The organism is Vibrio penaeicida, from assembly GCF_030689305.1.
In the GTDB taxonomy this organism is placed as follows: domain Bacteria; phylum Pseudomonadota; class Gammaproteobacteria; order Enterobacterales; family Vibrionaceae; genus Vibrio; species Vibrio penaeicida_B.
This window is the reverse complement of the sequence record NZ_JAUYVM010000025.1, coordinates 1-57,671: the sequence shown is the minus strand read 5'-3', so window position 1 is coordinate 57,671 and position 57,671 is coordinate 1. Positions and strand designations below refer to the sequence as shown.

The 57,671-nt window shown below is 43.7% G+C and carries 47 protein-coding genes and 1 pseudogene (1 of these 48 running past the window's edge); 24 read left to right on the top strand and 24 right to left on the bottom strand.

Going from position 1 to position 57,671, the window contains the following annotated elements:
- From Q8W40_RS25695 to Q8W40_RS25655, 9 genes are all read left to right on the top strand, one after another.
- Positions 1 to 980: the 3' portion of a pyridoxal phosphate-dependent decarboxylase family protein gene (locus tag Q8W40_RS25695; RefSeq protein WP_305401330.1), read on the top strand. The gene continues 727 nt to the left of window position 1, outside the view; only the last 980 of its 1,707 coding nucleotides appear in the window; its start codon lies beyond the left edge, outside the window; the stop codon is at positions 978 to 980.
- Positions 981 to 1,175: 195 nt separating this feature from the next.
- Positions 1,176 to 1,556 (top strand): cytochrome b562, encoded by a 381-nt coding sequence (locus tag Q8W40_RS25690; RefSeq protein WP_305401329.1) that lies wholly within the window; start codon positions 1,176 to 1,178, stop codon positions 1,554 to 1,556.
- Positions 1,557 to 1,593: 37 nt separating this feature from the next.
- Entirely contained in the window at positions 1,594 to 2,013 is a 420-nt protein-coding gene (locus Q8W40_RS25685; RefSeq protein WP_305401327.1) for a hypothetical protein, read from the top strand.
- A gap of 8 nt (positions 2,014 to 2,021) precedes the next feature.
- Positions 2,022 to 2,474 carry a hypothetical protein gene (locus Q8W40_RS25680; RefSeq protein ID WP_305401325.1) on the top strand — a complete coding sequence of 151 codons (453 nt, stop codon included), beginning with the start codon at positions 2,022 to 2,024 and terminating at the stop codon, positions 2,472 to 2,474.
- A 25-nt stretch (positions 2,475 to 2,499) separates the two neighbouring features.
- On the top strand, positions 2,500 to 3,189 hold the full coding sequence (locus Q8W40_RS25675; protein ID WP_305401323.1) for a DUF3047 domain-containing protein: 690 nt from the start codon (positions 2,500 to 2,502) through the stop codon (positions 3,187 to 3,189).
- A 144-nt stretch (positions 3,190 to 3,333) separates the two neighbouring features.
- Positions 3,334 to 4,020, top strand: a complete 687-nt coding sequence (locus Q8W40_RS25670; protein ID WP_305401322.1) for an HAD family hydrolase — start codon at positions 3,334 to 3,336, stop codon at positions 4,018 to 4,020.
- Positions 4,021 to 4,270: 250 nt separating this feature from the next.
- On the top strand, positions 4,271 to 7,738 hold the full coding sequence (locus tag Q8W40_RS25665; RefSeq protein ID WP_305401320.1) for a TIM-barrel domain-containing protein: 3,468 nt from the start codon (positions 4,271 to 4,273) through the stop codon (positions 7,736 to 7,738).
- Between the two features lie 135 nt (positions 7,739 to 7,873).
- Positions 7,874 to 9,280, top strand: coding sequence for a hypothetical protein (locus tag Q8W40_RS25660; protein WP_305401319.1), 1,407 nt, complete (start codon positions 7,874 to 7,876; stop codon positions 9,278 to 9,280).
- Between the two features lie 14 nt (positions 9,281 to 9,294).
- A complete protein-coding gene (locus Q8W40_RS25655; protein ID WP_305401318.1) occupies positions 9,295 to 10,014 on the top strand; it encodes a hypothetical protein in 720 nt (239 codons plus the stop codon).
- A gap of 169 nt (positions 10,015 to 10,183) precedes the next feature.
- Here Q8W40_RS25655 and Q8W40_RS25650 read toward each other — a convergent pair whose 3' ends face one another.
- From Q8W40_RS25650 to Q8W40_RS25635, 4 genes are all read right to left on the bottom strand, one after another.
- On the bottom strand, positions 10,184 to 11,245 hold the full coding sequence (locus tag Q8W40_RS25650; protein ID WP_305401317.1) for a polysaccharide deacetylase family protein: 1,062 nt from the start codon (positions 11,243 to 11,245) through the stop codon (positions 10,184 to 10,186).
- Between the two features lie 167 nt (positions 11,246 to 11,412).
- Positions 11,413 to 12,249: an alpha/beta fold hydrolase gene (locus tag Q8W40_RS25645; protein ID WP_305401315.1), complete on the bottom strand. Its 837-nt coding sequence runs from the start codon at positions 12,247 to 12,249 to the stop codon at positions 11,413 to 11,415.
- A gap of 110 nt (positions 12,250 to 12,359) precedes the next feature.
- Positions 12,360 to 12,836 carry a DM13 domain-containing protein gene (locus tag Q8W40_RS25640; RefSeq protein WP_370693433.1) on the bottom strand — a complete coding sequence of 159 codons (477 nt, stop codon included), beginning with the start codon at positions 12,834 to 12,836 and terminating at the stop codon, positions 12,360 to 12,362.
- 20 nt (positions 12,837 to 12,856) lie between these two features.
- Entirely contained in the window at positions 12,857 to 13,618 is a 762-nt protein-coding gene (locus tag Q8W40_RS25635) for a 1-acylglycerol-3-phosphate O-acyltransferase (RefSeq protein WP_126608943.1), read from the bottom strand.
- A gap of 315 nt (positions 13,619 to 13,933) precedes the next feature.
- Here Q8W40_RS25635 and Q8W40_RS25630 point away from each other — a divergent pair, with 315 nt between their 5' ends.
- Positions 13,934 to 16,027: a hypothetical protein gene (locus tag Q8W40_RS25630; protein WP_305401313.1), complete on the top strand. Its 2,094-nt coding sequence runs from the start codon at positions 13,934 to 13,936 to the stop codon at positions 16,025 to 16,027.
- Between the two features lie 449 nt (positions 16,028 to 16,476).
- A complete protein-coding gene (locus Q8W40_RS25625; RefSeq protein ID WP_305401311.1) occupies positions 16,477 to 17,292 on the top strand; it encodes a LysR family transcriptional regulator in 816 nt (271 codons plus the stop codon).
- 19 nt (positions 17,293 to 17,311) lie between these two features.
- Here Q8W40_RS25625 and Q8W40_RS25620 read toward each other — a convergent pair whose 3' ends face one another.
- On the bottom strand, positions 17,312 to 17,728 hold the full coding sequence (locus Q8W40_RS25620) for a VOC family protein (RefSeq protein ID WP_305401310.1): 417 nt from the start codon (positions 17,726 to 17,728) through the stop codon (positions 17,312 to 17,314).
- Positions 17,729 to 18,083: 355 nt separating this feature from the next.
- On the opposite strand from Q8W40_RS25620, the gene Q8W40_RS25615 reads away from it, so the two are divergent.
- The 4 genes from Q8W40_RS25615 (at position 18,084) to Q8W40_RS25600 (ending at position 21,081) form a co-directional block, all read left to right on the top strand.
- Positions 18,084 to 18,392, top strand: a complete 309-nt coding sequence (locus tag Q8W40_RS25615) for a ribbon-helix-helix domain-containing protein (protein ID WP_101110932.1) — start codon at positions 18,084 to 18,086, stop codon at positions 18,390 to 18,392.
- Between the two features lie 174 nt (positions 18,393 to 18,566).
- A complete protein-coding gene (locus Q8W40_RS25610; protein WP_305401308.1) occupies positions 18,567 to 18,962 on the top strand; it encodes a VOC family protein in 396 nt (131 codons plus the stop codon).
- A gap of 24 nt (positions 18,963 to 18,986) precedes the next feature.
- The gene (locus Q8W40_RS25605) at positions 18,987 to 19,517 is read left to right on the top strand and encodes a hypothetical protein (protein ID WP_305401306.1); all 531 of its coding nucleotides are present in this window, start codon (positions 18,987 to 18,989) and stop codon (positions 19,515 to 19,517) included.
- Positions 19,510 to 21,081, top strand: coding sequence for a GMC family oxidoreductase (locus Q8W40_RS25600; RefSeq protein ID WP_305401304.1), 1,572 nt, complete (start codon positions 19,510 to 19,512; stop codon positions 21,079 to 21,081). Before Q8W40_RS25605 ends, Q8W40_RS25600 begins: the two co-directional genes overlap by 8 nt.
- Positions 21,082 to 21,175: 94 nt before the next feature.
- On the opposite strand, the gene Q8W40_RS25595 is transcribed toward Q8W40_RS25600, so the two are convergent.
- The 7 genes from Q8W40_RS25595 to Q8W40_RS25565 all read right to left on the bottom strand — a co-directional run bounded on the left by Q8W40_RS25595 (position 21,176) and on the right by Q8W40_RS25565 (position 39,475).
- A complete protein-coding gene (locus tag Q8W40_RS25595; RefSeq protein ID WP_305401302.1) occupies positions 21,176 to 22,042 on the bottom strand; it encodes a hypothetical protein in 867 nt (288 codons plus the stop codon).
- A 12-nt stretch (positions 22,043 to 22,054) separates the two neighbouring features.
- Positions 22,055 to 22,705, bottom strand: a complete 651-nt coding sequence (locus Q8W40_RS25590) for a polysaccharide deacetylase family protein (protein WP_305401301.1) — start codon at positions 22,703 to 22,705, stop codon at positions 22,055 to 22,057.
- Between the two features lie 13 nt (positions 22,706 to 22,718).
- Positions 22,719 to 24,044 carry an MFS transporter gene (locus Q8W40_RS25585; protein WP_305401299.1) on the bottom strand — a complete coding sequence of 442 codons (1,326 nt, stop codon included), beginning with the start codon at positions 24,042 to 24,044 and terminating at the stop codon, positions 22,719 to 22,721.
- 15 nt (positions 24,045 to 24,059) lie between these two features.
- Positions 24,060 to 24,929: a glycosyltransferase gene (locus Q8W40_RS25580; RefSeq protein WP_305401297.1), complete on the bottom strand. Its 870-nt coding sequence runs from the start codon at positions 24,927 to 24,929 to the stop codon at positions 24,060 to 24,062.
- A gap of 13 nt (positions 24,930 to 24,942) precedes the next feature.
- Positions 24,943 to 29,679 carry a non-ribosomal peptide synthetase gene (locus Q8W40_RS25575; RefSeq protein ID WP_305401296.1) on the bottom strand — a complete coding sequence of 1,579 codons (4,737 nt, stop codon included), beginning with the start codon at positions 29,677 to 29,679 and terminating at the stop codon, positions 24,943 to 24,945.
- Positions 29,680 to 29,681: 2 nt separating this feature from the next.
- Entirely contained in the window at positions 29,682 to 37,793 is an 8,112-nt protein-coding gene (locus Q8W40_RS25570) for a non-ribosomal peptide synthetase (RefSeq protein ID WP_305401294.1), read from the bottom strand.
- A gap of 668 nt (positions 37,794 to 38,461) precedes the next feature.
- On the bottom strand, positions 38,462 to 39,475 hold the full coding sequence (locus Q8W40_RS25565; RefSeq protein ID WP_305401292.1) for an AraC family transcriptional regulator: 1,014 nt from the start codon (positions 39,473 to 39,475) through the stop codon (positions 38,462 to 38,464).
- A 483-nt stretch (positions 39,476 to 39,958) separates the two neighbouring features.
- On the opposite strand from Q8W40_RS25565, the gene Q8W40_RS25560 reads away from it, so the two are divergent.
- The 6 genes from Q8W40_RS25560 to Q8W40_RS25535 all read left to right on the top strand — a co-directional run bounded on the left by Q8W40_RS25560 (position 39,959) and on the right by Q8W40_RS25535 (position 46,728).
- Positions 39,959 to 41,530, top strand: coding sequence for a phytoene desaturase family protein (locus tag Q8W40_RS25560; RefSeq protein WP_305401290.1), 1,572 nt, complete (start codon positions 39,959 to 39,961; stop codon positions 41,528 to 41,530).
- An 87-nt stretch (positions 41,531 to 41,617) separates the two neighbouring features.
- The gene (locus Q8W40_RS25555; RefSeq protein ID WP_305401289.1) at positions 41,618 to 43,150 is read left to right on the top strand and encodes an ABC transporter substrate-binding protein; all 1,533 of its coding nucleotides are present in this window, start codon (positions 41,618 to 41,620) and stop codon (positions 43,148 to 43,150) included.
- 49 nt (positions 43,151 to 43,199) lie between these two features.
- Entirely contained in the window at positions 43,200 to 44,207 is a 1,008-nt protein-coding gene (locus Q8W40_RS25550; protein ID WP_305401288.1) for an ABC transporter permease, read from the top strand.
- Positions 44,200 to 45,051, top strand: coding sequence for an ABC transporter permease (locus Q8W40_RS25545; RefSeq protein WP_305401287.1), 852 nt, complete (start codon positions 44,200 to 44,202; stop codon positions 45,049 to 45,051). Before Q8W40_RS25550 ends, Q8W40_RS25545 begins: the two co-directional genes overlap by 8 nt.
- Complete coding sequence (locus Q8W40_RS25540) at positions 45,048 to 45,923, top strand: ABC transporter ATP-binding protein (RefSeq protein ID WP_305401286.1); 876 nt, start codon at positions 45,048 to 45,050, stop codon at positions 45,921 to 45,923. The genes Q8W40_RS25545 and Q8W40_RS25540 overlap by 4 nt, the downstream gene beginning before the upstream one ends.
- Positions 45,913 to 46,728, top strand: a complete 816-nt coding sequence (locus tag Q8W40_RS25535; protein WP_305401284.1) for an ATP-binding cassette domain-containing protein — start codon at positions 45,913 to 45,915, stop codon at positions 46,726 to 46,728. Before Q8W40_RS25540 ends, Q8W40_RS25535 begins: the two co-directional genes overlap by 11 nt.
- A gap of 93 nt (positions 46,729 to 46,821) precedes the next feature.
- Here Q8W40_RS25535 and Q8W40_RS25530 read toward each other — a convergent pair whose 3' ends face one another.
- The 3 genes from Q8W40_RS25530 to Q8W40_RS25520 form a co-directional block, all read right to left on the bottom strand.
- On the bottom strand, positions 46,822 to 47,811 hold the full coding sequence (locus tag Q8W40_RS25530) for an alpha/beta hydrolase family protein (protein WP_305401282.1): 990 nt from the start codon (positions 47,809 to 47,811) through the stop codon (positions 46,822 to 46,824).
- An 83-nt stretch (positions 47,812 to 47,894) separates the two neighbouring features.
- Entirely contained in the window at positions 47,895 to 48,677 is a 783-nt protein-coding gene (locus Q8W40_RS25525; RefSeq protein WP_305401280.1) for an SAM-dependent methyltransferase, read from the bottom strand.
- Between the two features lie 102 nt (positions 48,678 to 48,779).
- The gene (locus tag Q8W40_RS25520; protein ID WP_305401279.1) at positions 48,780 to 49,130 is read right to left on the bottom strand and encodes a hypothetical protein; all 351 of its coding nucleotides are present in this window, start codon (positions 49,128 to 49,130) and stop codon (positions 48,780 to 48,782) included.
- Between the two features lie 388 nt (positions 49,131 to 49,518).
- Between Q8W40_RS25520 and Q8W40_RS25515 the strand changes: the two genes are divergently transcribed.
- Complete coding sequence (locus tag Q8W40_RS25515) at positions 49,519 to 49,920, top strand: YkgJ family cysteine cluster protein (protein ID WP_305401278.1); 402 nt, start codon at positions 49,519 to 49,521, stop codon at positions 49,918 to 49,920.
- Positions 49,921 to 50,015: 95 nt separating this feature from the next.
- Here Q8W40_RS25515 and Q8W40_RS25510 read toward each other — a convergent pair whose 3' ends face one another.
- A complete protein-coding gene (locus Q8W40_RS25510; RefSeq protein WP_305401277.1) occupies positions 50,016 to 50,513 on the bottom strand; it encodes a GNAT family N-acetyltransferase in 498 nt (165 codons plus the stop codon).
- A 155-nt stretch (positions 50,514 to 50,668) separates the two neighbouring features.
- Complete coding sequence (locus Q8W40_RS25505; RefSeq protein ID WP_305401276.1) at positions 50,669 to 51,478, bottom strand: sulfite exporter TauE/SafE family protein; 810 nt, start codon at positions 51,476 to 51,478, stop codon at positions 50,669 to 50,671.
- A gap of 355 nt (positions 51,479 to 51,833) precedes the next feature.
- Between Q8W40_RS25505 and Q8W40_RS25500 the strand changes: the two genes are divergently transcribed.
- Positions 51,834 to 52,811, top strand: coding sequence for a DUF1852 domain-containing protein (locus Q8W40_RS25500; RefSeq protein ID WP_305401275.1), 978 nt, complete (start codon positions 51,834 to 51,836; stop codon positions 52,809 to 52,811).
- Between the two features lie 28 nt (positions 52,812 to 52,839).
- A complete protein-coding gene (locus tag Q8W40_RS25495; protein ID WP_305401274.1) occupies positions 52,840 to 53,868 on the top strand; it encodes a methionine synthase in 1,029 nt (342 codons plus the stop codon).
- Positions 53,869 to 54,185: 317 nt separating this feature from the next.
- On the opposite strand, the gene Q8W40_RS25490 is transcribed toward Q8W40_RS25495, so the two are convergent.
- The 7 genes and pseudogenes from Q8W40_RS25490 to Q8W40_RS25460 form a co-directional block, all read right to left on the bottom strand.
- Entirely contained in the window at positions 54,186 to 54,734 is a 549-nt protein-coding gene (locus Q8W40_RS25490) for a hypothetical protein (RefSeq protein ID WP_305401272.1), read from the bottom strand.
- 98 nt (positions 54,735 to 54,832) lie between these two features.
- Entirely contained in the window at positions 54,833 to 55,084 is a 252-nt protein-coding gene (locus tag Q8W40_RS25485) for a hypothetical protein (protein ID WP_305401270.1), read from the bottom strand.
- A gap of 125 nt (positions 55,085 to 55,209) precedes the next feature.
- Entirely contained in the window at positions 55,210 to 55,599 is a 390-nt protein-coding gene (locus Q8W40_RS25480) for a GFA family protein (RefSeq protein WP_305401269.1), read from the bottom strand.
- A gap of 114 nt (positions 55,600 to 55,713) precedes the next feature.
- Positions 55,714 to 55,848, bottom strand: a pseudogene (locus Q8W40_RS25475) (GNAT family N-acetyltransferase); the annotation flags it as partial.
- Between the two features lie 55 nt (positions 55,849 to 55,903).
- Positions 55,904 to 56,392 (bottom strand): GNAT family N-acetyltransferase, encoded by a 489-nt coding sequence (locus tag Q8W40_RS25470; protein ID WP_305401267.1) that lies wholly within the window; start codon positions 56,390 to 56,392, stop codon positions 55,904 to 55,906.
- A gap of 166 nt (positions 56,393 to 56,558) precedes the next feature.
- Positions 56,559 to 57,008, bottom strand: coding sequence for a GNAT family N-acetyltransferase (locus Q8W40_RS25465; RefSeq protein WP_305401265.1), 450 nt, complete (start codon positions 57,006 to 57,008; stop codon positions 56,559 to 56,561).
- 74 nt (positions 57,009 to 57,082) lie between these two features.
- Positions 57,083 to 57,478: a hypothetical protein gene (locus Q8W40_RS25460; RefSeq protein ID WP_305401264.1), complete on the bottom strand. Its 396-nt coding sequence runs from the start codon at positions 57,476 to 57,478 to the stop codon at positions 57,083 to 57,085.
- Positions 57,479 to 57,671 lie beyond the last annotated feature (193 nt).

The following is a 57,671-nucleotide window of genomic DNA, read 5'->3' as shown; positions in this document are numbered from 1 at the left end:
AAATTGATTTGGTCGATCTAGAACGCAGCATGCGCGCATGTTTCGACGTGAATACCGTGGTTCCAACCATCATGCTGACGATGGGTACAACCGATACCTTTGCAATTGATCAGGTTAAACCGGTGTATGACCTTCGTGAACGCCTGTGCAAGGAATACGACATCGCAGTAAAACCGCATATTCATGTGGACGCCGCTGTAGGCTGGTCGATGATGTTCTTCATAGACTATGACTTTGCTGGTAACCCAATCGGTATTAACGAAGCAACATTGAGCGGTATTGAAAGTGTGGCTGCTCGTATGCGTGAACTGAAATACGCAGATTCATTTACCGTCGATTTCCAGAAATGGGGTTATGTTCCTTACACGTCTAGCCTTGTGATGATTAAAAACAAGAAAGACATGGACGCGCTTAAAAACGATCCTAAAAACTTCTCTTATTTTGAAAACGATCTACAAGAAGACACTCACCTTCAGTCCACTATAGAGTGTTCTCGTGGTGCGACGGGCTTGTTTGGCGCTTATTCAGCACTCAAATACATGGGCTTAGAAGGGTATCAGACGCTTATTGCCCACAGCCTACAAAATGCGAACTACATGCGCCATCAGTTAATGAAAGACTCAGCATGCAAGGTCGTGGTGCCGGAAAACCAAGGCCCTAGTGTGACGTTCCGCTTGTATGACCGCAATGTTGTTAAAGACGCGAATGAAGAGTTTGAGTTAGAACGCCACAGTACCAACAATGAAGCGATAAAGGCGCGTATGGAACACAATAGTGAATTCCATCGCCATATCTTTAACAACCGTGGCAAAACGGGCTTATACACCAACTGGGTAGAATTTATTTCACGTTCTAATTATGTAGGACGAGGGATTTATTCTTACATCCCAGGTGAAAAAGCCGTCTTTATGAACCCTGCCACGCAGCGAGAGCACATAGACGCATTCTTAGAACGTTTGTACTATTCAAGTCATAAATAGTTCTCAAGCCATAAATATTTCTCAAGCTATAAACAATTCGCACCATGATTTAGAGTGTAACGTTGTTCTCATGCCTAACCGCATGAAATTGTTAAGCTAACTCAAGTTAAAATTCAAAGCCGGTATCCGCCGGCTTTTTCATATCCAGAGAATGATACATAGGCTACAATCCCTTTTAAAAATAAAGGATAAGCAATGAAATCAGCAATCATATTATTCACTTCTCTCGTCGCATTTAGCGCAGTCGCTAAATCTGACCTTTCAGCCAACATGAAGCAAATGAAGCTGGCTTTTAACCAGGCAGCGGAAGCAAGCTCAGTAGAAGAGATGAGAGCACCTATCGAAGAATTTGAAAAACTCGTTTTACAATCTGCAAATGCGAGCTTCCCACCAGAGCGTGAAGAACTTTTCCAAAGCGGATTTACCAAGCTCACAGATGCTGTTGATAGGCTCGAATCAAAATTAGATAATGATGACCTTAACGGTGCGAAAACGATACTGAGAGAAATAGACGACCTGAGAAAAGAATACCACGACAAAAAGAAGCCTAGTATTTGGTCGACGTTATTTGGCTAAGCGGAGCGATACTTTCCTAATGAACCCGGAGTCCGCAATGGAATACATCAGTAAATGTGATTGTGGACGTTGCTCAGCAGAGATTGTGCTGAGCCAGCCACTAGAAAACTATGAAGCAAGGGCTTGCCAATGTGAATTCTGCTTGCCCCGCAATGCAGCGTATTTATCCGATCCGCTGGGTAACCTAATTCTTAGCCCGACATCTAGCTTAATGGCAATAACCCAAGGTTCTGGAGTGGCTCGCTTTTGGTTGTGTAAACACTGTGACGCATTACTTGCAGTAACGTATAAAACAGATACCGCAACCAAAGGGGCATTGAACGCATCGTTATTACTCGCGAAAGACAAATCACGCATCAAGATCACACCTACGTCACCTCATCTTCTACCTGCTGAAGCAAAAGTCGCTCGTTGGCGGTCTTTATGGATGGATACCATTTTCAACTCAAAAACATAGGACTCAAAATGAAGCATTTATTGGGCTTAGGACGCACCTCACTCCTCCTTTCTTTAAGTACGCTGTTCTCACCTTTTTCACTTGCGTTCGATTTAAACAATTACTCAACCTCATTAAATTATGCGCAAGTTAAGCAGGTGAAGGCGGTACAAAATGCAAACAAAAGTTGGTGTTTTCACACAACCGTAAGACACAACGACCAAAGTTGGGAGCATTATGCCGACGAATGGCAAGTCATCGATTTGGAAGGCAATGTTCTGGGTGTTCGCCCCCTCGCCCACCCTCATGACAATGAGCAGCCCTTTACGCGCAGTAAGTGTGGCATTCAAATACCTCAATCTATTACCAAGGTGGCCGTAAGAGCAAAATGCAACGTACATGGTTATGGTGGAAAGCCAATCATAGTCGATCTCACCGCATCGAAAGGTGATGGGTATTCAGTACGCCGTATCAATGAGTAATCGTTAAAGTAAGGAAACGGTGTTGATGAATATATCCAATGTATATCCAGTCGGTACTGTCGTATTTGTCTTGTTTATGGGGCTAGGGGCATCATCGCTATGTGCTCAAACGAGCCAAGTATTGCTAACCAACGGAAATACGCAAGAGTGGGAACAAGAGTCCTTTTCAGGTCAAACACGTTACGAAACCGTGAAGCTGGACGATGAAAAAGTGTTAAGAGCGGTTAGTCAGGGTACAGCATCTGGATTAATTCTAGCGAAGCAAGTTGATCTCCTTGAAACGCCTTATCTAAATTGGAGTTGGCGAGTAGAAGAGAAGCTCCCTCAATTGGACGAACGTTCAAAAAATGGCGACGACTACGCCGCTCGGCTCTATGTGGTTATTGATGGAGGGTTAATGGCTTGGCGAACCCAATCCCTTAATTATGTATGGTCCAGTTCGCAGGATAAGGGAGAGGTTTGGGACAATGCGTACGTCGGTTCAAAAGTAAAAATGCTCTCCGTGCAGGGAGTCAAATCACAGGCTCATCACTGGTATAGTGAGAAACGCAACGTATACCAAGATCTCATTACTTACGTTGGCGACAAAGGCAGCGACAAAGCGAATCAAAAAGCCTATCAATACATTGATGTTGTCGCCATTATGACCGACACCGACAACAGCCAATCAAAAGCGGAAACCTATTACGGGGATATCGTCTTCAGCGCCAATTAGACACTGACTTTGGGGTGTTTTTTAGCCATTCAGAAATGTATTCTCAGCCTATGCCAAACAATCATATTTACATTATTGATTTCAAATGGTTAGATTGCATCGCTTTGCTGAAAAAGCGAAGGCTCAGAGAGGCGTAGATAAGAAATGATTAAAGCGGTTTACTTTGATTTAGACAACACCCTCGTTGATCGAAATGCGAGTATCGATCGCTTTGCTCTGAAGTTCTATGACCATTTTTCTGAGCAATTAGTTGAGAGTGATAAAGATAAAATATCTTCATTGATTAAAACACTGGATAATGGTGGCTACCTGAAACCGGACTCTCCATACAAACGGATCTACACCGCCATTGCCTATGAACTCCCCAAGCAACTGAACTGGCACTCCCCTCCTCTTCCCATTGAAATCGAGCAGTTTTGGAAAGACAACATTCCTGAATGTGCCGTTGAAATGAACCATGCACATGAACTGATTTCCACACTCAAGGAAAAAGGCCTCCACTTAGGTATAATTTCAAATGGAGAAGAATGGAGCCGTCAACGCACAGCACACGCTACGTCATTTTCACACCATTTTTCTCAAATAATAAGCTCTGAAAAGACCGGCTATAAGAAACCGGATAGCCGAATTTTTATAGAGTCAGCGAGAAGTGCTGGCTACTCTACGCGCGAATGCATTTACGTTGGTGATCATCCGGTAAACGATGTACAAGGTTCAATAAATGCCGGAATGAAAGCCATTTGGTTATCAGGCTATCACCCTGCGCCTCACAACTCTTTACTATTCGAACATGCAAGAAACTTAAAAGAAGTACAGCTTTTATTGTCTTAATTCAATCAAATTACATTAATTATAAACTTGTATTTTAATCCCAAAACATAATCGAATATTAATTTCAAATAAAAAATAGAAAAGAAATACTAATATTAAATAGCAAAAACTTTTATTAAAATAATATCCCCACTGTAAAAAAGTCTACTACTCTTATTCCAGCAAATATCTTCACCTGTATATAAATCTAATTATAGTCAAAGATAATATTTGCGATACAAACTATAAACTCGTTAAGTTGGAATTAAATATGAATAAAAAAGTAGATGAGAACGATCTATTTATAAAAAATAAAGAAGATAATAAATCGTTATCGGTTAACACGGATAATCTGTCAAAATTTGAAGGTAAGTATGAACCTTCCGATAAGTTTGAATTTAAAACCGTTGAAGAGTTCTTTGAAGATGATGGGCAGATTCAAACCTATCGAGATTGGTCTACACTCGGCTTCGTTTTAGGCTGTAACCAGCCAACGGACAACAGCATCGAGCTTAAGTTTGAAACCGATGAAAGCACTCCTTGTGCCATTCTGATTAGCTTCCCAACCCCGACGGTATTCAGGTTAAGGTTCCACCCACTCGCAGAAAACGCCGAGTTTTACCCTAAAGCAAACTCCCGATCCATCGTTATGGATAGTGAGCAACAACTGTGCAGCAGTTTTTCTTCACCTGCTTTAGAGATTGAAGAGACAGGCATAGATTTTACGGTGTTCGCTAAAGATTCTGCAACAAACATCGCAACCATGAAACTGGTTATCAAGAAAAATCCATATCAGCTTTCGGTCTATAAGTTTGATGGCAGCGATTATATTCTGGCACACCAAGATGCATTCAACTCTATTTACTACCGCAAGAGAGTAAAATACTCAGATGATCTTGGCGAGAAATTAGAATACTCAATTATTCAAGCGAAGGAAATGCCAGAAAAGGCGAAATATATTGGGTTCGGTGAAAAGGGAGGCGAAAACCTCATTAGAAACGGAAGTAGGCTAACGTATTTTAATTTTGATAATATGCGTTATAGACAAATATATAATAATGGACCAAAAGATATACGAGAACCATTATACGATTCCAATCCGTTTTTCCTTGAAACAAACCGCTATGATGACAAAAAAGTCGTTTACGGAATATTTGTCGATAATTTATCAGAAACATTCTTTGATTTGGGTAGCTACAATTACAACAGAGAATATCTGTTTGGTAGTATTTACGGCGATCTCGACTACTACTTCTACCTTGGTGAAGATACACAAGATGTACTGAAACAGTATTATAATTTTGTAGGTAAAACGCGTTTAAAACCTCGCCACAGCTTGGGTAACCAACAAGGATGTTATGGCTATATGAACAAGGGCGACCTTGAAGATGTGACCAATGGCTATCGTGGGAACAGCATTCCACTTGATGGGTTACACGTCGACGTCGATGTTCAATTTAACCATTGTACGTTTACCATGAACGAAGATTCCTTCCCTGCTGATACATTTGATACCCTTGCTGGTCGCGGCATCAAATGCAGTACAAACATTACTCCAGTCGTCAGTTACGTCAACTTCGACTACAAAACCTTTGAAAGTGGCGCCAAAAACGGGCTGTTTATCTCTGCCGACCAAATCAACGGCGGAAGCTCAAACTCTGAAGCAAGCGAAATTTTCTATCAAGGCGGTGTTTACTACGGTGGTGAGCGAGGAACATTTGGTCACTACCCAGATTTTGCACGTAAAGAAGTACGCCAGTGGTGGGGACAACAGTACCGCCTACTCTACTCCCGTGGATTAGAGATGGTTTGGCAAGACATGACCACGCCAGCAATCCCTGACCCAAGTGAACAAGAAAACACATACATCTATGCACCATGCGCTGATGATTACTGGCGTATTCCAGACAAAATTACGGGCGACAGCCGTTCGTTGCCTTTCGAGCAGCTCGTCTCCGATAACTCGTTGAAGAAATACGAAGGCGAATCCAGCAAAGCTAAGCAAAGACTGGCGAAAGGCGACCGAGCCCCAGCTGCATCGATCAGAAACTTGTACTCATACAACCTGCACAAAGCGACGTACCATGGTTTGAACACGCTATGGCTGATCAACCCGTATAGCTTTACCACGGTTGGCGAAAGCGGGATAACTGTAGAGGAATCGCAAAACATCATTAACGCGCTTGTGAAAGATAAGAAGCTAGAACTTATTGATGCAAGCCACCAGCTGTATAAAGTGCTTTCTTCATCCAAAGCTAAGCTCGCACTTCCTAAGTCGCTCAAGCAGTACGAAGCTGAAGTCCAAGCCATTCTTGAGCAATCTCTGACCATCGAAGCCAGACGTGCCAACAAGCGTAACTTTATCGTTGGTCGTGGTGGGTTTACAGGCATGCACCGTTTTGCAGCGCTTTGGACTGGAGATAACGCGTCTGAATGGGACTTCCTGCAAATCAATATTTCGCAGGTTCTCGCATTGGGCATGGCGGGTCAAAGTATGTCTGGTCAGGACATTGGTGGGTTTGAGCCTGCAAACGGCACCGCACAAGAGTGGGCGGACCCAGAATTGTTCAGCCGCTGGATTGGCGCAGGTGCATTCCTACCTTGGTTTAGAAACCATTACTCGCGTAAAGGCACTAAGAAATTCCAAGAACCGTACAAATTCCAAGACGTTATCGATCAGGTTAGCCCAAGCGAAAAATACCTTTATGAAGCTGTACTGCCCATATCGCAGTACTACGTTCAATTGCGTTACCGCTTGATGCAGGTGTTCTACGATGGTTTGTTCAAGAATACACTGGACGGCTTACCCATTGTGAAACCCCTTATCGTGTCCGATGGGCATGACAACGCGCTATACAACGATAAAGCGGGATATCTCAACAACGAATTCATGGTTGGGGATAGCTTGTTAATTGCACCGGTCCTTAAAAAGGAAAACACAGGTTCGAATGGCTATCGCGATATCTACGTACCGAGTGGCAGCCGTTGGTATTCATTCAAAAACAATACTCAGCCGTTGTCGGCAGCCGTTGAAGGCGGAACCGAGATCATCGGTTACAACGCTCAAATCAGTGCTTCGCCAGACAAAGTACCTTTCGTTGTGCCTATCTACGTTCGCGAAGGGGCTATTCTACCAACCATTGAGCTTGAGCAATATGTTGGCGAACTGAACAAAAGCCACCAGATGAACCCGGTGACGTTAAACATCTATCCGGGTAAAGAAACGGAATACATCATGTTTAATGATGATGGGGAAAGCCGTTCGTCCGCTCCGAAAGGTCTGGTCGAGCAAGGTGCGGATCCGTTGGCCAACAGTGAGTTCAGAAAAACACGTATCCACCATCATTTTGTCAACGATAAGCAGCGTGACATCAGCCTAGCATGGTTGCACAACAACTATGCTCCACTGGAAGATCACTACTACGTCGCTATTCAAGATGATCCGGACTTCCCAACCGAGCCACTATCTTCCATCAAATTGGTGTCTGCGAACATCTCACCTTCCGTTGATGAACACATTGAATTTATCAACGTTGGATCAGATGAAGCAAACGCAGAAGCGCTTGCAAACAGCCAATCAAACGCTTGGTACTACAACCACAGCATTCGTACATCGTTTGTGAAAGTGTTCTTTGATCAATCACTTCAAACGCTTACGCCTGTGGCAGGTGATGTTCACCAAGATGCTTACAGCCTAGCAGATGCGCCTAACTACACATTGCAGGTCACGTATAAGTAACCGCTGTTTCCCATAACAGAAAAAGCAATGCTATCGCCACCCAAGCAAAACCTTTTGTTTGGGTGGCTCATTTCAAAAAGAAACTCAACAAATTTAGCGCTGGGATTAATGCCCAACTTGAATCAAGGAAAAACCATGATTAAAACTTTCCGTATTGTTGCCGTCGGATTGCTCGCCATTTCGGGGTCGGCAATTGTAAGCAATGCCGCAGCAGAAACAGAGCCAGAAGTGCCAGTCAGTGACGAGTACTTTCAATCGGTATTAGTCAGTAAAGACTTTACGTTTGAAGATGGCTATATGATTGAATCCGCCGATTTTACTGGCGATGGCTATCCCGACATCGTGACGTTTGGGCTCGGTGCTTACTCAAAGGTATTGATTGATGACAATGTCTATTCATACCCGCTGAAGTCAAAAATATACTTATTTGAAAACCCTGGAATCGAGATTGATCAAGGCGACCAATCGTGGAAGCACAGAGTTATCGCGGATCTCGATACACCTGTTGCGTTGAACAAAGTCGATATCGATGGTGATGGAGACATTGATATTTTGATGAGCAACGAATATGGCAAGGACGTTAATGAACCGTTAAACGGTGGCGGAGCGTACTTTTGGTTAGAAAACCCAAGAATGAAAGGTATAGAGCAAGATAAGCCATGGGTGAAACACCTTATTGGTAATCACACGGCGATGCACCGAATTGTGGTTGGCAAATTTACGCAAGACACCACGACCCAAATCATTGCCATGCCCGTCACCGGAAAACAACACAATGTTCACGCTGCAATTCCCCTTGCCATTCATACAGTTCCAAGTAACCCCAAACAAGTAGAGCCTTGGGATAAAACCGTCATTATGGATAGCTATTTCCATGTCATTCATGATGCTTGGGTAGGGAAAAATGACGCCCTAAGCGATTTTGATGTTCTATTAGTGGGTAGCCAAGAAGGGATTAATTGGCTCTATTTTGGTAGAGATGAGAAATGGCACATCGAGCCTGTGAGCAAAGGGGAAACGGATCTATCGCCGTACATTAACCCCGTAACAAATGAACCCAAAACCGTGAATTGGTTTACCGGAACCAATACGCCAGCTCCAGGAAAAGTGAACGGTAACCCACATAAATTTATTGCAGCAATCGAACCTTTCCATGGCACCAAACTCGCCACATACGTAAAAAAAGACGGGGCTTGGCAGCGAAATGTCATTGGGCAATTTGGTGAAGTGGATTCCCAAGGTTTTGGGACAGGGCACTACATGCTGACTCATGACTTCGACCAAGATGGAACCGACGAATTTATTGGTGTTTTCTTACGTCCACCCGCAGGGCTCATTTACGGAAAGGTCAACGATCTAGAAAGCAACTCATTCGATGTCGTCAGAGTGTTTGAGAAATCGACTGCTCGCGCAACGCTGGCTGATTTTAACCAAGATGGAAAAAAAGACATCGCCACCATTGGATACAAAGTCCGCTTTTACTATGAAGAAGACGAGCCTCAGCTCTACATCCATTTAAACATTATCGATTCCAACAAGTAACAGAGATTATTCCTATGAAATATCATAATGAGCAATGCGCGCGTAAAACAGACGTTGATTTTGGATGCAAACATATCACTGGCGCCTATATCGAAGCTGCCGAACTTTACCCCATTGGCGAACGCACTATTGTCATCAACGTAAGTGATGAGGACATTGTCATATCGGGCGACCCAGTGACTCGTTTAGCCCCTCGTAAATCATTGGTTTCACAAGACACGACCATTGTTTCGGCTAAGCAGGTATTGCTTGTAAACGTCGTGACTCAAGAAAACCTTGGTAATGTGGTCCTTCAAGATGGCTGGCAGCTTGCTAGTGACATTTTTGGTGAGGGCTTAAATGGTGTACCACTTTGGCGCTCACCCATTACAACCGTTGGGAATGTTATTCAGCCAGACATTGCTACGTTCGATCAGAGCCCTCTTCCTGTTTGCGATATTAAGGTCAACCTTTGGTACGCACCATCACGTACCGACTGCGCCATTCACAACCATGAAACCGATGATTTTATTGAATATCACACTCAGATTGTCGGTGTAGGAAGGATGCAAAAATTCAAAGATGAACGAAAAGAGTCGCTGTATGAGGACATCGTTTTAGCGCAAGGGAATACGCACGAATTGTTCTGCGTCATTAGTGACCCCATAGAGCAAAGGTATGACTACCCTTGGCATCAATACTATTCAGACACCGACTGCATTTGGTTGGTAACAGAATTACATCCTAGAAGGTAAGCTCCCCCTTTATTGTTTTGTCATTCATAGCTGAGGTTAATTACAAAAAAATCCGATAAACAGTGTTTATCGGATTTTTCATACGCTTTATAGCATTATTTAAGCCCATCGAACTCGATAGATAAGCAGGCTAGATCCATTAAGACCAAGCCATATACTCAAATCAAAATCACCAATTATGAATAACTATCTCACCACGGTCTGGTGTTGCATCGAAGATAATGGATTGATCATCCCATTTGAACGCAAGAGCTTGCCCTGCTTGCTCCACCTTCTTAACACCAAATTGTGCTGGCACTTTCACTTTCAGTGTCAGCGGCTCGTCGTAGACTTCATCGGCTAGGGTATCGGTTAAGTTTAGCGTCATGGCTTTTTCATCTACGCTGACTAAATCGACAGTCGCAACCGCTTTTTGCTTGTGATATTTCACTGCTTTTTCGAACGTGGTGACCCAAGCATCGTCTTTGGATTTCACAATATCCAGCTGGTTTTCAAACACATCTTGCGGAACCAAATCACTCCAGTCGGCGCCGCCATCTGGTCCTACGATACTGTGCCAAGTTAGGATATATAAACCGCCTGACTCCAATGCAAAATCCAAGACAAATTCAAATTTTTCCAAGTCTTGAAGAATGTAAGCATTGGTTGAACGAAGGTAGTAATACGCCCCTTCCCATGTAGCAAAGTCGTAAGGCATCACCACATATTTAGCCGGATCCCATGCTCGCGCTGCAATGAAGCCTGTGTCGTGAAGATATTTAGCAATATCGCTATTGTAGCTACCAAATGGATACGCAAATGTTGTTGGGCGCTTACCCGTGTTCGCTTCAATTCGGTCTGAGGCGAACTTCACTTCATCATCGTAACGATCTGGAGTAACTGGCGGGTGCGTTATGCCCTGCCAGTCGGTGTAATCATCGTTAAAATCGTGGTGAAGTACCGTATGGTTAGCCATTTCAATGCCAGCATTGTGGCCCTGAACGATAGGCTCCCATCCTAGCCATTCCGCCGTTGATGTGGTGACAAATATCGTCGCGGCCATATCACGTTCCATAAGCTGAGGAATCGCAATGACTTTCTGACCTGGCGAGTAGTCGTCGAATGCCAGTACCACCGCTGCGTCTTGGAACCCCTTCCAATTCGCGATTTCGTAATCGAGTTGAGTGCTTGCCATAGCAGGTGCCGACAAAAGCCCAACGCAAGCCATCATAGTTAACTTATTGATAGTCATCGTATTATCCTTGTTGAACAACCGACAACCATCCTGTGCTACTTATACGCGATCTTCAAAGTTTTATAAAAGAACTGCAATCAGACACTCACCCAAACATGTAATTGATAATTAACATAATTTCCGAGACCTTCAGCAAAGAAAATGCCGTGGGTATAGTTTCTAATCTATAGTTCTTGGTTTTTCTTTGATGCGCTCACAATGAACTTTTCGACCTCGGCGTAGAAAAGCGATGGATCATTTTGCACCCAGTGATTCGCGCCTTTAAACGAAACATTGTTTAAGGTTTGTATAAAGTTAAGGGCTCGCTCGCACCCCTCTAGGCTCTGGGTTCCCCAAAAATAAGTAGTGGGTATTGATAGGTTTTCGAATATTTGCCCCCAACTTACAACACCACGGCTATCCTGAGTATCATGTTGAGCATAGATCTCACTCGCCGTTTCTCCCAACACTAATGGGTCACAACGCCTAAGCGAGGACAAATACTTAACCCCAGCACCATGATGCCATTTAAGGGTAAACCGTTTTGCGAACCCTTCACCTTTCACCCACTCAGAGAATTCCGCTTTTGTTAATCCCGAATACTGTTCCGCAATGATTTGAGAAAGAATGATGCTCTCTTCATGAAGCCCGCCTTCGGCATTAATGAACCCCTCAACGATACGATTCGTATCAAACTGGCAGACCAGCGTGGAAATGTCGCCTCCCCATGAATGCCCGAGTAGGTAGCATTTATCAATGCCCATTTGATCTAACGCTTTTAGAATACGTTTTGCTTGCGTTTCCGTGGAATGGGAAGAGCAAGAAGCAGGTGAATAGCCATAGCCACACATGTCAAACATGATTAGGTTGTAATTGGGCAGCCAATCAATGGCATCAGCGAAGCATTGATGAGACTCACCTAAACCATGAATAAGGACGAGTGTTTTTTGAGATTCTACCTTTTGCGTGGATAAGCAATACAGGCTATCCCCATCAATTTGTAACCATTTTTCGACTAACACTTATTTTCGTGCTCCCTTTTGATATTGCTTAATCTTAACCAATCCAAAGCCTATTGAAACAAAAAAAAGTGCGCGATAAGCACACTTTTATAAAATATTTATGGGATAAATTATTGGTATTTTGCTGCTGTAATAAATTGCCCAAAAGACTCACACCAAACTATCACGCTATTAAAGTTTTCTGGCTTGATGCCTTCTGGTACTTCGACAACGAAGTTCTCAAAAGTTTTCACGTCTCCCACTTGAACCATTTGCGATTTTATCCGATTGAAATCCGATTCCGTCTCTACAAATTCTGGCGAAAGATAGAGCTTGTAGTCCGGTCCTGGAGCAAGTTCTCCTTCCAGAGTGATAAATTCAGAACCGATAGAAACGGTTCCTTCCCCCCAATGAAGTGCATCACTGTCTTTGAGTTCTTTTTTAAATTGGGCAGTAAACAGTGTTTCAAGGGATTTCTCTTCAATCACAGCTGTACTTGGGGCTGGTGGCGCAGTAAGAATAGGAAGCGCATAGATACCGGCACCAAAACCCAACGCCCCGACAACTCCGTGAGTAGCAATAAGTAGGGCCAACGTACGTATTTTCATTATATTCACCTGAGTAAAGATTAAACCTGTGGTTTTGAACTAAGCTGATTATTGCTAGACGCCTCTAAGCGCTCTACCTCTTTGTTGAGTTCTGCAATTTTTTCACTCATTAGCTTATGACATCTATCCGCCAGTTTTCTTGCATCTGCTAGCTGATAATCCGACACATCAATGGGTTCCAGCATTTCAGTAATCACAATGCCATTGTTGATGCGATTGAGTGAAAACTTGTTATGAGCATTACTGACACACATTGGCGTAATAGGCACACCCGCTTCGATTGCTGTGCGAAACGCTCCTGTTTTAAAAGGCAACAAACCACGCCCTTTGCTTCGGGTTCCTTCTGGGTAAATCCACACAGACAAGTCACGTTGATGAATCGCTTCCGCTACTTGCTTAATTGTGTTTCGGGCTTTGGACTTATCTTCACGATTAATTAAGATATTGCCGGTAATCCAGTAAAGCTGACCAAAGAATGGAAGCCACAACAAATCCCGTTTTCCCAAAGTCACCGTTCTTGGGCGCAACATGCCGGGCGAAGTGACAAAATCAAACACGTTCTGATGATTGGAAATATAGACACTATTATCAGGTGTTGGTGCATTCTCCAACCCACGCTGTACCAGCTTTATGCCAAAGAGCTTATGAAGCTGATTAAACCAACGGCAAAATGTATAAACATGCTTAGGGTTTCTGGGGTTAAAAGCGCAGTATAGGCAGGCACATATAGTAATAACGACCAAAAACACCCCAACTAACAGTAATCGTAGAACAGCAAGCAAAACTCTCTCCTTATCGAGTATGGCGGCTAAAACCGCACTAATTCAGATTGTTATACTCAAGCTAACCCAATATGAAAAGTTCGGTAACCGTTAATTGAGTGCAGAGTTAGAGTTTTCACTCAATCTCAATGAAATGCAACTTCTGCTCAGCCATCCTCTTTATGCCTAAGTAACCTCATTGATTGCAAAAATCGCCTCAAAAGGTCAACAGACCCTAATTACGATCATATTAATACCCAACATATTATTCTCCGCCTACTTCTACTCTAACAACCTCTAATTATTAACAAATCCTCGGATAGGGAAACTCGGCTTATGTTAAACAAAGCAGTATTTACACTGGCAGCGACCGTTCTGCTTAGTGCATGCGGTGGTGGCGGTTCTTCCACCAACAACCCCGTACAAAAACCCACGCCCACACCAACAAGTAAAACGATAACCGTTATCGACGGCTACCTCAGTAATGCCGCTGTGTGTATTGATAGAAATAAAAATGGTCGATGTGATACTGGCGAGCAACTAAGCACAACGACGGATGCGTCTGGAAAGATAACCATTGATAAGGCTGATTTTGCCTACCCAATCATTGCACAAGTGATTGCCGGTCAAACTCAGGACTCAGACACTCCAGGTTACCTAAGCCATTCCTATGAAATGATTGCTGGCGCAGGTGAGGAGACAGTTACACCATTTACGACGTTAGCAAAAATCCACAAAATGGATATGTCGGCGTTAGCTGCAAGCTTAAACCTTCCTTTAGATGCTTTCACCGGAGATTATGTCGCTAAAAAGACGTCGAACAACGACTCCGCCAAAGCGCATTTGTTTGCACGCGCCATCACTCAACAATTTAGTGAAAACCTTTCCGATGCGGATGCCAACGAACTGCTCACAATGTCTGGCAAGTTGACGGCAGAAATAGCAAAGCTTGTTAACGAAGGTAAAGATCTGGATAGCGTGGATCTGGACTTCGATTCTGATGGTAAGGTCAAAAGAAAAGACAAATACCAAGGCTTAACGAAATATCTCGAATCTGGAAAGTTTTGGGTATCAACACTCAACAACAATGATTACCTGCTGCAAACAGCGAATTTTGCAGATGGCAAAATGAATGGCTCTCTATTTGGCGCAACAGACAAACCTTATGAAATAGCGGGTAAGTCTTTAACGTTCACTGACTCAAATACGTCTATGGACTTCTTCTATGTCACGCCAGAATTTGCATTAAGCTTTTCTTCCATCAACCATTTACCTCTGATTTGGAGTAAGCAAGATTTCGTTTCCGGTGCTAAAGCTGATGTAAAGGCATCGGATTTAATAGGTAAACGCTGGTACCACATCCGCGATATCATCGACGTTGACCAACACGCACAACTTCAATTGGTTGAACTTCACTTTAAAGATGCTCAAACCGTTTCAGTGAAGCCCTATAAGGAAGAAGCGTTTGATGCAAGTTGGACGTTTACAGAAGGCACGCATAGTAATGGTGCAGCGAAACAAACAATAGCGATCTCCTTTACTAACAATGCGCAGCACGACAGCTTGAATAGAGAGGCTGCACTCACACTCGTCACCCAGCTCCAAAGTAAAGGGGTTATTCTTGTCGACAACACTTCAAGTCAGTTGAACTCGGATAATCTGCTTATAAAAAGTAAAAAGTTTGCATACTTTATCTATGAAGAATGGGCACGAAACACTGCTCAACCTATTTCAAATTTGCATGCTTATCTTACAAAAAGACCAATGTATATCAGTGAATTTCGTAATAGCGCGGGCAGTCATTTCGACACCATTTTCTTTAGCTCTGAGAACAAACTTTCAACCAGTTATTGTGGCGGGTCTTCTGGGTGTAAAAATACCCCGTACACAATTGCAAACCAAACTCTCGATTTTGACCAATATCAGTTTGAATTTATCGATACGAATACAACCTACTTGTTAAGCTTCGATAAAAACGATGAGCTAGCCATTTGGACTAATCAGCATTTTTGGAGAACATCCAAAAATATCGATGATTCGTTTGTTAGGGGAAATACTTTCTATCACCTTCGAGATATTACTTCTTCCACCCAACATGCTATCCCTGTTTTAACCACACTAGCGTTTGGCGACGATAACACCGTCACCGTTACTCCAGAGGGCGAAACAGGGTTTACGGCAACATGGGAAGTCAAAGATTGGAAAGATCACAATCAAAAAGAGTACCGCATAATTGACATTGTTTTCCCTGAAGGAGAAAAGGATAGACCGAGTTTGCGCAAAGAAAACGGAATGAGACTAGAGGTTTACTTCTCAACACCTAACCTGTCTTTAGCCGACAACCACGCAAGCATCGCTATGAATCGGGATAACATGCTCTTCTCTAACGAAACTCTAGCGAGATCAATTTATACTCGTTGGAAAAAGTAAATGCTTTGAGAATGTCTTCATTTATAAAGGCTGCGTTTTGCAGCCTTTTCTTTGGTTTTTTCTAACTTTAAACAAGCTAACTTCCTATTCCAATACGATCTTAGTCTCCCAACACGCGTAACTACCCACTCTACAAATCGAGATAAACCGCAGATCACCCTATAAAATTGGCAAATATCGGTTGAGCCATAAAATTCATAGAAACCATTTTCCTCCTTCAACGTCGATCTCTTTCTATTCTTTGAATTTGATACGTGGTAGCTATTAGGTTTACAGAACTTTGTTGTTTTCATTCTTTCCCTCTCCTCGGTCTGATTTGCTAAATCATCTCCAAAAGATTCTGTTTTGATCGATAAACGAACCAAGTAGAGCATCACTCTTCCTTGACTCAATACCAGAATACGGTTCATCATCTTTTTATCAATGGAGTGAAATGAAAGGCTCTTTTCATGAATAAAAAGAATGTTGACTGGAATGATTTACAATTATTCCTTGCTGTGGCTCGCGAAGGCGGGCTTTCTGCTGCCGTAAAATCCACTCAGCGTAGCGCGGCAACGTTAGGAAGAAGAATGTATGCCCTAGAGCGGGGAATTGGGAAAGAACTGTTTATTCGACACGATAGAGGTTACGAGCTTCTAGCCGATGGTAGAGAGTTGCTTGAAGAACTCACCAACATTGAAGCAAAGATCCTTAACCTAACCACTCCCGCTTCCCAGCAAGCAGATAGACCTCTTGTCAAAATATCCGCAGGGACTTGGACAACCTTATTCCTTATAGAAAACCTCAATTCGCTGTCAGAAGTATTGCCAGATATTCGCCTACGATTTGTCTCTACCGAAAAAACGTTAAATATCACTCACCGAGAGGTGGTTATTGGGATCCGCAATACTCGACCAACAGAGGAAACGTTAGCTTGTAGGAAACTAAAACGGGTAGACTTTGCACCCTACGCGACGCATTCCGCACAAGATACTTGGATCAAAGTGCAGGCAGATGTTCCGTCAGCTCGATGGCTTGAACGCCATGCAAGCGATGACGTAATTTGCGAGGTAAATGAACCAAGAAACAGCCTTGATTTGGCACTAGCAGGGAAAGGCATAGCCTTACTCCCTACGTTTATTGGTGATGCTCAACCTTCACTCGTTCGAGCCGGAGCCATCATTGATGAGTTAGGACACGATCAATGGCTAGTCACTCACCAAGATGATCGCTATCTTCCTGAAGTCCGTGGTTTGATCGACAGGCTGTGCCAATTTTTGGTGTAACCTTGAATTCAGCGGTCTTTTAACGCTGCGCCATCGGATGATCGGGATTCATTTGAAGCAAATCCCAAAGGTTTCCGTACAAATCTTCAAATACGGCGACGGTGCCATAATCTTGTTCGCTGGGTTCACGCACAAAATGAATGCCTTTTTCTTTCATGCTATTGAAGTCTCGCCAAAAATCATCGGTGCGTAAAAACAAAAATACCCTACCGCCTGCTTGGTTTCCAATAAACGGTCTTTGCTCAGGCTTTGATGCTTTCGCCAGTAATAATGCTACGCCATCGGACCCCGGAGGAGATACCACAACCCAACGTTTATCCTGTTCTGGTTGGTAGGTATCTTCTACTAATTCGAAGTTGAGTTTATTGATATAGAAGTCGAGCGCGTCATCGTAATCATCAACGACGAGAGCAATATGGATGATACTTTGTTTCATGTGACAGCCCCTGATATTAATTGGCTACATGTTATCAAACCGTATTCGAGAACAAAGAGAATATTAGGACTAACCAGAATTCCATTCAGTCATGAACGAGCTAATTTGAATCAATTATGAGACTTAAGGTGACTCTTCATCCCATAACGTCATCGCCACATACGATTGAAGTAGTGTTTACGCTCTATTTTTCAGTGGATTAACAACCAACGGACTTTGGTTTCGGCTTTTAAGGTAGTGGTTGTAATTGCACCATTATTGAACAAATATTAAAAAACCTACCTTCTGGGGCTTTTTTATTTGGCTCTAGTTGATGATCCAATTTCTCGAATGCTGGTATGAGATGGAGGAACCCATGTGCTATATATTTGCTGGTCAATCGCCAGAGAATTACCAATTTGTCTCGCGCTCTGTTCGCTTAGGTGGTCATTCCACCAGCGTTCGGCTTGAGTCCAAGTTTTGGACGGTTATTGATGAAATAGCCACAGTTCAACATATGACAACAGGTCAGTTTCTTTCATTACTTTATGATGAAGCCACCGACTTACATGGCGACATATCCAATTTTGCCTCATTGCTCCGATGCTCCTGCGTTATGTACCTTTCTCAGCCAGAAAAAGTACTCAAAACCGCCAAGCAACAACTTCACGCTCAGGCTCATTGATCGAGTGAAGCTCTATACTCAGCTACTTGATACTGCGCCCCTAATATCGGTATAGGTACGAGCACACGCCAATAAAGTTACATTTTTTTAACATGTGGTAGCATACTACCACCACCACTCAGTGGTTCACGTTTATATTGATTTAAAAATCAATAACAGCAAAGTGAGCCACAAATGACAAAAACCATTCACACCATGATTCGAATACTTAACTTGGATCGCTCCATTCAATTTTACTCGACCGCCCTTGGGTTAGAACTCGCGGATCAATATGAATTTGACGGGTTTACCTTAACCTATTTGCACGATCCAAATTCCGGATTTGAAGTCGAACTGACCCTGAATCACGGTCGAGACTCTCCCTATGAACATGGCGATGCCTATGGCCACTTAGCGGTATGCATCGACAATATCGAGCAAACTCATCACTCGTTAACTGAAGCGGGTTTTACCCCTACTCCCGTTAAGTCGATGCAACATAACAACAAAACCATGGCGACGTTCTTTTTCTTAACCGATCCCGACGGTTACAAAATTGAATTTTTGCAAAAACATGGTCGATTCCAATAACGGATTACACTGGAGGTCGTAAGGATGAACGATCAAAACCTAAGTAGAAGAAAGTTTCTAAAACTCTCTTCAGTTAGTGCAGCAATAGCGCTAACACTCAGCCTTTCTGGATATTCGCTTGCTGGGCAAAAATGGCAAATGAAGGTCTCGAAACTCAATACCGAAGAAGCCAACTTACTATTGGCATTATGTCGACGTATCTACCCTCACCCGCACCTTGCTGATTTCTTTTATGGCGCGTGTGTGGAAAGCCTCGACGGGCAATTGTCTGGCGACAGCCTTGCCTCCTTTAAACAAGGATTGTCGACGCTCAATAAGAGTGGATTTTCTACGATGTCCGTAACGGCTCAAGACGCCGTTTTAAACAAGCTTTCCTCTGAACCTTTTTTTCAAACAGTGCGAGGCAACATGGTGGTTTCTTTGTACAACAACCCAAAAATTTGGGCGAAGTTTGGCTATGAGGGACCTTCCTTTTCAAAAGGAGGATATTTGCATCGCGGTTTTGATGACATTGATTGGCTGCCAATGGAAAACAAGGAGGTGTCCAATGGCTAAATTTGAACTTGCTGACAGCAGCGTCGTAGTCGTGATTGGGTCCGGCGCAGGCGGGGGGACGCTCGCCAATGAGCTGTGTCAAAAAGGAGTAAAGGTGGTGTGTTTGGAAGCTGGCACGCACTTAAATTACGCCAAAGACTTTAAAAACGATGAATGGCACATGTTTGGCAAAGAAGCGTGGTTGGATAAAAGAACCACCTCTGGCACATGGGAAGTTGCACGTGATTTCCCAAACTTACCCGCTTGGATTTGCAAAACCGTTGGCGGCTCAACCCTCCATTGGGCAGGCGCCAGTTTAAGAATTCAAGAACACGAGTTTAAGGCTCTCACTCACTACGGCGAAGTGAAAGACGCGGCGTTACTCGATTGGCCAATCACCCTTGCCGAACTCGAACCTTACTACGACAAAGCCGAAGACAAAATGGGGGTCACGCGCACTCACGATATACCTGGCTTGCCGGGGAACAATAACTACAAAGTCATGGAAGCGGGTGCCCGTAAACTCGGCTATAAGCAAGTGCATACGGGTAGAATGGCGATTAACTCTCAGCCTCGTGATGGTCGCCCTGGCTGCATGCAACTTGGGTTCTGTTTTCAAGGGTGCCGCATGTCGGCTAAATGGTCGACACTGTATACAGAAATCCCTAAAGCAGAAGCCACAGGGAATTTCGAACTGCGCTCAAGCAGCACAGTGCTAAAAGTCACCCATAACGATAAAGGGCTCGTAGACGGTGTGCTCTATGCAGATAAAGACGGTAACCAACAGCACCAAAAAGCTCGAATCGTCTGTATTGCAGGTAACTCCATTGAGAGCCCAAGAATATTACTCAACTCCGCTTCTAACATGTTCCCAGATGGTTTAGCGAACAGCTCCGGTGAAGTCGGCCGAAACTACATGCGCCACATGACAGGATCGGTTTATGCGGAGTTCAGTAAGCCCGTTAACATGTACCGAGGCACCACCATGGCAGGAATCATTCAAGACGAATCGATTCACGATCCTAGCCGAGGGTTTGTGGGTGGATTTGAGATGGAAACCTTGTCTCTTGGCTTGCCCTTCATGGCCGCTTTCCTTAAACCCGGAGCATGGGGTACCGATTTTGCCAACTCAATGGAGCAATATGAACACATGGCAGGCATGTGGTTAGTCGGTGAAGACATGCCACGTTCCTCGAATCGAGTCTCATTGAATTCTGATGAATTGGACGCTAACGGTTTGCCCATACCTAACGTTCATTACGACGATCACCCCAATGATGTGGCGATGCGAGAGTACGCTTACGAAAAAGGCGAACAAGTGTATGAAGCCGTCGGGGCAATCAAAACCCATCGCGTTGTGCCTTATCCTTCCACTCATAACTTAGGGACTAACCGAATGAGTGAGAAAGCGAAAGATGGTGTGGTTAACCGTTGGGGGCAAACCCACGATATCAAAAACCTCTTTGTATCGGACGGTAGTCAGTTCACCACAGGTGCGGCGGAAAACCCGACGCTCACCATCGTGGCACTCGCCATAAGGCAAGCGGATTACATTGCAGAGCAATTGGCAACGAAAGGTCTCTAAAGCCCCTAACCTAGGCTATTTCGCCTTTTAGCCAGAAAGAACCTTAAGTGCTATAAAGTGCGATACATTCAGTACCGCACTTTTCGCTTAAGCCTTACATGCCCATTTTGGTTATTTCAGAGTAAAGTGATATGAAAGGGACGGACAATGGGCCTTCACCAAACCTAACCACTAGGTTGGGTTCCTTCATCGCAAGTTGTTTCGTTGGATCCAATAGTACATTAGGCGTATCTACAACATCCAAAATAACGCCCTTCACATCATAAGAAGAAACAAGCTTGGACGATATTTTATCCGCCCACCTACTAAAGAAATCCACATCTGAGTAAAACAATACTTCTACATACTGCTCCTCCTGCAAGGTGCGCTCTGTCAGTAAAAGCAGGCATTCACTCTGTTCGCACTCAACAAGCACAAAAAAACACGCTTCTTGAGAATGCTCGTCAAACAAACCTGTCCACTGGCTATCTATTCGTTGTTGTATTTGATCAAGGTCGCTAACAACAGTAACCGTGGAGGGATCCTGAGAGCTTTCTGAAAGCACCTGATACTTATCGGAATGAACGCTGGCACCCAGCGTCTTTATCGATACTTTCTCTGTAACAGGACTAGGCGTAAGACAGGTAAACAGAGCTGTTTTAAGCGTTTTCAATGCTCTAAATAGCCTTAAGCTCTGCGTTCTGTATTCGGGTAGAACGGTCATCGTAGACATGTTATTCACTTCCGTCTCGATACCTTGAATTTCCCGAAAAGAGCGAACCATGCCGAGAAAACCCACCCATTTATCCCCCACTTTAAGCCCAAGACCAATGTAAGGATCCTCAAACTTTTCAGGTTTTGTCAGCGTAAAGGTTCTCACATATCGTTCCCATGGAACGTAACCTAAGTTTGGCGGCATGAATAAATGTTTAAGGTCGGGTAAATCTTCTGTATACGCTTTTACCAACTCGACATTGCTCATATTTTTTCCTATTTAACCCAAATTCATTGGAACAATTGGGATCTGTTTCTTCTTACATAACCTTATTAACGCAACTAGTGACTTGAGAGTAGAAAACGGCGAACCGCCTATCACGCCATCGTGAAATAGAGTCAATTGATGGAGGTCACGTTGCTGTTCAAAATGCGCCTGTATTTGTTTTGAATTGAATTCCCAGTCAAAGGAATCGAGCGACCAAAGCACCGTTTGGAATCCTTCCGCTTTCAATACTTCGACATATTCGGGGGCGATCTCGCCATTCGGTGGACGATAGATTTTCTTATACGGAAGGTTGTGCTCACGCATTACGTCATCAAATCGATGTAAAGATCGCTGAAAAGCATCTGGCGTTATATCCGTAATAATGGTGTGATCATAACCGTGCACGCACAATTCATGCTCTTCTTCTAACAAACATCTTGCGATTTCAGGGTTTTGTTGCACCTTCGTCGCCAAAACAAAAAAGCTGGCAGAAATGTTTTCGCGTTTGAACAATTTGATCATGGCGTGAGCGTATGGATTAGGTCCATCATCAATCGAAATAGATAAGCCTTTAGGCTTCGGGGTATTGAGTAATATCTCCGAGCCTAAAAGTGCTTTAATGTGCTCAAAATGATGTAGTCTAGAAATGCTTTTGCAGATCATTGTCTATCCCCATTTATGAAAGCGAACTGGCTTCAGTTGAAATGAACTTTCCATCATTCCTATACGCAGAAAGCTTCCACCAAACTAAAATAGCAATGGAAAACACCACGGCAATTCCACCAACAGCGGCATACATTAGCCCTAGCTCTCGCCCTTTCTGATCACCGAACCATGTTGGTAGAAGATCACCAGATTGACTCAAATACGACAGTATTGGCGCAAAGACACCGTCGGCTAAGCCCCCACCAACTAAGGTCGCAACCGGGAAAACGGTCATGTACATTGCACCTTGCAGTGCAAAGAAACGGCCTCGAATGGATTCTTTGATTCTCTGTTGCCAGAATGTGCGGTCGCATACGCTCATTAACGGTGAAATGAACATCATGACAAACACCGTAATGTACATAAGGGGTAAATGAGTGGTAATGCCGGCCAGTATGATCAAAATACCGCTGACAATATTGATTGAGAACATCCACAAAACGAGGCGTTTAGGCGTTTTCGCTGACAAAATTACTGCTCCGACTAACGCACCTACCGCGCCTACAGACATTAATACACCAATACTTTCCACCGTGAAGCTGGCCAGTAACATAGGTGCCATCAGCCCAGTGACCAGCGATGTGATGAAATTTGCCGCCAACAAATACGTCAGCACCATAAAGAGGAACGGTGACGCTTTAAGCTCGTTCAAAACCGGCATCACGTTATCGCTAAATCGCCAAGACGCGGAATCACCGTCTGCTTTTTTAACGGGTTCACACACTTCTTTAGGCAGCCTCACCAAGAGCAAGCTCAATACCGCCACCAGCAGGGTTAACAAGTCAATCAACATGACGCCGGCTAAACCAACGACGGACAACAAACTTGTCGCAAGTAAAGCCGAAACAACTCTCGACCCAGCATCAATAATGGTAAAGCGCGCATTGGCTTTTCCTATTAATTCGCTCCCCACCAGTTTAGGAATCAACACCGTAAATGTGGTTCTTTGCAAAAGGCTCGGAACTGAACTAAACACCGCCATGATGTATACATGCCACATTTCTAGAACATCGAAATACGCTAAAAGCAGCATAACAACGGTAAAGACACCCGCGAGTAGATCGGACACTATCGCCAGTTTTTTCAGGTTAAAGCGGTCGACAATACCGCCTATCCATGGCGAAAGAATGGCGCTTGGCAAGAAAAACCAGACAAGCCCTAAAGCAAATGCCGTCGTCGACTGACCATTCTGTGCCATCCAAACCAACAAGGCGAAACTGGTCGTTGCGGTACCTAGTTGGCTGACCAGTTGCCCAAACCAAATGATATGGAAAGCTTTACCTAATTTTTTGTTCAAGACAGCTTCCATCAGTTAGACCGCTTCCGCTTCTCTTAATGTCATTTTAAATATGGCTTCCCATCCATGCTCCGAAAGTAAACTCACGTCTGGCTGTTTATACTTATTTACGATGTATTTGATGTTTTCCATTGAAGAGGCTTTATTGCTTTCACCACACCGGTAATGGGGTTTGTGTATCGCGTGTAACGACTTCAACACCGTAAACTGGCAACCATGTTCAAATAACCGAATAGCCATATCGACATCTTCGCCACCCCAGCTTCTAAAGGCTTCATCACAGCCTCCGATTTGCTTGAGCGTCTGAGTGGAACAAGACACATGCCCTCCCCAGCACATCACCCAGGGGGCGCGTGTTTTCGACAGGTCGAAATCGATTTCTTGGCAAGTGTCATATCGGCAATCATACAAATTCTTGCGTTGAGACAGCTCGCTAAACAACTCGGTACGATCAAGTGTATTGATAAGTTGAGTAAGTTCTTTGGCGTTCTCGGTTGAATACTCTTCCACGCCATACGACAGCCCAATCAACACGGAATCGGGTTGGTCTTTATGCGCCATTAAGTGTTTTTCTACCAAATCTTCGGTAGCGATCATTCCGCAGTCAAAAAACAAAACCAGAGGGTATTTGGCATGTTCGAGCCCAAGGTTTCTTGCCGCAGCTAATCGAAAGCCATCATCCTCTTGGTAGTAATAGTGAATATCTAACAGAGAAGAAAAATCTTGTACGACTTCTTTTGTGTTATCCGATGAGCCATCGTCGGCAATAATGACTTCATATAAATCCGTGCTTACCGTTTGATCAACCAGACAATCCAGTGTTTCGCGGAGCAGGTCTTGAGCGTTATATGTCGGTATTATGATACTTAATTTTGAATGTTCCATTTCATAGTTTCCGTTAGTCGATTTTGGCAGATTGGATGGTCTCTTCTGCGGTATGAACCGACAGCAAAGTGGAGACAACTTCATTGATATAGTGGTGGAATGTGGTGTTCATTTTCTCTACATATTCACGTGTAAACTGGGTTGGGGAGTAGCCCCAGTGCATATGTAGACGATCACCAACAGGGTAGGTTTTGATGAGTGGTGGTGTGTCTTTGTACATCACATCATCAAGGTAACCTTGGGATTCTTGTGCCAGTTTCATTAGCTTTCTGAATTCGGGCTCATCGCCTTTGATGGAGTTGCTTGGTATGTAGCCAAATTCAAAATGAAAACGAGGGATCTCAGCCATCGTTTGACGAATTTCCTGATCCTCACACATGTATTTTAGAGCGCTAAATGACAGCCCAACATCGTTCAATTTTTCGAGTGTCTCAGCCACATTTTTGACTGCATTTTGAAGGGTTTGAGCCTCCGTTAGATCGAACATCAAATTGTAATAGTTTGGCAACCAAGCCAATGTTCTGGTCAAATCCAAATGGCGAGCACCTGAAATAGAGCGCCCATTATTCATAAAGACCAAAAAGACAGCGTCGCTGCCACTGAACGAACCATAGGTTTTCACCATGGCTGTAATTAGAATGACATCGTGAGCGTACCCAGAAAGCGTACTTGCCGTATTGAGATTGGTCGTTTCTTCTACGCTCAGCTGGCTCAAAAGTAATTCCGGTGCCAGCACCTCAGGAACCTCTTCTGGCAACGATAAATTAGGGTCTTCCGATAGAGGTAGACACTTTTCCCAAGACAAATTTTTCCAATATGGGAAATAGTCTTTTGCTTTACCTTGAGCATACTCATATTGCCACCGACTCCATTCCGCCACAGACAGCGTTTTTTCAGGCAATGTAATGGGCTTACCTTGTCTGGCTGACTCATACCCTTGATAGAGGTCGTCCATAAAAAACATGTAACAATATGGGTCTATCAATAATCTATGCATAACGAGCAGCAGTCGTTGTCCTCGTTCTCGCCCAAGATCAAACAGCACGGCTTTAAAAAGGCACTCTTCAATATGCAGAGACACTTGGTAGCCTTGGCAGGTTTCTGCTAGTGCTTGCGGTAATGCTTCCTCATCGACATCGGAAAGATCTTCTGTAAACCACCAAGGGGCTAATTTGGAAAATGGCTGAACTTTTTGCTGACGCTCCCCCGATTCATCTGAAATCAATACCCTTCTCATGCCATCATGATGTTTTAGAATTTGAGCAATAGATTGATTCAAATACTCGCCTTCTATCGATACTTCAAAATCAATAAGGGCAGACGAGTTACAGTGGTTAACGTTGTACCGATTGAGTAACCAATGATGGTTGGCAAGCAACGGAAAGGTTTCTTCCACTTCCTGAGTGTCTTCCACCGCTATTGAGCTATGCGGTTTGATAATCGAAGCCAGCGCTGAAGGAGTGGCATTTTGATAAATTTGCTCCGCAGTCACGACCCAATTTTGGCGTTTAAGATAAGACGCCAAACTCAGTACTGAAAGGGAGTGCCCACCAAGCATAAAGAAATCATCAAAGATACTGATGTCTTCCACTTGAAGCACTTTTGAAAAGGCTTCTATAACCACACTTTCTTGTGGAGTACGAGGTAACCCAATGTCTGTTCTTAGCTTTCTAGACTTCGCTCTCTCTTGCAAAAACGATTTATCGACTTTGCCGTTCTGAGTTAAAGGTAACGTGTCTACGACTTCAACCGTAGGCACCATATAGCTAGGGAACCAAGCAGTCAGTTGCGATAGCAGATCCCGAGATAAATCCGTGTGATTTTGTTCATCATTTTTTGCTGTTACAAAAGCGAACAACCGTTGCTGCCCCCCTTCTCCAACTATTGCAATCGCGACACTTGCCACTAAACCAGAGGCGGTTATTCTGTGCGTCAGCTCCCCAAACTCAATTCGATACCCATGCAATTGAACTTGGTCGTCAGCGCGTCGTACAAACTCCAATTCGCCTTCAAAGTTCATGCGTACTAAGTCACCAGTGCGATACAGCCTATCCGACCTTAATTGCTCAAAAGGATTAGCAATAAACTTATTTTTTGTCTGTTCTGGCTGATTCAAATACCCACGCGATACACCATTCCCACCTAGGAATAGCTCACCGAGAACACCAACTGGCGCTAATTGATTCCCTTTAACCACGCACAATTCAACGCCTTTAACTGGCGTGCCAATCGGAGGGCTTTGCGTTTCGGTGCCTTGTACTAGATAACGCGTTGCAACAACCGAGTTTTCACTTGGTCCATAGGCGTTCACCACTTGTACATTGTCTGAGAAAGGGAACGATACAGAGTGCAGTGCTTCACCTGCCGTGATGATGTAACGAAGGTCAGGCATATCACAATAGTCAGACTCCGAAGCAATGGCTTCCATCAATGCAGTAGGAATGAAACTGTGCGAAATACTAAGCTCGCGCATCTTTTGTAATAAAGCATTTGGGCAACGCTTGGCGTCTTCGTCAATAATGGCAACACACGCACCAGACAATAAGAAAGCCCATACTTCGCCAACCGACGCATCAAATGCAATAGAAGCCATTTGAGTCGTCACCGATTGCTCGGAAATATCAAAGTCCAACATTTGCCACTGGCTAACTTGCAATAGCCCAATGTCTTTCACTAACACGCCTTTTGGCATACCAGTGGAACCAGAGGTGTAAATCACATAGGCAAGGGAATCGAGCGACCTATCTTCTGCTGGTAATATTACCGACTCATCAGAGGCCAACTGCTCCCAAAAATGGGGGTTTAGAGAAATCGTATCGCCCAAAAATGCCAAGTGTATGAGCTCATTCGATATCACTATCGACGCCTCACAATCCGATAATATGAATTCAAGGCGCGAAGTCGGGCATTTGGAATCGATCGGTAAAAACGCGGCTCCAGCTTTTAGAATCGCTAACTCGGATACAAATACGTCCATACCACGGGGAAGGAAAACAGGGATAATGGATTCTGGCTTGGCGCCAAGTCGCTTTAAATGACTGGCTAATAAATCCGTTTTCTCGTCGAGTTCTCTGTAGGTCAGCGTATGCCCATTTTCTTGCAGCGCAACATGGCTAGGAAAACGTGAAACGACCTCTTTCCACACCTCAAGAACAGGCCTATGTTCATTTGGATCTTGCCAGTGGCTCAATACCGACGGCTTAAGATCTGTCCCTTTAAACCAATCAAAACACTCTACTGGCGTGCTTAACTGATGGGAGAATGATTGAGCAAGTAACGAGTAACGCTCCATAAAATCGGCGATAAAGCGAGGATCAAACTTGTTGCTGTCGTACTCGAAATTCACGGTCATATCAGCGCCACTGTCTTTCACACTGACCGTGAGATCAAACTTTCTCTTTTGCTCACAAGGATCCATTAATTTCATCGGAATATCAGCAATGTAAACATTACTTGGACCAACTGAGTCCAGCAAAAACATGATTTGGAATAGTGGATTTTGAGAAGCATTTCTAACGGGGTTAATCTCATCAACGATGTAATCGAATGGCACGTCTTGATGATCTTGCGCATTCCTCACCACTTGAATGGCTTTCAGTAACGTTTTCTCCACTGAGTCTGTCGGCGAGACTTGTAATCGCAATACCAAGGTATTGACACAAAATCCAACCAGATCCATTAATTCAGGTCGATTACGCCCTGCAACAGCTGTCCCCATCAACACATCATTTGATTCACTGCTTGCACTTGTAGCAATAGCAAACAATCCGTACATCAACTCGAACAAGCTGCAATTTAATCGGGCAGCCGTCATCCTTAAAGAGTGACTCAACTCCGCACTAAAAGGGGCATTAACGACACTCGCAACCTGTTTGTTGTTGGCATGAATTGGAGGGTTGCCCTGCTCTGTACGAAAAAGATTAACGGGAAGCGAATGCGTTGCTGGGGCGTCTTTTAATGTCTCTTTCCAGAAAGAAAGTTGGCTGCCGTAGGCGCCAGACTGGTATAACTCTTTTTGCCACGATGCGTAATCGAAGTAATCAGGTTTGTTTGTTTTGTTGGTAACCTGGATATTTCCTGACTCGTATCTCTCGATAATCTCGTTGATTAATATCTCCATAGACCAACCATCTGCTGCGATGTGGTGGATATTAATAACCAATACACTGACGCTATTTGGCAACTTTAGATATGCCGCTCTGAGCATGCAGTCTTGGCTCAGATCAAACGGAGTGCAAGCATCAGACAAACGGTATTCATACACCGCTTTTTCGGCTTGGTGTTCTGGCACATCAGAAAGATCAACGATATTGAGTGTAAACGCAGGGCGCTCCACTAGAAATTGCGCCTCTTCTTGCTCGGAATAGACGGTTTTGAGCATCGGGTGGTTATGGATAAGCGCTTCAAATGTTGCTTCGAGCTTTTGCTCATCTAATCGACCTGAAACTTGGTATGCACACGGCATATTGTAGTGTTCGTTGCTGCCTTCAATTTTATCGATCGTCCACAAGCGTTTTTGGGAAAACGACAACGGGAACGTTTCTGGTTCAATTTTTCTCGGTAAGATCGGCTTTTTTAGCAAATCTTGGTGCTGGAACCAACTGAGAATTTCCGCCTTATTCTCTTTTATTTGGTGTCCAATTTCGGTGGTTATCAACCCGCTTGCTGCGCGGCTTTTTAATTTGCCGTCTTCCACATACAAGTGGATGTGTTTGTCTTTGAGTTGATTAATTAACTGGGTAATGTTCACGTTTACCACTCCATCTCTTCCGTTGAGTCGTCTTTTGTTTGGCTACTGTAGTTAGCCTCTTCAATGGCTACAGCCATTTGAACAATCGTGTTGTTTTCATAGGCAAAGGATGTCGACATCGACATTCCATACCTCACTTCAATTTCATTTATTAACTTGATCAAAAGCAGGGAATGCCCACCCACGCTGAAGAAACTTTCGTCCGTACTGATCTGTTCAGGGGTCAGAGATAAAAGCTCGGACCATAGAGACAAAAGACTGGTTTCTATTTCGTTGGTCGGTAATTGAATAGCTGTGGCTTTAACTCCCATGTCTGGACAGGGGAGCTGGCTTTTATCGAGCTTGCCCGATGCCGTAAAAGGTAGATATTCCAGTGCAATGACATGGTTAGGCCGCATATAGGACGGCAATTCATTTTCTGTTACGGATTTTATCTCGTCGAGCGAAGCAGCATTAAGATCCTGTCTGCCAGATAACACAATGTAAGCCACCAACTGATAAGCCCCATGGTGCGCTTCGTAGGTCACAGCACAAGCTCGTACTGATTCGACTCGGCTAACTGCGGATTCTATTTCGGTAAGTTCAACGCGCTGCCCTCGAATTTTGACTTGATGATCATCACGGCCGTGGAATTCGATGGTTCCATCACCCAAAACACGCACTAAATCTCCGCTTCGGTAGTAGGTAAAGCCGTCTTCCCATTCGAAAAACCGTTGGTTAGTCAGTTCTGGTCGGTTTAAGTATCCTTTTGCTAAACCGATTCCAGATATACAAAGCTCACCTATCGCTCCGGGAATAACAGGTTGATCATAATCGTCCAACACACGGGCTTGCATGTTTGGCACGATGTTTCCAATGCTATAAATCGACGTGTTTGGGTCATATTCTTGAGTGAAACAGCAAATACTGCATTCTGTTGGTCCATAAGCCACAAAGTAGCGGCAGAACGGTAACCAACGCTCAATTAAGGCTTTCGACGTCACTTCTCCCCCAACAATTAATGATTCCAAAGCCATGTCTTTATGAGGCTCTATAACATCTAACGCTGTTGGTACAATCGATAAGTGCGTGATTTTATGTGTTATCAACGTTTGGCTTAGTGGCTTGCCCGGTACTAGGGCATCTTTGCCAACGATATGCAGCGACGCACCAGAGCATAACGCCTGCCAAACCTCAGAAATCGACACATCGAACCCTAGAGGAACATTTTGCAATACCCGAGCGTCGTCATGAAGGTGATACTCCGAAACCAGTGAGCGGATGGTATTGGCTAAACCACCATGCCCAACCAATACACCTTTCGGTTTTCCTGTCGAGCCGGAAGTATAGATCGCGTAGGCAGAAGTTTCTGCGCTTAGCGTATTCGGCGTAAAATCCAACACCTTCATGGCAGAGAGTTGAGGCAAACTGATGAATTTTGTCTTAACGCCTTTCGCAGATATGTTGTTGGCTGAAAATTGGATCTGCCACTGAGCGCGGCTTTCTTCAATAATGACGGCTTGCCGCTCCGCAGGGGTAGACTCTTCCACGGGTAGATATACCGCCCCAATCTTAAACAAGGCCAGCTGAGCGATCACTGTCAGCGGGTCTCGCTGAACATGAACAACCACCATGTCACCCGCCTTCATACCATCCGCACTAAGTACATTTGCCAAGGTATCGGAAAGCTCATTCAACCGAATGTAACTTATTGAACATAATTGATTATCGATTTCATAATTCAAAGCAACGGCTTGCCCTCTCAGCCTGACTTGCTCTTTAAAGTCACACAAAACTGTTTGGCTCGGCGCCTTAGAAATGTTCAATTCTGGTGCATTGAGGTGCTTTGATTGTGGGTGCTGTCCAATTAGGCTTCCTTCTACTAAAGGGAGGTCATGCAGTGGAATGGTTTCTTGCTTTTGGCTGACCATTAACGCCATCATTTCCAGCATATTCACCCAACTCTGCGCTAGACGTACCATGCTCGATTGAGTAAACAACGCTTTTTGGTAGGTAAAGTGACCGTGGCAATGCTGCTCGTCTTCAACTAAGTTAACGATAAGATCCAACACACTGTGTTGCTCTGCCATCGCCTCTGTCATCAGTTCAAAAGGCGACTCTTTTGAAGCATGGTTTACAGAATTCATGCTGAACAACACTTGAAAGATAGGGCTATAAGATCGGCTTCTAACGGGGTTACATGCTTCCACCACCTTATCGAAAGGCACACTTTGATACTGCTGTACCAGCGAAGCGTTGCTTCGTATTTGCGCCCAAAAATCGTTTAATGTTTGTTCGCGACTGCAGTCTGTACGAACGGCAATCGTGTTTGCAAAAAAGCCAATGACATCATTTAAGGCTTCGGATTCTCGATTCGCAACAGGGATACCTAACACCACATCCGTAACGCCCGCGTACATTGATAGCGTGAGTGACAACGTTCCATGAGTAAGCATATGCAAAGTCAAATCGTGCATCGCCGCTGCTTCTCGTAGCTTCGCAAGTAACTGAGGATTGATCTCAATTGGCACCGATTCTGCGCTAAAACATGAGTTGTTTGGCCGAGCGAGATCCAGTGGCAAATGAAGCAAGTCAGGAATGCCTTTTAAGTGCTGCTTCCAAAACGTTAGCCCTGCCTCTTCTGCAGGCTGACTAATGAGCTCAACCCACTGTGCATAATCAAAGTAGTCCTTGTCTTTCGACAGGTGTTTATATTGGGCGAGCAGTGAGATGTCTTCGAGCAATACCGCTGCACTCGCACCATCAAATATCAAATGTGAAAGCGTCAAAATCCAAATATTATTGGCTTCCGAAGTCTCTAAAACCTTTACTTTCAACCCGATTTGTTTGGTGAGATCAAACTCCGTCTCTTTTTCACTCAAGCACATGGCGTTGAGATCTTTCGGCAGAACGGTCGATACACTCTCCCAATCCAACTCTAAAGAAACAGAACTTATTGCCTTCTGGAACCACTCCCCTTTTTCTTGATAGAACTGTGTTCTTAAAGCGGGGTTCGCCATCACGAGCTGGTTAAATAGGGATTCGACTGCCTTACGATTGAGGCATTGAGGATCGCGAATAACCAATTGCTGGTTATACTCTTTCAGCCCGCCTTCTAGCTTCCAAACAAACCACAATTTTTCTTGCTGCGAAGTTAAAGGGATCGGCAATTGAATATTTCGTTTAGGTATTATCGAACCCGCTAAAGCCGATTCCGACCTATCTTCCAAAAACCTCGATAGTTTTTCGACTGAGCTGTTTTGGAAAAAGTCTCGCAAAGATAAGTCTTTCTTGTATTCCCGAGCGATTCGATTCACCAACCGAACGGCTTGCAAAGAATGCCCACCTAAGCTGAAAAAAGGATCAATAATGCTGAAGTTGCTCGGGCTCATTTCTAATATTTCTACCCAGATGGCTTTCATTTGAATCAACGCTGGGGTTAGCTCGCCCTCTTCGGCTGTGCTTAAAAGTGCCTCTTTCGGATCAGGCAATTTAGCAATGTCCAATTTCCCATTGGTGGTCAGTGGAAACGACGGTACTGAAATAATCGAATGAGGCAGCATATAGCTGGGTAACTGCTCACTCAGTTCGGCATGAAGAGACGGTATGATGAGTGATTCATTTGCTTCTGAATTCGAGAGCACCACATAAGCGATAAGCTGCTTGTCGTGCGCAGTACGGGGCTGAGCGATAACACGAGCCTCAGACACATGGGGCAAATTCAGTAGTGTGGATTCCACCCCTGATAATTCAATGCGGTAGCCGCGAATTTTGACCTGGGTATCTTGCCGCCCTATGTATTCAAGCGCGCCACAGCTAGATTGGCGAACCAAATCGCCTGTTCTGTAGAGGCGTTGACCCGCATAGTCATGATGTTGAAAACGCGCCTGTGTTTCTTCATCACGTTGATGATACCCTTTTGCTAAACAATCCCCACCGACCCAAAGCTCACCAGTCTCGCCCTTTGAACAAGGCAGCCCCGAGGCGTTTAGAACAAACAGCGAAGAATGAGATAACGGGCTTCCAATTGGTGGGAATTCACCATCGCTATTGGTGTTTACTCGATAAGTCGTGACTACATGCGTTTCGGTTGGCCCGTAGTGGTTCCACAGTTGGCAACCATCTAATTTCAAAAACATCCGACGTATCGCTGGGGTTAAAATCAATGCTTCCCCCGCAACAATGACCTCTTTTAATGAGAGTCGGTCATTCAAGTCGTCATGTTGTTCCGCGAGCACGGCGAGCACAGCCGGAGGACAGAATAGTCGCTCGATGTTTTTCTCGGCCAAACACTGAGCAAATGTATTAAGTTCGTCTTTCTCTGATTGCTCAATCAGAACCAATGGGCTCAATGTTTTCCAGCTTGTCGCCAATTCCTGAATCGATACGTCAAATCCTATTGGCGTGAATTGCAGCGTTCTCAAGCTTTCATTTATCCCATCTTCGAGGCTTTGGTGCTCAACCAAATTCCAAATGGTTCGATGTGTTTGAACCACACCTTTAGGTTTACCGGTCGAACCCGATGTGTAGATAAGGGAAAGAGGATCATCATCGAAACGTTCTACAGGATGAAGACGTTGAGTGTCACCATGGTGTATGGCGGTATCCACATTCACTTGAGAAATTGCCGACGGTGCCCATTTTTTTTGGATTCCATCAGTAATCAGAATGCGTATATCTGCGTCTTCTGCAATAGTAACTAAACGTGCATCTGGGTGGCTTTCTTCAAAGGGAACATAAACACCCCCCGCTTTGATAACGCCCAAAATCGCGATAATAAGCTCAAACGACCTTGGTAATGCAATACCAACGTGCTGGTCTTTTTCTACCCCAGCATTTTGTAACCAAGCACCGAGTTGATTGGAGTAAAGATCAAGCTCTGCATAGCTCATACTGGCAGAATTGAACTCCAGAGCCACCGAATTAGGAGATTGCTTTACTGCGTCAGAAAAGAGCGTAAACAGGTTCTGCGTTTGAGTGTGAGGTTGTTTTTTTGGTAGCGCTTTCCATTCTGATAAAGGTGCAAATGGCAATGCGTGTAGCTCTGAGTTTTGATTTTCCGTGAAGCCTTTAAGCAGCGTACAGACCCCATCCACCAATTGCTGTGCCGTGTCTTCTCTGAATAGTTTGCTGTCGTACTCCAAATCCAGTGATATCTGCCCATCATTCATTTTCATGATTCTTAGGTGCAAATCGTATTTTGCCCCTTGGGTCAGATAGTGTTGCGGTACGAATATGGCATCTTCGGTTTCGAGCATCGTCAGCTGGTCTTCCACACTGAGCATCACTTGAAACAACGGATTAAAAGACGGATTGGTCGAGTAATCTAGCTCCTCCATCACACATTCAAATGGGTAGTTTTGATGCTTTAAGGCATCGAGATTACGCTGTTTGATTTGTTCACAATAGGCGTCCACGCGCATTCGCGGGTTGTATTCTGTTCTTAAAAGAATAAGGTTTGATAAATACCCAACCACTTGTGAAAAGTCCGAATTCGTGCGCCCACCAGCAGGTACACCTATCACTATCTCTTCCGCCTGACTCAAACGGCTCAACAAAAGAGAAAATGCAGCATGCACCGTCATAAACAAAGTCATGCCACGCGTTGAAGACCATTGCTCAATATCGCTGACAAGAGAAGGTTGCAACGAAACTGAAGCTTGGTTCCCTTCGAATGTTCGAATGGTTGGTCGCGGGTAATCCAATGGGATTTGATGAACCGTAGGCAGCGAAGCCAGCGCTGTTTTCCAGTACTGTCTGGACGGTTCCAGCAACCCTTTCTTAACCCATTTTCTTTGGCTAAGGGCAAATTCTTGAAAACCAAATTTGGGCTTAATAGGGGCTAATTCTGCTTTGGTGTAAAGTGCGACAAGCTCTTTATACACAAGCTCCATCGACCAACCGTCTGCAATAATATGAGGGACAGACAACAGAAGCACTGCGCTGTCCGCGCTCTGTTGTATCGCGCTCACCCTAAGAAGCGGTCCAGCTTCTAAGTCAAACACATGGGTCTGCTCTCTATCGATAATGGTTTGTAGATCATCCGAAGTGCTGAGGAATTCGAAAGATTGCCGTAACGGCGTGGGAACAAGGTTACCCGCACTATTGAGCATAAAGCCAGTTTGAAACACATCAAACTTGGTGACCAAAAGCTCGAGGGCCACTTCTAATTGGATCATATCCAATGACCCGCCAACATCTATTGGAAGTAAAATGTTGTAGCTCTGAGATTGACCCGATTGATTCAAAAACCAAAAGCTGGATTGCGCGAACGACACCTGATCTTCGGAAACCGTTTGGCCCGAGGAAATAAATACGGGTAACTGAGCAATGGGGTTTGAAGAAGAATCAATATGGGTCGCCAAATCTTTGAGGGTTGAGTGCAGGAATATTGATTCGAGACTGATGCTTTTATCGAATTCCATTTGTATTTTATCGAGCAACTTGACCGCTAGAATGGATTCCCCGCCAATACTAAAAAACGAGCTGTCACGACCAATTTTGTCTTCACTCAAGTCCAGCAGGCTCGCCCAAATTGTACGAAGCTTGTGCTCAGTTTCTGTCACCACAACCTGCATAGACTCGTTAGGTACAAAATGATGGGTTACTAGTGCTTTCTTATCCACTTTGCCGTTCTGATTTAAAGGAAAGTCGGATACCTCTACTAAGCTCTCTGGCACCATATAGTTTGGTAACTGCTCCTCAAGAATGGCGCGAACGTTATTTAAATCTCGCTTCAGGGAAGTTTGTTTTATAAACGCACTTAATCCAAAGGATTCTTCCTTACCCCCATACACCACTACCGCTTGGCTAATCGAATTTATCGACGTCAGCGCTTGTTCAATTTCGCCTAGCTCAACTCGAAACCCTCGAATTTGTACTTGATCATCTTTACGACCATGAAAAACGAGGTTTCCATCAGGATCTTTACTCACCCTATCGCCTGTGCAGTACATAGGTTGCCCATCTTCTGCGTTCGAAAAGCGACCCATGGTTTGCTCGTCAGCATTAATGTAGCCAAGAGCAATCCCCGCTCCTTTTACCCAAAGTTCCCCTTGTTCTCCATCTGTACACGTATTTTGATTGTCATCGAGAATAAGGCATTGGGTATTGAGAACTGGTTTTCCTATCGGTGGACACTGCCCAGACGCGTACGTAGCAACTTTAAACGTAGTGGCAACATGGGTTTCAGTCGGTCCATAATGGTTCCACAATTCACACGATGGGTGTGCAGATAGGAACTGGCACATATTGACCGACATCTGCAAAGCTTCACCTGCCACAATCACTTGCTTTAGTTCGGGTATTAACTTATTGAATGCCACTACGTGGTCAGCTACCCAGCCAAAAACGGCTGGGGGCAAAAACACTCTTTCTACATTTTGCTGAATAATGATGTCCGGTAGCTGAGATAGATCCTTTTTCTGCTCATCACTCATCATGACCAGTGTTGAACCCGTCGCCCAAGCGGTGGTCATTTCTTGTATGGAAACGTCGAAGGTTGCAGGCGTAAATTGAAGCGTTCGGTAAGGCTGCGTTATTTGATCTTGCTGAATCTGTGAACACACTAGATTAACTAACGTTCTGTGAGTTTGTATTACCCCTTTGGGTACACCTGTCGATCCAGAGGTATACAGAAGGTAAGCCGCTGTCTTATCTGGTAATTCTAGATTTAAATTATGAATACCTAAATGCGGATCACCGATAATATTTTGTATAATTTCTGTCGAATCAAACGGAAAGGAAGTCTCTCCTTCATAGTGACCGCTATATAAACAAAAAGCCGCTTTACTAGAATTCAATATATAGTGATTTCGAGCTCTAGGTATCCCTTGATTTATCGGAAGGTAGCAATGTCCAGACTTCAAACAACCCAATATTGAATATATTAACTCTTCAGATCGCTCTACCATTATGGCAATCACGCTGCCTTTGGGTAAGTTCATTAAATTGATATAGTGCGCGATTTTATTTGCTCGCGCGTTCAGCTCAAAATACGTTGTTTTTTTTCCATTAAACTCAATGGCTACACAATCCTTTGAAGTTTCCACTTTTTCTTCCAAGAAATCATGTATTAAGACAGGGGCACTGAACTTGCCTAAGGGTTCTGGTTTACTTAAAGCCTGAGTTTCCATCTACTATCCCTAGAATTTTAGGTGCAATAACCCTATGCATTTATTCCAATCACTGAATGGCGAAATGCATAAAGATATAGCCAAATGGTTTTAAATATTAGTTATTACCTAGCGATATTATTATCATCACACTATGACGTATTAATTCGACATTAATTTCACACTCTTATTTTTTATTTAAACAAAACTAACAACAAGTTTATTAATAATGATTTTTACATCTCGTTAACTATTAATAATATTTAGATTAATTTTCATAAGCAAAATTATAATATTTGATAATGGACCTAAAAAAACATATAACCCATCATTTTATTACTCACATTATGTGACTCAGAGCAGTTAATACCCATTAATAAATAGTGGCTAATGGTTAAATCTATTACTCCAATGAATAATTCAGCATTTAATATTTTGATTGAATATGTGAAATGAAACACTAATTAGTGAGAAAAGATGACGGTTTTTGCATATTTATGCTTAAACATAGATCACAAAAATTATTCATTAAACGGGAATCAAACTGTAAGTTAAACCAGGGATATGAATCAGACTTTATATGTTAGTGTGCATAGAGCATGAATATATTATAAATTTGAGTTTCACTCACAATATTATGGTACTTCCTCTCTTCAGGGATAAAGGATGCACAGTAATTGAGTGGAGGATTAACGTTTCCTAAACGTTTGGCTGGGGCTTTCACCAAAGCGAGCTTTGTATTCCGCACTGAACCTACCCATATGAGAAAACCCCCACCTCATCGCGACCGATGTTACGCTGGTGGCTTCACTGATCAGCAAATCATTCCTTACATGATCCAGCCTCAAATTTCTCAAGTATTGCATTGGCGTAGTCCCTACGAAATCTTTAAAGCCACTGTAGAGGCTGCGAATACTGATACCGCAAACTTGAGCGAGCAATTCGACGGAAATAGGCTCGTGGGCATGCGCTTCCATGTACTCTTGAGCCCGCTTAATGTGACGAGGTCGAATAGACGTGCGTTGAGTCACTTTCTCTTCACTTTGTGAATGTTTGTGGTTTAAAAACAAAGTGGTTGCAGTTAGTTGATTCAGTTGGCTGGTAATCAACTTATTTTCTCGAAGTGAGGGATCCGAGTTAGCGTAAAAATCGAGTAAATAGGAGAGTAAGCAATACCACGCGGGGCAATCTTGCCATCTAAACCCGACGTCAAATCGTATTGGGTCATCAATATCATGCCCCAAAATACCGATTGCAGTTCGCTCCATTAATGAGCGAGATATCCGGACCATAAATTGATCGTTGTCGTAATCCCAAACCATGTCGGTTTGAACTTCGGGGTTCAGCACGGAAGCCGTACTTTCTGTCGATTCAATTTTCTCCGAACCATTGGTCACACAAGCATGACCATGAATTGGGATTTGGATGCAGTAATAATCTTTTATCGTAGGGATATGGATGGACACACTAGACCCATACTTTAAGCGATACAGGGAGATATCACCCAATGGCATGTAATGCATACTGGCATCAAGCCTACCGTTATTATTAATAACATTAAGCTCGTGAGTTGTCATAACACGCCCGACACTTGCTTTGGCTTCATCTACGTTACTTGAGCTAAACAACAAATGGCTTGATTCGTCTAATCTCTGGCGAAATGAGCGAACGCTAAAACGAGGAGACTCAGTGGCATACTTCATCTTTGCTCTCCATCTTTTATTTGTGCCTACTCGGGAAATTCCTAAGCGCGTAATCTCATTCAAATACAAGCTTTACTCATACCAAATTGCGCTTTAGTAACTCTCTTAAAAGGCTGCTTCCATTGCATTGAGTCTTTCTGGCGGCGAGCTGTGCGTTACACCACGGCGTGACCCTTAACATAATATTAACATATTACTCAATACTGACTGTGCCTGTTATCCGTATTTTGCTCAAACTATCCATATAGTGCAGTTTTTGGCCATTCCCCCATTTCACTTTTACCACGGTGCCTTTTCAATTTTTGGACTTTTCTTCTCCGTCTTTACATGTTTAGGGCGTTACTAGGTGCATATTTCATATCCGCTTTTTGCCAAGCCTATCCTAGCCGTGCAATAACCCCCATTTTCTATATAGGCGTCGCATTGTCGCGGTTAGATCACTGGCTAATACTGAAACCACACAAGAAAGTTCAAGGATGGGCAATGAGTGAACCAAGGTCGGATGCAATCATAATTGGTAGCGGCGTAAACAGCTTAGTATGCGCTGTTTTGCTTCAATCAAAAGGCTGGACAGTCCACATCATAGAACAGTGTGAGACCGCTGGTGGGGCAGTAAAATCTGGCGAATACACGCTTGATGGCTTTCGGCACGACTGGGCAGCAATGAATCTTTCACTTTTCGCAGGCTCACCTTTTTTCCAACAATTTGGCGAACAGCTAAAAGAGCACGGCTTAAAACTCGTTGAAGCGCACCATTGTTTTTCGAGCGTATTTCCAGACGGTAACTGGCTAGGCATCAGCAAAGATTCAATAGAGAACGCCAAAAGAATCCGTGCCTATTCAGACAAAGACGAAGCGAGCTGGAACCACCTCACCGAGAAGTTCTCCGTACAAGCTCCGCTTATTGTTCCGTTTTTACAATCCCCTTTTAAGCTCGCCCCATTATCCAAACATATTTGGCAGCTTTACCGTAAAGAAGGCACCCAAGGAATGTCTGATCTTTTGCGCTTAATGGTCAGTTCGCCACGAGAATGGCTGGATACTCATTTCGAGTCGGAACACGTAAAAGCAACGCTCGCAGCTTGGGGGATGCATCTAGATTTCGCGCCAGACATTGCGGGCGGGGCTATTTTTCCTTTTCTTGAATCGTTTGCTAACCAAGCTTTTGGCATGGTGATAGGAAAAGGCGGCGCAGACACCATTACACGTGCCATGGTGAGCTTCATTGAATCGCAAGGTGGCACACTAGAATATGGCACGCGCGCTTCAAAGATCATCACATCTCAAGGCGAAGCCATTGGCATAGAAAAAGAAGACGGAAGCGTGCTCCTTGCGAACAAAGCCGTGATCGCCAATGTGTCCCCTTCAGGGCTTCAGCGTTTGGCTGCGAACGACAGCTCTCAAGAATCATTGAAATGCTACGATGCCTTTCAACACGCGCCAGGTACCATGATGATTCATGTCGCCATAGACAAACTCCCCAATTGGACGGCGTCCCAAACCTTAAAAGAATTCGCGTATGTACACATTGCTCCATCAATGGATCAAATGGCGCAAACCTATCAACAAGCCTTGGCTGGAGTATTACCAGAGCAACCAGTTATTGTTGTGGGGCAACCGACAGCGATTGACCCAAGCCGAGCACCTAGCGGAAAACATACGCTATGGATTCAGGTTCGGATGCTTCCTTCCAAAGTCCTTGTTGATTCAATTTCAAGCGAACCATCCAAAAGCTGGCATAAGTTAGCTGAACCCTACAGCCAGCATGTATTGGACATCATCGAACAATACGCTCCGGGATTTAAAGAAAGCATTATCTCTAAGCGCGTTGTATCCCCTGCCGATTTAGAAGCCGATAACCCCAATTTAGTCGGTGGCGATCAGCTGTGTGGCAGCCACCACCTCAATCAAAATTTTTGGTTCCGCCCTGTGTTTGGCAAAGCCGATGGCTCTACGCCGATATCCGGTCTTTACCACACCGGTGCCGCTGTTTGGCCTGGAGCCGGAACGGGCGCTGGTGCCGGATATCTGCTTGCCCAAAAGCTGACGACGTAACCAAAACCACTGAGCCCTAAAAAGAGTCAAATCAAAACCCGTGAAATAAACAAAAGCTCAGTCATTGAAAAACACTAGGAGTGTAAAATGAAAATATGGAAGTTGAGCAATAGGATAGCCGGTGCACTAATGATTGTGTGCCTTGCGCTTATCCAACCATTTTCCCTGCAAGCAAAACCCATCGACGAGTTGGTTATAGCCTCGAATGTGAACTTACCCAGCTGGGATCCTACAACAGGTCCCTCATCGGTAAACCCAACAATTCAAGGTATTTATCAATCGGTATTTGATCAGTTCATCGCGCAAAAAACGGATCTGAGCCAATCCCCTGGTTTGGTAACCAATTGGGGTTGGTTAGAGGGCAAAACCAAAATTTACCTCACTATTCGAAGTGATGTGAAATGGCATGACGGCACGCCATTGACGCCGGAGGACGTGGTTTGGTCCCTAGAGCGAGCAGGAAACGAAAGCAGCGGTAACCCCATCCAATTTATCTGGTCTACGCTTGGCAATTTTCAAGTTGAAGGAAACACCATCGTCGCAGATGTGGTTCGATTTGAGCCCACCATTTTCAAATGGATGAGTTTTCTCACTGGGTATGTACTGCCTAAACACTACATTGAAAAAGTCGGTCAAAAAGGATTTGAAGCCAATCCAATTGGTACCGGTCCCTACATGGTGGAAAAATTCGAGCGTAACGCTTACATCCGTTTAAAAGCCAACCCAAACTATTGGGGAGGCATGCCAGAATTTGAATACGTGACCATTAAGTTTGTCACCGATGCGTCTGCACGAGTGGCCGAAGTGGAATCTGGCAATGCTCACGTGACACTCGAAATCCCGTACGAAGAATACAACCGCTTAACACGTAAAGATCAGCTCAAAGGTGTCGCTTCCCCCGTTTCGGACATTGGGATGATTTTCTTCAATGATATTGACGCAATGAAGGATCCAAACGTTCGCAAAGCGGCAGTTCATGCGGTTAGCAAATCCGCCATTGTTGAACGACTGCTCAAAGGCTACGGTATTGCTATCGACACCTTACAAACATCACTCTACAGCGCCTACAACAAAGAAATAAAAACACCCTACGATCCTGAAAAAGCCATCGCTCTACTTGCAGAATCGGGCTATTCAAAATCCAACCCCGTGACGTTTACCATTCAAACGACTAAAGGGTTCAAGCCTAAAGATTACGAAATCATCCAAGCCATCGTGGGGTTGTGGCGCAAAGTGGGCATCAATGCAGAAATAGAAGTGTATGAAGTGGCGAAACATTACGAATTACGCGCTGCAGACAAACTCGCGCCTGCCGCTTTTTATAACTGGGGGAACTCGATTGGCGACCCAACAACCTCAACAGGATTTGCCATGTTTGGTCCTTCACCTCACTCGGTTTGGGATGGCGAAGATCTCACCGCGATGATAGGACCACTCTGGGGCGAGAAAGATGAAGCCAAACGAATTGAAGGCTGGAAACAAGTCGACAAGAAAATTGCTGAAGATGCGTTGGTTTTGCCACTTTTTCAATACGTACAGCCCATCGTACATGACCCCAGAGTCTCGGTAATACCCCATGCTTCTGGTGCATTACTTCCTCACTTAATGACGCGTAACTAAGATCGATTGATCGAATATGGAGAAGAGGCATTCGTGCCTCTAAAACCCTATGAATTTTCGAACACTACTACTAAAGCTTGGTGCCATACTCATTACCTTGCTCGGAGCAGCGATCATTGTATTTTTTGTCATACGTGTTGTGCCTGGCAACCCTATTGCAATGATGTTACCACCCGGAGCAAGCGAAGAAGACATTGCTCGACTAACTGCTATGTATGGCTTGGACAAATCCATACTTGAGCAATTTGTAATTTGGATTTCAGGCGTCACAAAAGGCGATTTTGGTACCTCCATCACTACTCGCCAGCCTGTGCTTGAATTGGTGCTCGGCAGGTTACCCGCAACGCTTGAACTGTCTGTTATGGCCTTGGTTTTCGCTGTTTTGCTTGGCGGTGCGTTGGCTCTATCGGGCACCTTATGGCGAGGCACCAAAGTTGAATCTACCATTGATGTTACGAATGGTGTCGCGCTCTCGGTGCCCGATTTCTTATGGGGTTTACTTTTGATTTTGCTCTTTGGTGTACTTTGGCCGCTATTCCATATTTCAGGGCGAATTACCCCTTCAATGGATGCCGACTTCTATACCTCATTCTTGTTGCTAGAAAGCATGGTGACATTACGTTGGGCTGAATTTTTCGATTTGCTCTCCCATATGTTTATGCCTGCTTTGGCGTTAGCCATTCCTCTTGCCGCCATCATTGCACAACTGCTCAAACAATCACTGAAAGAAACCATGCATCTCGACTACATCACTCTGGCTCGAACACGGGGCTACAGTGAAGCTTACGTCATCACTCGAGAAGCCTTACCCAATGCCCTACTACCAACTTTGGCGCTGGTGGGTGTGCAGTTTACTTTTCTCATTGGCGGAACCGTGATTGTAGAACGGCTTTTTTCATACGAAGGGCTCGGTAATCTCGCAATAGATGCAGTCATCAATCGGGATCTTCCCCTAATCCAAGGCATTGTCATTCTGTTTGCCTTGATATTCACACTGGTCAATTTTGTTGTGGATTTGACTTACTCGCTACTCAACCCGAGGTTACGACATGCTTGATGGACGAAGTAAAGTACCGCTTAAAGCGGGGTTAAGATTATGGCTGTCGAGTGGTTGGTTATTGCTTTTAGTATTAGCTGCATTGCTTGCCCCTTTTATTAGCCCGCACAATCCTTTGGAACAGGATCTATTTACCTCGCAACTTCCACCAGCGTGGTTACCGAATGGAGAACAAGGGTATTGGTTGGGTTCTGACTCGTTAGGGCGAGACGTCTTGTCCAGAATCATTTATGGCACCAGAGTCTCCCTCACTATTGCCATTACAGCCGGTGTTCTAACCTGTGTTATTGGTTCGCTTCTTGGGCTAATTGCCGGTTACTACCGAGGCTGGGCAGATGCCGTGATTTCACGAGCGACAGACATATGGATGTCGTTTCCACCTGTGTTATTTGCCATTTTACTGATTGCCGTCATCGGCACAGGCGTAGGCTCCGTCATTGTCGCCATAGTAGTGATTGACTGGACGCGTTTTACGCGTGTGGTGAGGGCAGAAACCTTGAATCAATGTTCGATGGATTACGTCTTGTCCGCTCGCGTCGCCGCAAGGCCGAAATTTAATACGCTAATAAAAGAAATCTTACCGAACCTTCTTCCCGCCATCAGCGTGCTTTTTACCTTGGAGATGGGTATCGCAGTAATTGTAGAAGCGATTCTCAGCTTCGTTAATTTGTCTTTGTCTTCCGATTTCCCAACATGGGGCGGCATGATTTCCGAAGGGCGATCGGCTATTCATCAAACTTGGTGGGTATTGGTGTTTCCTTTGATTGTGTTGTTTTTAACAGTATTGAGCTTTAGCCAACTCGGCGAAGGTTTAAAAGAAAGGTTTGATCCGGTACTACGATGAATACTTACTTAAAAATAGAGGGCTTGTGTGCGGTCCTATCAGATACATCTCCTGTTCTTCGGAACGTCTCATTTTCAGTAGAAGAAGGAAGAGTGCATGGTTTGGTCGGCGAAAGCGGCGCAGGGAAAAGCATGATTGGTCGCGCGATTTTCGGCACGCTGCCAAGAGCGGTGTCGGTGAATCAGGGCAACATCATACTGGATGGAAAGTCGCTGCAAGATTTTACCCCAAAAGCCCGAAGACAATGGATTGGGCAAAACACTGCCCTCATCCCTCAAGACCCATTAACCGCACTCAACCCTTCAAAGCGTATTGGCAGGCAAATAACGGGTCGATTAGTCGATATTCTTGGCTGGTCAAAACGAAACGCCCAAATGAGAGCTTTAGAGTTACTTGAAGAAGTTGGTATCCCTAATCCCGATAGAGTAATGAAAAGCTATCCGCATGAATTATCTGGCGGCATGAGACAACGTGTATTGATCGCCGCTGCCTTTGCGGCACAGCCCAAACTCATTGTTGCCGATGAACCCACGACAGCATTGGATGTGATGGTTCAAAAGCAAATATTGCGATTGATAAAAGAGATGCAAAGCCACCACAACACCACGATTTTGTTTGTAACGCATGATCTTGGCGTGGTCGCAAAAGTATGCCAATCGCTGTCGGTACTTTACGGTGGAAAAGTCCTCGAAAATTCTTTGGTTAAAGACTTCTTCGCTGACCCCACTCATCCATACTCTAAAGCGCTGCTCGATGCGACACCAAAATACACCAGCCCAGATCAGAGCTTAAAACCCGTTCCAGAGAGCGTTATTCAGTTAACAAAACTGGAAGTAATCAAAGGCAGTAAGGAAAGCCGCCATGCCTCATAATTTGTATGAAATTAGAGACTTAAGGGTCAGTTACCCTGATATGGCAAATAAACCATTATTTGGGTATGCCCCCCGAATCGACATCATAAAAGGCGTCAGTTTCGATGTTCGAGAAGGGGAAATTTTAGGTATTGTTGGCGGATCAGGTTCAGGAAAATCGACGCTCGGTCGCGCTATGCTACGCCTATTAAACAGCGACTCGGGCAGTATTCAATACGAAGGTGAAGACATCACGCACTGGTCCGAAATCGTGTTACGAACGTTGCGTCAGCAATTTCAAATGATCTTTCAAGATCCCATGTCGTCACTTAATCCGCGACACAAAGTCTCGACCATTATTGGGGGACCACTAAAGTTGCATGGTTTTGATCAGGTAGAAAAGCGAGTGGAAAATGCGTTAGAAATGGTTGGCTTACCTACCTCGTTCAAATTTCGATACCCCCATGAGCTTTCGGGTGGTCAACGGCAACGAGTTGGTATTGCGCGGGCAATCGCTTTGGAACCCAAATTTGTACTCGCGGATGAGATATTGTCGGGATTGGATGTATCCTCTCAAGCGCAAGTTCTGGCGTTGTTAGAAAGGTTGCGAGAAGAGCTCAATTTCACCATGGCGTTTGTTAGCCATGATTTGTCTGTTGTACGACGGTTATGTGACAGGACAATGGTGTTGAAGTATGGAGAAATCATGGAGCTTGCCGACAGCGCATCCTTGTTTTCCTCGCCTCAGACGAAGTACACAAAAGAATTATTGGATGCGATCCCTCTGCCTGAAATTGAACAAGGTTGGTTGGAAAAACGAGCGTAATATAGACTTTATCCACCAGAGGAAACAACGTTAGCTTGCTGAAAAAAACCACCTCAAATCATAAGTTAACGTTGTAGCCCCAAGTAAATGAAGTTACATGACTTTTTTTAAATAGTCGGCAAAGCGGCGACCAAGAGTCTGCTGGAATTCCTTTCGATCAAAGCCTTCGGGATCGTTTGCTATCGGACCCAGTTCGGATTTTAAATATTCTGGATACGTCGTTAAAAACGAATAGTGACCGGCATTAGGAACCTTTATGTAGGTTAACTTCCCTTTGCTCTCTATGCCCTGCTTGATCACATCAGCATTATGCGCCTCTGTTAATTCATCGTCTTTTTCTGGCACCAGCAACATGGTTGGAATATTCACGTTATTTAACGCCTTAGCCGAGATAAAGGGAGCGCCAACTGGCGCCATCAGTATTTGAGCTTTTATTCGTATATCCTGACCACTTACCACAACGTTTTGGGTTAGTTCATTGCTACGCACTGGCATGCAATAGGGATCGGAAATGGTCGGTGTATTTTCACACAACTCCACTAGGTCTTGGGTGCGAGCGATTGCCCCAGAAACCACAAGAGCCGTATACCCTCCAATAGAGTGCCCTAACACCGCGATTTTCTGAGCGTTTGTATGTTCAGCTAGGCTTGGGATAGACAAAATTTTATCAATGGTTTCCGATATATGCTTAGGTCGGTTGAGATAATTTTCAACTTTCCCTTGGTTGGAATTATCCAGATAATTGTTTTTGGGGTGCAGGGGCATTGCCACAATAAACCCGTTATTAACTAGAGACATAGCAATGTCTTTATAGGACAGGTTACTTCCTCCAGATCCATGTGACAAAACAGCAAGTGGGAAACGACCTTCTGCTATCTCTCCACCTATCGCAACATTCAGAGAAAAGGGACCAAAAGCCACGGATTTGGCTGGCGATGAGGTTGGATAAAAAACCGCAACTGGCAGCTTGTCAGTTGCGTCTTTTAAGACGACACTCATCTTGCGAAAACCAACATCATTCGCATACGAGAATGTCGATATGAATAGAAATAGAGCTATCACTAACCTGAAATAATGTCGCATTCCAATCCTTTTAAATGACGATTAACAGAGTGTGTATAAATTTGTGTCTATATAAAATTGAGCCTGTATAAAATCGAGTATAACTAAGGATTCACTTTCTTATAAATCACAACGTGAGAAAGGAACAGGTAAGAGTACCTTTCATTAACTCGAAGTTTATACTCCACCTCATCTTCCGATAACTTTTCCCACGCTTCACCGAAGTATTCATTGATGTCATTCACCGCTTCATTTTCATCTTTTAGATGTTTTTTGTTCCACTGATAAGTGCAAGACAATGCCAAAATGCCATCTAACTTAGTGGCATCCATTAACGCACTGACGATATTTTTCGGTGATTCGCATTGGTCCAATACGTTTAGGCAGACGCAAAGATCAAACTTGTCTTGCACTGTACCCGTTTCAAATGTCGATTCTATTAAGGTGAAGTCGATATGAGAACACGTACTGGCTATTGGTGCGGCATCAAATTGCAAGAAACCTCGCTCACCCAACCCTTTGATATAAGGGAATTCAGACGGTCCGCCATCGATAAGTAGATGTTTAAAGTTAGAAATAAACCGCTGCGAAGGTTCCACCGCCGTGACAGAGCGAATACTTGGAAGGCGTTGGGCAAGTTCGTAACAATTTCGCCCTAGCGCTACCCCTACTTCTAAAAACGTTTCAGGGGAATTATTTGCTTTTGAAACCGCATCAGCAATAAGCGCTGAAGTCTTTCTTGAGTGTTCTGAAAAAACAAATTTGTCAGGCACATTTTTGGAGCGGCTTTCAAGTGGCGTGGCTATTCCTAGTTCACGAAGCTTATCCAACCATTCGATTTCAAAATAGCCAGCTAACCACTTTTTTTCTAAATAAAAGTCATCCATAAATACCACTCCTTAGTATATACAAGTAACATCAAGGTGCGACGTTCTGAAGTACTCAAGAACAATGATGATGAAAAATTAATGACAGGAAGGGTCAGTGCGTTACAAACCAAATCCTACTTTTGGTTGTTTGCGTACCGATCGGACTCCCCAAGGTGATAAATCCGGTTTTGGCTGACCAACAAAATCCCCCAAACATATGTACCCTTTTGCCAAGTAACGATATAGGAAATCACCGCCATCCAACGCGCCAGTTTTATCATCACCCAGTGGTAGGCGAATGCGAGCGACACGAAGATCGGATGCGGTTTTAAATGCCGGATAGGCTGTTGAGTTTATTTTGTGGGAATCAAGATCGTTCAATAGTGCTTTATCTGACATTTTTGCCGTCGTTCGACTAAAAATCATGATGAGGCGTTTTTGTCGTTCAGACGACACGATGAGCATTTCCATTTACGTATTCCGTTTGAAACAAAAAAGTATATAGGAAGCACTTCTCCAAGACTATATATCATTGAAAATGTTTATGAAATAAACCACTTAGATTGAATGATTTGTTAATCAATGAGGTGAGAATTCAGGAAGTATGAATATTGCTACTACTTCCATGCCACCCACAGTTACTTAAAATGAGTACTAAAAAATACTTACACTCTATGAAATTACAGATTGCATAAGACGTAACATAAACCTATGCTTTCGCAATACGCACGTTGTCCATCGATTCAATCTGACGTTTCCAATCACAATAACACAAGCGGTCATAAAATTAGCCTTGATGGCACCATCTTGAGATCACTTGAACCCATGAAGATGCAACTATCAAACGAAATAGTGAACTATGAAAAATTGTAACCAGTGCGGTAAGTGCTGCATCAAATACGGTGATGGAGACTTAGCAGCAACTCAGGAAGAAATCGACCTATGGGAGCAGTTTAACCCTGAGATATTCGAATTCGTTAAAGGCAGCGAAATATGGTTCGATCCTAAGTCTGGCGAAAGGCTCAAACAATGCCCATTTCTCGAAATTGCCCCAAAGCGTATACCTCAAGAGCCAAACAGATACACATGCAGTATCTACTTGGACAGACCCGAAGATTGTCGTCATTACCCCAGTTTAATCAACGAAATGGTCCGAGATGAATGTGAAATGATAGAAAGTATTGACTTAGCCAACCCCAAAAAAGCACAAAGAGAGCTAGACATAATGATGCTTGATAGCCGACCTTCTAGCTTTTCATAGGCTGCCATCAACATATCAACCCCATTTAGTAGGTACGAAAAGAGCACCGCCAATTGAGATTGTTCGATTATGCTTCAATCTTAGGGATGACACGCTTACGAGTTCATTCCCTTTTCTAACCACATTGAGCTGATGTACTGACCTTTTTTCTTAGCATATTCATTGAAAACGCCAACTTCTCTGAACCCAAAACGTTTATGTAGCTCGATAGAAGCCTCATTGGGTAGGGCTATGGCGGAGAGCAACCTATGAACACCTTGCTCTTCAATCGCAGAAAACAACCGAGAATATAGCTTTGAACCAACGCCACGTCCTTTGGCGTCCGGTGCCAAATAAATCGTAACTTCTACGGTTTCGTCAAAGGCCGACATTGCTCTGTAGGGTTGTGAGCAGGCAAACCCCAAGACCTTGCCACTCTCCACCGCAACGTAAATTTGATGCTTAGAAGCACGAGAAAATTGGGAAAACCATTTTTGCCGATCTTCTACCGTGAAAAGAGTCTCTTCAAAACGAGCATCCGTGTGTTCAATATAGAAGTTGAAGATATCAGTAATACACGGAACATCAGAGGATTCCCCGAGTCGAATTTCCATAGCCACCTCCTGAATGTGCCCTGCCATCGACTTAGCCACCAAAATGAAGCATCAAATAAATACTATCTCTATCTGTATTTTCAGCCATTATTGAAGCATAAAAAACCCGCTCATGTTCAACAAAAAGCGGGTTAAGAAACTCAATGGTATTTTCTTTAATTCATGATCATTTTGACCGCCACTACGAACAATAATCCTGCAAAAATTTTCTTAATGGTAGAAACAGGTAAATGATGCGTCGCTTTCGCGCCTAAAGGTGCGGTAAACCAAGACGTACATACGATGCCGAACAACGCGGGTAAATACACAAATCCAGCAAAACCATCTTCTAAGGAAAAATGAACACTCCCTGAGCTGATATAACCTATTGAGCCAAATAACGCGATGACAATTCCGCAAGCCGATGCGCTGCCAATCGCTTTTTTCATGTCCAGCGAAAAGAACGTTAATAAAGGAACCAAAAGGGCCCCACCACCAATACCAATCATGGCAGACAATCCACCAGTAATCGTAGTTAGAATCGTTAACACGCTTTTCCCTGGCAATTGGCGATCGGAAGGTGCGCTATTTTTACTGCTTAAAAACATCTTCAAAGCAATTAGCGTTACACTCACTGCAAACACTAGGCGAACGATTTGTTCTGGCAGTAGCGATGCCATAAAGCCACTTATCAACGCACCAAAAGCTACGCCTGTCATTATCCAAGGTGCTAGGTCCCAAGGTACATTTCCGTTTTTATGGTGAGCAATGGCTGAAGAAGTTGAAGTAAATAAGATGGAGGCCAATGACGTTGCAATCGCAGTTACGACCACCTGATCAGGCGGTAAAACGTCAAATTGAAACAAAATAACACTCAGTATTGGCACAATCACCAACCCACCGCCAATGCCTAGCAAGCCAGCCAAAAATCCAACAACACTGCCTAGTAACGCGCAGCATACAATCAACAACACCAATTCACTCACTCAGTTTACCTCTAAAATATGATAAGGAACTATTTAACTGCAGGTATGCAGCCATTTCGCATAAGACCAATTAATATAACTGACACCTGTTAAAATTTACAAACACAATAGATCATGAATATTTCTCATGTTGTATTTGAAATAAATACAGTTTTATTAGTGAGCTGAAGCACGTATAAAACACTCTCAGCTCTAAATTATAGAAATATTACAGTTGATTTTTTCATAGAACTTTTGGGTATAAATAATAAAAACTATGAAGACGGCTCTTTCAATATAAAAAGAAAAATTAAACCCTAGAAAGAGTATGGAATAAATTCAGCGTTCACCTCAGGAAATAGGTTACTAGATCAACATGAATACAGATTTTACTTTTACTATAAATAGCATTTGTCTCGACGAAAACTATCACCCATCTAACAGCACGCGGATCACGACCAACTTTGCTAACTTAGCGAGAGGCGACAGCCGCCAAGAAAACTTGCGTAACGCATTAAAGATGATTGACAATAGTTTTAATGCCTTAGCGCATTGGGACAACCCAAAAGGGGATCGTTACTCTGTCGAGCTAGAAATCGTTTCTGTCGATATGGATATCGAAGGCAGTGGGCAAGCTTTCCCTTCCATTGAAGTATTAAAGACGTTTATTGTCGATCATAATACCAACGAACGTATTGAAGGTATTGTTGGAAATAACTTCTCCTCTTATGTCCGAGATTATGATTTTAGCGTATTGTTGCTTGACCATAATAAAGATCAGCCTCAATTTAGTATTCCTGGAGATTTTGGTGAACTGCACGGGAAGCTATTTAAATATTTCGTTAATTCGAATGTTTACAAAGAAAACTTTAAGAAGCTGCCTGTAATTTGCCTTAGCGTTTCTGATAATAAAACTTACCAACGTACTGAAAATCAGCATCCTGTTTTGGGCTTTGAATATCAGCCAAACGAGTCATCGTTGACTGAACAATACTTCCAAAAAATGGGATTACAGGTTCGCTACTTTATGCCGCCAAATAGTGTTGCACCTTTAGCATTTTATTTCTTTGGCGATTTACTTAACGATTACACCAATCTCGAGTTGATTAGCACAATCAGCACGATGGAAACATTCCAAAAGATTTACCGACCTGAAATATACAATGCAAATGCTGTTGCGGGGAATTGCTACAAGCCAAACCTAAAGAACCAAGATCACTCGCTGACTCAGATTGTTTACGACCGTGAAGAACGCAGTAAGTTGGCTATTGAGCAAGGCAAGTTTGCTGAAGAGCACTTCATCAAACCTTACCAGAACGTTCTAGAGCAATGGTCTGCGAATTACGCGCTTTAATTCAACACAAGATACAGCAGCATTTATTATGAAAAAATTATTACCTACTTCAACTTCTGGTAGCTTGCCAAAACCTTCTTGGCTCGCTCAACCTGAGAAACTATGGTCTCCTTGGAAACTGGAAGGTCAAGAACTGACTGATGGCAAGCACGATGCACTTCGCGTCTCTTTACAAGAGCAACAATTAGAAGGTATCGACATTGTCAGTGACGGCGAGCAAACACGCCAACATTTCGTGACCACTTTTATTGAACACTTGAGTGGTGTTGATTTCGAGAAACGCGAAACGGTTAAGATTCGCGATCGCTATGATGCAAGCGTCCCAACCGTTGTTGGTCCTGTTTCTCGCCAAAAACCGGTGTTTGTTGAAGACGCTAAGTTTTTGCGCCAACAAACGGATCAACCGATTAAGTGGGCACTTCCTGGTCCTATGACGATGATCGACACGCTTTATGATGCGCACTACAAAAGCCGTGAAAAGCTGGCTTGGGAATTTGCCAAGATCCTTAATCAAGAAGCGAAAGAACTTGCGGCTGCCGGCGTTGATATTATCCAGTTTGATGAACCAGCGTTTAACGTATTTTTCGACGAAGTGAACGATTGGGGTATCGCGACGTTAGAAAGAGCCATTGAAGGGCTAAAGTGTGAGACCGCTGTGCATATTTGCTACGGTTATGGCATTAAAGCTAATACAGATTGGAAAAAAACGTTGGGCACCGAGTGGAGACAATATGAAGAAGTCTTCCCTAAGCTGCAGAAATCGAATATCGATATTATCTCACTAGAGTGTCATAACTCTCGTGTACCCATTGACCTACTTGAACTCATTCGTGGGAAGAAAGTAATGGTAGGGGCTATTGATGTAGCGACCAACGAAATTGAAACACCTGATGAAGTCGCTGACACCTTAAGAAAAGCGCTAAAATTTGTTGATGCCGACAAGCTTTATCCGTGCACCAACTGTGGTATGGCACCCTTATCCCGTGAAATTGCGAGAGGCAAACTCAATGCCTTAAGTGCGGGTGCAGAGATTGTTCGAAAAGAACTCTCCGCTTAAAGCTGAAATTATCCTTTAAACCAGCCAAATCAATAAATGCTCAAAGCTCTTCATTGCTTTGAGCATTTTCGTTTAGAGAATAACTACGATTTACCTCTTTGAAGATTTGGCTCCATAGCAGAAAGGTGCGACTTGAGTTCATTAGCCCAATTATTTCTCACCACCTCATCAGTTAGGATTTTTTTAGACTCATACACTACGTCACTTTCATGGTTTAACCCCACTTGAACCATCCTACAAAATGGACAAGCGTAATTTTCTGGCTCATGGCTGTACACGATTATCGAATCTCCTGAATCAATAATGTTCAACGCTTTTTATCGAGTGACGGTTTCATTAGATTTCTCTTGATAAATGTACTTAATATCTTTTGTGAGGTGGAGAAGTAATTGACTTTTGACTTGCCCGTATTTATCCATTGAATCAAACTCGCCATACATGCTTTTCTCTAGCCGCTGGCAATCTAACAACTGAAGGTGTAACACGTGTGACCAGACACTTAAAAGATACGGATCATCATCTAACTCATCGCCATGCCACCCCCACCCCAGCCAAATGCTGTCGTTAAAATAGATACCATCAGAACAAAGAATAAGATTGTCACCGTTAAATACAGCCCACGAAATGTCTTCTTCTTCAGGTTTACGATCTGTATGCGACCACACATCATCATTCAAATCTGTTGGCGGACTCCAAGAGTGCGTTTTTACGTAGCTATTCAGCCTAAACTTCCGTAGCTTATCCTTCTCGTTTTTATTGAGTTGGCTATAGCGTGTAAACCGGAATGAACTTGGTAATTCAGTATCTAAGAGATTATCAATACTGCTATTCGTATCAATTTCTGGGCAATTGCAGGTAAGGATCAATTCAAAACCTTGGCTGTCCGTGAACGACTTCTGTTTTTCAACATCAGCTTCTTTGATCAGAATCTGTAATGGGTTGGCTTCCTTACCTCTATGACGTTTTAGTCGTCAAGTAAAATGGAGGTAATTTCTTGATCCCAGCCTGGAATCGAAAGGTAGAGGTGATCAAATTTCGGATGAATACCATTCTTGACCGCCGAGGCAACACCAAGGATTTTTCCTTCACTTTCTAGATATAGCGTTTCACCGTACGGGCTATTTGGTTCACACAGAGGAATTCTGTCTAACTCATATGAGTCTTGGAAAACATTCAGCCTTTCTCGGCTGCTTTCTTCAAATTGTATTGCGTTCAAATATATATCCTTTGGAAACCTTTGATACAGCAATCATCAATATGCAATAGATGGAATATTGCACAGCAACCAGAAAACTCACTGCGAAAAAATTCCAACTGTTGACTGTCTACTTAAAATCTTAATTAGGTGTCGCTTTTAATTTGAATTGACCACCACTTGGGTTTTCTTGATACATACGAATGAGACTTGGGACGTAATTCCTTTCGGTTGGGGGAATCAAAAGACCCAAGCACTAGAGCAACAACTGGGTCATCATCAACTGCTCCAAGCGTGCTTCCACAAACAACGCAGAAGCTCCTTGATGAATAATCCGATGATCTCCAAAGGCTGGGCTCGCCTCCAGGTCCATCCCATGTAACATTTTCTTTACTAAATTCAACCCATGCTTGAGTCAATGAACCTGAGTGGCGCTGGCAGAATTTACAAGAGCATGTGTGAGGGTTATTCGGAATGCCAATTGCAGTAAAACGAATGTTACCGCACAAACATCCACCTTTGTGTATTTTTGACATTTTCTAACTCCCAAGATAATTAATGTAAGCACTTGAAAACTATATAAACAGCAAATCCAATATAACCACATATGCCACGTGTAGAGCTTCTTTATTCAGCTTTTTTTAGCCACTTCATTGCTCTGTGAGCGATTTTGCGAGAAATGGTAAAGATGAATCAAGTGGATAATTTTCCAATATCATTTGGCATTCATATTCGTGTTTTTCATAAAAAGGTTTCGCCTGAAAACTCACCGTATCAACCAGATTTCAATTCTGCGAGCTAAACACTACACCAGCGTAAGCTGTCTGCTTAGGGCTTTTTTTATTGTTGCTGCGACGTAATTATGTTTTTAGACATGTCGTACCCTGTAGTCATAAACCCAATCTCCTCATATAACTTGAGGGCTCGCTTGTTATTGTAAGCAACTCGTAAGTTAATCCTTTCAATATCCAAGGCTTTGAGATGACACTCTAATTCCAAAATTGCCTGAGTTCCAAATCCTTTGCCTCTATGAAGATCCAATACATAGAAGTCATATAGATAAGTGGAACCGTCATCTGCATTAATTGAGTGCCACAGATACCCAATCACCGTTGGTTTACTGTCTACTGTAGCCTCAATACACAACAAGTCATGGTTAATGGTTTCCAGACCGTCTGGTAAACTCCGGCTTAAATCTTTTCGTGCCTTTTCGATGGCAAGGTTTATTGGAAGGCTGTAGCTTTCCGAAATATCCTTTCCGTAGTCATTGATGAATATTTCGCTGTAGTCTGAGTACTCTTCTTCTGACATTTTTCTTAGAGTAACCATATTAACCTCTAGATAATAGCTAAATGTACACGGGAATATAACACCCGCTTAGGTGGCAGCCAATGCACAAAACAAGTCGCCGCATGACACCTTAAACACTAAATTCACCGCAAATCAACAAAACCACGCGTTGGTTTGTAGTTTTAAGCTTTGACTATGGGTGTAGTCAACACCTTAAAACCATTGGCAGGTATCGGATTCCATTTTTGACTTGTTCACTATCAATCGGTTGAAAACCTAGACGTTTGTAGAAACCTACGGCATTAACTGATGCTTTCAATTCAATGCTTGATGCCCCACTACGTTTTTGCATTTCACGTATCAAGCCCGTTCCAACCCCTTTCCCCTGACTCGTTGAGCAAACGTATAACTGGGCTATATAATTGCTTCGCCTCCAAGCGATATAACCCACCAATACACTGTTGCTAACCGCTTTTACTGATGCATAGATATTAGCATTCGTAACTTGCTCAATATCCGCTTTACGAGCACATCGCATAGCTTTCTGACCCGTTGAATTCAGGCAAGGAATGACAAACTCTTCATTAACAGCCTCACCTAACGCTAAGATGGATTGGTGGTCACTTTGAGTTACAGGTTCATAGGAAATATCCATTTATCCTCCTAACGCTGGTGTACCTTACAAAATAGCCACGCGTTTCTTTGCGTCTATTTGAGCTATTGTTGTGTTTATTTTTCCAAGTATGCCTGAATTGTTATTGTATTAACGTGGCATACGTTTGACGAGACAGAAATATCTTCCACGCGCCAGTCAAGATAGCCTTCTTTAAATACTGAGACTTCATAAGTTCCTTCACGCTCATATGCGCCGAGTAAAGCTGTTGAATCGTCACAACCAGAGCCAGAAGGATTCTCTATTTCATCGAAAAATTCACCATCACGAATTACACTTGAAGCTCCACATGAAATATGGAGCCCTGTTTCTTTATCTATAACTTCAACCTTAATACCCGGCTCAACAGAGCCGCTACATGCTATAACTTCACCATCAGAAGTAGTTTTAAAACCACAACCTGATAAAAATATGCAGCTACATACCAATACCTTAAACAAAGTACTATTCATAATCTCCCTCAGTACATTGATGTATCCATCCCTAGAAATCCTAGAAATGCCGCCTCTAAAAAATCCCCCAAACACCTAACTCAAAGCCCAAAATACCATTCCACGGGCTTAAAGCGTTTGTATGGATAATCTTCCCTAAATTCGGGTAATGTGAGACCCAGGCTTTAGCGGCAACTAAAGCTTTCTATGGGGC

Coding starts and splice junctions, on each gene's coding strand:
- Q8W40_RS25690 (WP_305401329.1), top strand. CDS start 1,176: ATGAAATCAGCAATCATATTATTCACTTCTCTCGTCGCATTTAGCGCA.
- Q8W40_RS25685 (WP_305401327.1), top strand. CDS start 1,594: ATGGAATACATCAGTAAATGTGATTGTGGACGTTGCTCAGCAGAGATT.
- Q8W40_RS25680 (WP_305401325.1), top strand. CDS start 2,022: ATGAAGCATTTATTGGGCTTAGGACGCACCTCACTCCTCCTTTCTTTA.
- Q8W40_RS25675 (WP_305401323.1), top strand. CDS start 2,500: ATGAATATATCCAATGTATATCCAGTCGGTACTGTCGTATTTGTCTTG.
- Q8W40_RS25670 (WP_305401322.1), top strand. CDS start 3,334: ATGATTAAAGCGGTTTACTTTGATTTAGACAACACCCTCGTTGATCGA.
- Q8W40_RS25665 (WP_305401320.1), top strand. CDS start 4,271: ATGAATAAAAAAGTAGATGAGAACGATCTATTTATAAAAAATAAAGAA.
- Q8W40_RS25660 (WP_305401319.1), top strand. CDS start 7,874: ATGATTAAAACTTTCCGTATTGTTGCCGTCGGATTGCTCGCCATTTCG.
- Q8W40_RS25655 (WP_305401318.1), top strand. CDS start 9,295: ATGAAATATCATAATGAGCAATGCGCGCGTAAAACAGACGTTGATTTT.
- Q8W40_RS25650 (WP_305401317.1), bottom strand. CDS start 11,245: ATGACTATCAATAAGTTAACTATGATGGCTTGCGTTGGGCTTTTGTCG.
- Q8W40_RS25640 (WP_370693433.1), bottom strand. CDS start 12,836: ATGAAAATACGTACGTTGGCCCTACTTATTGCTACTCACGGAGTTGTC.
- Q8W40_RS25630 (WP_305401313.1), top strand. CDS start 13,934: ATGTTAAACAAAGCAGTATTTACACTGGCAGCGACCGTTCTGCTTAGT.
- Q8W40_RS25625 (WP_305401311.1), top strand. CDS start 16,477: ATGAATAAAAAGAATGTTGACTGGAATGATTTACAATTATTCCTTGCT.
- Q8W40_RS25620 (WP_305401310.1), bottom strand. CDS start 17,728: ATGAAACAAAGTATCATCCATATTGCTCTCGTCGTTGATGATTACGAT.
- Q8W40_RS25615 (WP_101110932.1), top strand. CDS start 18,084: ATGTGCTATATATTTGCTGGTCAATCGCCAGAGAATTACCAATTTGTC.
- Q8W40_RS25610 (WP_305401308.1), top strand. CDS start 18,567: ATGACAAAAACCATTCACACCATGATTCGAATACTTAACTTGGATCGC.
- Q8W40_RS25605 (WP_305401306.1), top strand. CDS start 18,987: ATGAACGATCAAAACCTAAGTAGAAGAAAGTTTCTAAAACTCTCTTCA.
- Q8W40_RS25600 (WP_305401304.1), top strand. CDS start 19,510: ATGGCTAAATTTGAACTTGCTGACAGCAGCGTCGTAGTCGTGATTGGG.
- Q8W40_RS25595 (WP_305401302.1), bottom strand. CDS start 22,042: ATGAGCAATGTCGAGTTGGTAAAAGCGTATACAGAAGATTTACCCGAC.
- Q8W40_RS25590 (WP_305401301.1), bottom strand. CDS start 22,705: ATGATCTGCAAAAGCATTTCTAGACTACATCATTTTGAGCACATTAAA.
- Q8W40_RS25580 (WP_305401297.1), bottom strand. CDS start 24,929: ATGGAACATTCAAAATTAAGTATCATAATACCGACATATAACGCTCAA.
- Q8W40_RS25570 (WP_305401294.1), bottom strand. CDS start 37,793: ATGGAAACTCAGGCTTTAAGTAAACCAGAACCCTTAGGCAAGTTCAGT.
- Q8W40_RS25565 (WP_305401292.1), bottom strand. CDS start 39,475: ATGAAGTATGCCACTGAGTCTCCTCGTTTTAGCGTTCGCTCATTTCGC.
- Q8W40_RS25560 (WP_305401290.1), top strand. CDS start 39,959: ATGAGTGAACCAAGGTCGGATGCAATCATAATTGGTAGCGGCGTAAAC.
- Q8W40_RS25555 (WP_305401289.1), top strand. CDS start 41,618: ATGAAAATATGGAAGTTGAGCAATAGGATAGCCGGTGCACTAATGATT.
- Q8W40_RS25550 (WP_305401288.1), top strand. CDS start 43,200: ATGAATTTTCGAACACTACTACTAAAGCTTGGTGCCATACTCATTACC.
- Q8W40_RS25545 (WP_305401287.1), top strand. CDS start 44,200: ATGCTTGATGGACGAAGTAAAGTACCGCTTAAAGCGGGGTTAAGATTA.
- Q8W40_RS25540 (WP_305401286.1), top strand. CDS start 45,048: ATGAATACTTACTTAAAAATAGAGGGCTTGTGTGCGGTCCTATCAGAT.
- Q8W40_RS25535 (WP_305401284.1), top strand. CDS start 45,913: ATGCCTCATAATTTGTATGAAATTAGAGACTTAAGGGTCAGTTACCCT.
- Q8W40_RS25530 (WP_305401282.1), bottom strand. CDS start 47,811: ATGCGACATTATTTCAGGTTAGTGATAGCTCTATTTCTATTCATATCG.
- Q8W40_RS25525 (WP_305401280.1), bottom strand. CDS start 48,677: ATGGATGACTTTTATTTAGAAAAAAAGTGGTTAGCTGGCTATTTTGAA.
- Q8W40_RS25520 (WP_305401279.1), bottom strand. CDS start 49,130: ATGGAAATGCTCATCGTGTCGTCTGAACGACAAAAACGCCTCATCATG.
- Q8W40_RS25515 (WP_305401278.1), top strand. CDS start 49,519: ATGAAAAATTGTAACCAGTGCGGTAAGTGCTGCATCAAATACGGTGAT.
- Q8W40_RS25510 (WP_305401277.1), bottom strand. CDS start 50,513: ATGGAAATTCGACTCGGGGAATCCTCTGATGTTCCGTGTATTACTGAT.
- Q8W40_RS25500 (WP_305401275.1), top strand. CDS start 51,834: ATGAATACAGATTTTACTTTTACTATAAATAGCATTTGTCTCGACGAA.
- Q8W40_RS25495 (WP_305401274.1), top strand. CDS start 52,840: ATGAAAAAATTATTACCTACTTCAACTTCTGGTAGCTTGCCAAAACCT.
- Q8W40_RS25480 (WP_305401269.1), bottom strand. CDS start 55,599: ATGTCAAAAATACACAAAGGTGGATGTTTGTGCGGTAACATTCGTTTT.
- Q8W40_RS25470 (WP_305401267.1), bottom strand. CDS start 56,392: ATGGTTACTCTAAGAAAAATGTCAGAAGAAGAGTACTCAGACTACAGC.
- Q8W40_RS25465 (WP_305401265.1), bottom strand. CDS start 57,008: ATGGATATTTCCTATGAACCTGTAACTCAAAGTGACCACCAATCCATC.
- Q8W40_RS25460 (WP_305401264.1), bottom strand. CDS start 57,478: ATGAATAGTACTTTGTTTAAGGTATTGGTATGTAGCTGCATATTTTTA.